The sequence below is a fragment of the Phyllobacterium sp. CCNWLW109 genome (assembly GCF_037203905.1).
Lineage (GTDB): Bacteria > Pseudomonadota > Alphaproteobacteria > Rhizobiales > Rhizobiaceae > Phyllobacterium > Phyllobacterium ifriqiyense.
This window is the reverse complement of the sequence record NZ_JBBCBK010000005.1, coordinates 288,358-336,841: the sequence shown is the minus strand read 5'-3', so window position 1 is coordinate 336,841 and position 48,484 is coordinate 288,358. Positions and strand designations below refer to the sequence as shown.

At 50.2% G+C, this 48,484-nt stretch carries 35 protein-coding genes and 3 pseudogenes (1 of these 38 cut by a window edge); 24 read left to right on the top strand and 14 right to left on the bottom strand.

All coding sequences use genetic code 11. From position 1 onward, the window contains the following. Positions 1–117: 117 nt before the first annotated feature. Positions 118–533: pseudogene (locus tag V9K92_RS21725) on the bottom strand (hypothetical protein); the annotation flags it as partial. A gap of 133 nt (positions 534–666) precedes the next feature. On the opposite strand from V9K92_RS21725, the gene wecB reads away from it, so the two are divergent. The 6 genes from wecB to V9K92_RS21695 all read left to right on the top strand — a co-directional run bounded on the left by wecB (position 667) and on the right by V9K92_RS21695 (position 6,860). Then, complete coding sequence (gene wecB / locus V9K92_RS21720; RefSeq protein WP_337354945.1) at positions 667–1,752, top strand: non-hydrolyzing UDP-N-acetylglucosamine 2-epimerase; 1,086 nt, start codon at positions 667–669, stop codon at positions 1,750–1,752. Positions 1,753–1,754: 2 nt separating this feature from the next. Further along, the gene (wecC, locus tag V9K92_RS21715) at positions 1,755–3,023 is read left to right on the top strand and encodes a UDP-N-acetyl-D-mannosamine dehydrogenase (protein WP_337354944.1); all 1,269 of its coding nucleotides are present in this window, start codon (positions 1,755–1,757) and stop codon (positions 3,021–3,023) included. 58 nt (positions 3,024–3,081) lie between these two features. Continuing rightward, positions 3,082–4,233 carry a glycosyltransferase family 4 protein gene (locus tag V9K92_RS21710; protein ID WP_337354943.1) on the top strand — a complete coding sequence of 384 codons (1,152 nt, stop codon included), beginning with the start codon at positions 3,082–3,084 and terminating at the stop codon, positions 4,231–4,233. Beyond that, on the top strand, positions 4,230–5,117 hold the full coding sequence (locus tag V9K92_RS21705) for a glycosyltransferase family 2 protein (RefSeq protein WP_337354942.1): 888 nt from the start codon (positions 4,230–4,232) through the stop codon (positions 5,115–5,117). Before V9K92_RS21710 ends, V9K92_RS21705 begins: the two co-directional genes overlap by 4 nt. Before the next feature lie 147 nt (positions 5,118–5,264). After that, positions 5,265–6,101 carry an ABC transporter permease gene (locus tag V9K92_RS21700; RefSeq protein WP_337354941.1) on the top strand — a complete coding sequence of 279 codons (837 nt, stop codon included), beginning with the start codon at positions 5,265–5,267 and terminating at the stop codon, positions 6,099–6,101. Positions 6,102–6,113: 12 nt separating this feature from the next. Beyond that, the gene (locus V9K92_RS21695; protein WP_337354940.1) at positions 6,114–6,860 is read left to right on the top strand and encodes an ABC transporter ATP-binding protein; all 747 of its coding nucleotides are present in this window, start codon (positions 6,114–6,116) and stop codon (positions 6,858–6,860) included. A gap of 50 nt (positions 6,861–6,910) precedes the next feature. Here the strand turns inward: V9K92_RS21695 and V9K92_RS21690 are convergent, their stop codons facing one another. Continuing rightward, on the bottom strand, positions 6,911–8,026 hold the full coding sequence (locus tag V9K92_RS21690) for a glycosyltransferase (protein ID WP_337354939.1): 1,116 nt from the start codon (positions 8,024–8,026) through the stop codon (positions 6,911–6,913). A gap of 242 nt (positions 8,027–8,268) precedes the next feature. On the opposite strand from V9K92_RS21690, the gene V9K92_RS21685 reads away from it, so the two are divergent. The 7 genes from V9K92_RS21685 to V9K92_RS21655 all read left to right on the top strand — a co-directional run bounded on the left by V9K92_RS21685 (position 8,269) and on the right by V9K92_RS21655 (position 20,676). Further along, positions 8,269–9,939 carry a CgeB family protein gene (locus V9K92_RS21685; protein ID WP_337354938.1) on the top strand — a complete coding sequence of 557 codons (1,671 nt, stop codon included), beginning with the start codon at positions 8,269–8,271 and terminating at the stop codon, positions 9,937–9,939. Positions 9,940–9,952: 13 nt separating this feature from the next. After that, positions 9,953–11,917 carry a glycosyltransferase gene (locus V9K92_RS21680; protein ID WP_337354937.1) on the top strand — a complete coding sequence of 655 codons (1,965 nt, stop codon included), beginning with the start codon at positions 9,953–9,955 and terminating at the stop codon, positions 11,915–11,917. A 129-nt stretch (positions 11,918–12,046) separates the two neighbouring features. Further along, the gene (locus V9K92_RS21675) at positions 12,047–12,640 is read left to right on the top strand and encodes a DUF1796 family putative cysteine peptidase (RefSeq protein ID WP_337354936.1); all 594 of its coding nucleotides are present in this window, start codon (positions 12,047–12,049) and stop codon (positions 12,638–12,640) included. A 103-nt stretch (positions 12,641–12,743) separates the two neighbouring features. After that, the gene (locus V9K92_RS21670; protein WP_337354935.1) at positions 12,744–15,668 is read left to right on the top strand and encodes a glycosyltransferase family protein; all 2,925 of its coding nucleotides are present in this window, start codon (positions 12,744–12,746) and stop codon (positions 15,666–15,668) included. A gap of 13 nt (positions 15,669–15,681) precedes the next feature. After that, the gene (locus tag V9K92_RS21665) at positions 15,682–17,925 is read left to right on the top strand and encodes a glycosyltransferase family 4 protein (protein ID WP_337354934.1); all 2,244 of its coding nucleotides are present in this window, start codon (positions 15,682–15,684) and stop codon (positions 17,923–17,925) included. A gap of 39 nt (positions 17,926–17,964) precedes the next feature. Then, entirely contained in the window at positions 17,965–18,666 is a 702-nt protein-coding gene (locus V9K92_RS21660) for a class I SAM-dependent methyltransferase (RefSeq protein WP_337354933.1), read from the top strand. A 63-nt stretch (positions 18,667–18,729) separates the two neighbouring features. After that, positions 18,730–20,676 carry an acyltransferase family protein gene (locus V9K92_RS21655; protein WP_337354932.1) on the top strand — a complete coding sequence of 649 codons (1,947 nt, stop codon included), beginning with the start codon at positions 18,730–18,732 and terminating at the stop codon, positions 20,674–20,676. A 227-nt stretch (positions 20,677–20,903) separates the two neighbouring features. Here the strand turns inward: V9K92_RS21655 and V9K92_RS21650 are convergent. The 3 genes and pseudogenes from V9K92_RS21650 to V9K92_RS21640 all read right to left on the bottom strand — a co-directional run. Next, positions 20,904–21,198, bottom strand: a pseudogene (locus V9K92_RS21650) (IS481 family transposase); the annotation flags it as partial. 57 nt (positions 21,199–21,255) lie between these two features. Continuing rightward, positions 21,256–22,572, bottom strand: coding sequence for an HlyD family type I secretion periplasmic adaptor subunit (locus V9K92_RS21645; protein ID WP_337354931.1), 1,317 nt, complete (start codon positions 22,570–22,572; stop codon positions 21,256–21,258). Next, positions 22,569–24,314: a type I secretion system permease/ATPase gene (locus V9K92_RS21640; RefSeq protein ID WP_337354930.1), complete on the bottom strand. Its 1,746-nt coding sequence runs from the start codon at positions 24,312–24,314 to the stop codon at positions 22,569–22,571. The genes V9K92_RS21645 and V9K92_RS21640 overlap by 4 nt, the downstream gene beginning before the upstream one ends. A gap of 519 nt (positions 24,315–24,833) precedes the next feature. Between V9K92_RS21640 and V9K92_RS21635 the strand changes: the two genes are divergently transcribed. Continuing rightward, positions 24,834–27,182 (top strand): calcium-binding protein, encoded by a 2,349-nt coding sequence (locus V9K92_RS21635; protein WP_337354929.1) that lies wholly within the window; start codon positions 24,834–24,836, stop codon positions 27,180–27,182. An 86-nt stretch (positions 27,183–27,268) separates the two neighbouring features. Here the strand turns inward: V9K92_RS21635 and V9K92_RS21630 are convergent. Continuing rightward, positions 27,269–27,842, bottom strand: a pseudogene (locus tag V9K92_RS21630) (IS3 family transposase); the annotation flags it as partial. 336 nt (positions 27,843–28,178) lie between these two features. On the opposite strand from V9K92_RS21630, the gene rfbA reads away from it, so the two are divergent. From rfbA to V9K92_RS21595, 7 genes are all read left to right on the top strand, one after another. Beyond that, a complete protein-coding gene (rfbA, locus tag V9K92_RS21625; protein WP_337354928.1) occupies positions 28,179–29,057 on the top strand; it encodes a glucose-1-phosphate thymidylyltransferase RfbA in 879 nt (292 codons plus the stop codon). Next, complete coding sequence (gene rfbC, locus V9K92_RS21620) at positions 29,057–29,611, top strand: dTDP-4-dehydrorhamnose 3,5-epimerase (protein ID WP_162802525.1); 555 nt, start codon at positions 29,057–29,059, stop codon at positions 29,609–29,611. The genes rfbA and rfbC overlap by 1 nt, the downstream gene beginning before the upstream one ends. A 15-nt stretch (positions 29,612–29,626) precedes the next feature. Next, positions 29,627–30,700 (top strand): dTDP-glucose 4,6-dehydratase, encoded by a 1,074-nt coding sequence (rfbB, locus tag V9K92_RS21615; RefSeq protein ID WP_115053426.1) that lies wholly within the window; start codon positions 29,627–29,629, stop codon positions 30,698–30,700. After that, entirely contained in the window at positions 30,697–31,593 is an 897-nt protein-coding gene (gene rfbD, locus V9K92_RS21610; RefSeq protein WP_337354927.1) for a dTDP-4-dehydrorhamnose reductase, read from the top strand. The genes rfbB and rfbD overlap by 4 nt, the downstream gene beginning before the upstream one ends. A 237-nt stretch (positions 31,594–31,830) precedes the next feature. Next, entirely contained in the window at positions 31,831–35,436 is a 3,606-nt protein-coding gene (locus V9K92_RS21605; RefSeq protein ID WP_337354926.1) for a hydantoinase B/oxoprolinase family protein, read from the top strand. A gap of 453 nt (positions 35,437–35,889) precedes the next feature. After that, positions 35,890–36,141 (top strand): DUF4167 domain-containing protein, encoded by a 252-nt coding sequence (locus V9K92_RS21600; RefSeq protein ID WP_337354955.1) that lies wholly within the window; start codon positions 35,890–35,892, stop codon positions 36,139–36,141. Between the two features lie 52 nt (positions 36,142–36,193). Continuing rightward, positions 36,194–36,523, top strand: coding sequence for a hypothetical protein (locus V9K92_RS21595; RefSeq protein ID WP_336442184.1), 330 nt, complete (start codon positions 36,194–36,196; stop codon positions 36,521–36,523). Between the two features lie 9 nt (positions 36,524–36,532). Here the strand turns inward: V9K92_RS21595 and V9K92_RS21590 are convergent, their stop codons facing one another. Further along, positions 36,533–37,198, bottom strand: a complete 666-nt coding sequence (locus tag V9K92_RS21590) for a GntR family transcriptional regulator (protein WP_307275430.1) — start codon at positions 37,196–37,198, stop codon at positions 36,533–36,535. A gap of 189 nt (positions 37,199–37,387) precedes the next feature. Here V9K92_RS21590 and V9K92_RS21585 point away from each other — a divergent pair, with 189 nt between their 5' ends. The 3 genes from V9K92_RS21585 to V9K92_RS21575 all read left to right on the top strand — a co-directional run bounded on the left by V9K92_RS21585 (position 37,388) and on the right by V9K92_RS21575 (position 41,823). Continuing rightward, positions 37,388–38,773, top strand: coding sequence for a malonyl-CoA decarboxylase domain-containing protein (locus tag V9K92_RS21585; RefSeq protein ID WP_115053420.1), 1,386 nt, complete (start codon positions 37,388–37,390; stop codon positions 38,771–38,773). A gap of 24 nt (positions 38,774–38,797) precedes the next feature. Then, positions 38,798–40,324 (top strand): malonate--CoA ligase, encoded by a 1,527-nt coding sequence (locus V9K92_RS21580; protein ID WP_337354925.1) that lies wholly within the window; start codon positions 38,798–38,800, stop codon positions 40,322–40,324. A 146-nt stretch (positions 40,325–40,470) separates the two neighbouring features. After that, positions 40,471–41,823 carry an SLC13 family permease gene (locus V9K92_RS21575; RefSeq protein WP_337354924.1) on the top strand — a complete coding sequence of 451 codons (1,353 nt, stop codon included), beginning with the start codon at positions 40,471–40,473 and terminating at the stop codon, positions 41,821–41,823. Positions 41,824–41,875: 52 nt separating this feature from the next. Here the strand turns inward: V9K92_RS21575 and V9K92_RS21570 are convergent, their stop codons facing one another. The 7 genes from V9K92_RS21570 to V9K92_RS21540 all read right to left on the bottom strand — a co-directional run. Beyond that, entirely contained in the window at positions 41,876–42,946 is a 1,071-nt protein-coding gene (locus tag V9K92_RS21570) for an ABC transporter ATP-binding protein (RefSeq protein WP_307275444.1), read from the bottom strand. 21 nt (positions 42,947–42,967) lie between these two features. Beyond that, positions 42,968–43,792, bottom strand: a complete 825-nt coding sequence (locus tag V9K92_RS21565; RefSeq protein WP_115053416.1) for a carbohydrate ABC transporter permease — start codon at positions 43,790–43,792, stop codon at positions 42,968–42,970. 9 nt (positions 43,793–43,801) lie between these two features. Further along, on the bottom strand, positions 43,802–44,716 hold the full coding sequence (locus V9K92_RS21560) for a carbohydrate ABC transporter permease (protein ID WP_307275449.1): 915 nt from the start codon (positions 44,714–44,716) through the stop codon (positions 43,802–43,804). Between the two features lie 5 nt (positions 44,717–44,721). After that, complete coding sequence (locus V9K92_RS21555; RefSeq protein WP_336442180.1) at positions 44,722–46,050, bottom strand: ABC transporter substrate-binding protein; 1,329 nt, start codon at positions 46,048–46,050, stop codon at positions 44,722–44,724. 54 nt (positions 46,051–46,104) lie between these two features. Beyond that, positions 46,105–46,764, bottom strand: a complete 660-nt coding sequence (locus V9K92_RS21550; protein ID WP_115053414.1) for a GntR family transcriptional regulator — start codon at positions 46,762–46,764, stop codon at positions 46,105–46,107. Between the two features lie 16 nt (positions 46,765–46,780). Then, positions 46,781–47,671, bottom strand: a complete 891-nt coding sequence (locus tag V9K92_RS21545) for a dihydrodipicolinate synthase family protein (RefSeq protein WP_337354923.1) — start codon at positions 47,669–47,671, stop codon at positions 46,781–46,783. Positions 47,672–47,767: 96 nt separating this feature from the next. Further along, a protein-coding gene (locus V9K92_RS21540) for a PfkB family carbohydrate kinase (RefSeq protein ID WP_337354922.1) crosses the window boundary here: on the bottom strand, positions 47,768–48,484 show its 3' portion. 198 nt of this gene lie beyond the right edge of the window; 717 of the gene's 915 nt are visible here — the last part of the coding sequence; the start codon falls outside the window, past its right edge; it ends in the stop codon at positions 47,768–47,770.

Sequence of the window (48,484 nt, the reverse complement as noted above, 5' to 3'; positions counted from 1 at the left end):
CCGATGATTCCTACAATTCCGCACATATAAAACTCCGATGCCTCAATTTACCATTTCTGCCTATGACGCGTCGCCATGGCACCGTAAAACAAGTGCGTGATGTCATGGTTCAGACTTTCAGATCATTTGGCAAAGCGTTATCATGCTGCAACATGGTACAATGCTGGTTGCAATTTGGTAACTTGCGCTTCTTTGGCCGAGGATGGGAAATGTTTCAAGCAGCCAGAATGAAAATGTCTGCAGCCCTCCGGTCAGGAAAAGTACACCTGCAATGACCAGCAGCCCTCCCGTGACTTTTCGACCTTGCCAAGATGCATGCGAAACCGGGAAAGAAACCGCATAAACACACCGGAAAACAAGGCTGCGATAATGAAGGGTATACCAAGCCCAAGAGAATAGATCGCAAGCAAAAGCGTCCCGTCAGCTACAGTATCGCGAGCACCTACCAGCGCCAGTATTGGACCAAGCACCGGTCCTGTGCATAGCGTCCAGCCAAACGCAAAGGCTAATCCCATAATACAAGCCGCCAAGGGATGATCCCGCTGTAAATTGTCCCAAATGCCTTCAACATCAGTAGGACTGCGCACTCCTCGTTACCATTGAGGGTTGTGTTTTTGCAGCAATTTCTGCCATAAGCCATCGCAAGCGAAGCAGAGTGATAAATAAATGAAGTTTGCGATTATTTGTGGAACACGACCAGAGGTTATTAAAATAGCGATGCTTCATCGTTATTTGCGTGCAATTTCCGGTGTCGAGGTCATTCTTATATCAACAGGACAACATCGCGAGATGATTGCCCCCCTTTTTGACTGGTTTGATATAACGCCATCATATGACCTTTCGCTAATGCAGCCTGGCCAAACACCACAGGGCTTATTAGCAAGAGCGCAATTGGCGCTTGATGAGGTACTAGAGTCCGAAAAACCTGACCTTGTCATTGTGCAGGGGGACACATCTACCGCCTTGGCAGGAGCCCTCGCCGCATATCATCGAAAGATTCCGGTCGCTCACATCGAGGCAGGCCTGCGGACCGGTGATATATATTCACCGTTCCCAGAAGAAGGTAACCGGTCTCTCATCGGTCGTCTTGCAACTTGGCATTTCGCGCCTACTCAACGAGCCGTCGACGTTCTTGAGAAAGAATGTGTTCCAGGCACCATTCATCTAGTAGGCAATACTGTTGTTGATGCCCTCCAGTGGACGGCCGAAAGGGTGAAAGCAAAAGGGACTTCTGATCAGAAAGTCGTTTTGATCACCGCACATCGCCGAGAAAACTTCGGCAATGCCATGAACGAAGCGCTGGATGCCATTGCTGATGTTGCCCGGCAATATCCCGATGTTAGGTTTGTTTATCCTGTGCATCGCAACCCCAATGTATTGGAACTGGCTCACGCAGTTTTTAAAGGTATCGCGAATGTTGAGCTAATTGAGCCTTTGCCATATCCAGAAATGGTTGATCTGCTCCGTAGTTCCTATCTCGTGCTAACGGACTCTGGCGGTATTCAGGAGGAGGCACCAACCTTTGGTATCCCACTGATCATCATGCGCGAATCCACAGAGCGTAGCGAAGTTATTGATGTCGGCATCGGACAGTTGGTGGGAACCAATGCAACGCGTATTCGTAAATTGGCAAAGCACTTTCTGGATAATCCGAGCGAGCGAGCGAAAATAGCGTCAATTCCCAATCCCTTCGGCGATGGTACGACATCAAAACAAATTGGCGACATTCTTGTCCAATCTCAATCGGAGTAAATATGAGCTCTAATATCCCTTTTAAAACAATCTCGATTATCGGTCTCGGCTATATCGGACTGCCCACAGCTGCAACTTTTGCCACGCGTGGTGTGAGCGTCATTGGCGTTGATGTGAACGAACATGTCGTTACCAAATTGAATGATGGGAAAGCACACTTCTCAGAGCCAGACCTCGACATCTTGCTTGAAGCAGCTGTGAGTACCGGAAAACTTCGAGCGGTCATGACGCCAGAACCGGCAGATGCTTTTATTCTTGCGGTCCCCACCCCCTTTCTCGAGGACAAATCTGCGGATTTGAGTTACATAGAAAGTGCGGCCAGATCGATTGCAAAAGTCCTGAAAGTTGGCGATTTGATTGTTCTCGAATCAACGAGCCCAATCGGCACAACCCAAAAAGTTTGCGAGTGGATAGCCGAAGAGAGGCCTGATTTAAATCTGCCAAATGAAAACAACAGCGGCGACATTAGTGTCGCCTATTGTCCGGAGCGCATACTTCCTGGCCGAATGGTTTTCGAACTGGTCGAGAACGATCGCATTATTGGAGGTGTGAGTGAGACTTGCGGCACCCGCGCAGTAGAGCTTTACAAACTTTTCGTTCGCGGAGCATTACTGAAAACAAGGGCACCCACCGCAGAGCTGGTTAAGCTGATGGAAAACGCGTATCGTGACGTTAACATCGCTTTTGCTAACGAACTATCGGTTCTTTGCGAACATATGCAAATGAATGTGTGGGAAGCGATTTCCTTGGCAAACAGACATCCGCGTGTAAATATACTATCACCTGGCCCCGGTGTAGGTGGACACTGCATTGCAGTCGACCCTTGGTTTTTGATTTCTGCGGCACCTGACAAAACCGCCCTGATGGCGGCTGCCCGACAAGTGAATGATAGCAAACCGGAGTCAGTGCTTGTACAAGTTAGAAGCCAGATGGAGCGTTTCAAGCGTCCGGTGGTCGCGTGTTTGGGGCTGGCCTATAAGCCGGACATTGATGATCTCCGTGAAAGTCCCGCAATCCACATCGTGAAGTCCTTGGCTAATGACGATGTTAAGCTTCTCGTGGTTGAACCGCACATAGACGCATTGCCGAAAAGTCTCGCTGGCAATAAAAAAATTGTCATGACATCGATCGACCAGGCACTGCTTGAAGCAGATATTATTGTCTTGCTGGTAGGACATAACGCTTTCAAGCAGATTCGCCGCGATACCTTACTTCGGCGTATTGTCATCGACACTGTCGGCATCTGGCAGCCAAAGTCCGACTTCGCTTGAGAAGCTGAAGGCCTACACTTCAGGCGGTAGCTTATTACTTGGGAATGGAGGCGGGTAATTGTCCGCGCGAAAGCTTGTTTTTGTTATTACGGAGGCTTGGTTTTTTTGCTCGCATTTTCTGGTGCGAGCAAAGGCTGCTCAAGCTGACGGGTTTGAGGTCGTCGTTATTACTCGCGAAGACAATGCTGCAGAAAAAATTCGGAAAGAGAACATGCGCGTGGTGCCCTTAAGTCTAGGGCGTTCAGCCATAAATCCAATTGCAATAGTGCTCGAAATTTTTAAACTTTCAGCAATCTATCGCCGTGAAAAACCCGATGTCGTTCATCACATTGCTATGAAGCCGATTATCGCCGGCAGTGCTGCGTCGTATCTGGCTGGCATTAAACGGATCGTTAATGCTCCAGTGGGAATGGGCTTTGTCTTTTCATCTAACAGCTGGAAGGCCCGGATGTTGCGGCCGGTCTTCAAAGCACTCCTCAAGCAGGTTTTTCATCTCAAGAACAGCGTCATTATTCTTGAGAACAACGATGATCGTCAAGAATTGGCTGCGCAGGGATTGGCTCCGAAAGAATCGATGGTTCTCATCGAGGGAGCAGGTGTCGACGCTCAAACATTCTCCGTTGGTGAGAAGAATAGCACCCAACCGCTGATCGTTCTTGCATCCCGTATGCTTTATGAAAAAGGAATCGAGCACTTCGTTAATGCTGCCCAACGCATAAAAGCAAAAGGTATAAACGCAAGATTTATCCTCGTAGGAGCTCCGGACGCAGGCAATCCGACTTCCATACCTGAAAGCCAGTTAACGGCTTGGCGGCAAACGGGATTCGTCGAGTGGTGGGGCCATTCGGACGAGATGGCAAGAATCCTAGCCGCCGCAGATATTTTCTGCTTGCCCTCCTATTATCGCGAGGGACTTCCCAAGGTCTTGCTCGAAGCTGCCGCGTGCGGTTGCGCTATCGTCACAACAGATGCGCCTGGTTGCCGTGAAATTGTCGTCGATGGAGAAACGGGGCTTCTTGTCCCGTTGCACGATCAAGACCGCCTAATAGAGGCTTTACAAAAACTAATTTTGGATCCGTCGTTGAGATTATCTCTCGGGACATCTGCCAGAAAGCGCGTGGAAGAGAAATTTACCGATCAAGTAGTTGTAGAAAAGACGCTTGATGTTTATCGGCGTCTCTACAGCCTGTCCGGGAGCGCATCCAATTGAACTCTCCGGAAAAGCGTAACGAAATCGAAAAAAGACAACCGGTCTCCGTCGTGATTCCCTATTTCAACCAACGAGCTGATTTGGTTCGATGCCTTAATTCACTCAAACGGGAATTGACTGCTGGGGATGAGATAATTGTGGTTGACGACGCCAGTACTGAGGCACCTGACCTCGCTGCATCCGCCAACTTGCCCGTTCGCCTTGTAAGACATCCGCATAACAAGGGGCCATCTAAGGCGCGTAATACTGGAGTGGAGCTAGCCAGAAACCCGCTGATCGCTTTCATGGATGCTGATGATATTTGTCTCCCGAATAGAATACCAGCACAGGTAGCATTTCTTTCGCTACATCCCAATTTTTTTGGATGCGTCGGAGATTATTATTTTGAACGGCATCAAAATTTCGGGCACGCAAAGGTTATGCATGATCGACTACCCGAAGAAGTGCGACGGCAACTTCTTTGCGGACGGATTTTTGCTGCGGGGAGCACTTTAATGGTCCACAAAAGCCAATTCCTCGCGATTGGCGGCTATGATTGCAATTTGCGAGTTTACGAGGATTGGGACCTGTTGCTGCGGGCTCTTCGCCAGTCAGAGATAGGCCATTGTGGTGAGTTGGTTGCTGATATTTTGTCCTCCACTCGAGCAGCCGACAGAGATCGTCGACTATCCGTATTATCAACGCTGAAGCAGCGACATATGGAATCCTATGAGGGGCACGAAAAACGCCTGTTCCAACAGGCCCTCGCATACGAAAAAGCCAGTGCCTACTTGCGAGCCCACAACGCATTTTATGGCATTGCGGCACTTTTGGAAGCATTTCGAATCGCCCCAAACGTATTCCTGACAAGATTCATGGGGCGTGTGTTGTTTGGAAGAACGTAAGCAAATGATCCCGTAAAGTTTGTCGCACCGGACCGTCATCGCGTTGACCGATAGTATGACAGCCGCTATATGCACCTCGGCATGGACGACTGGGATACTCAACCAGGTACAGCCTATTGATAGATGGATTGATTATTGGAACAGTCGTTGAATACCTCGACCTCTGATAAAGAGGTAATGCCCGGCAGTGGCCTTGCAGCGCTTGTCGGAATAGCTCTGCGGGACATTGTTGACGGAGCCCGATACTATCGGCTTTGGCTGGCTCTCGCAAAAGAAGATGTTCTTGATGCCTATCGCCACACCAGCATTGGTGTACTCTGGGCGGTGTTCTCCTTTTCATTCTACACTGTTTCCATAGTCTTGGTCTTTGGATTGGGCACAAGCTTTCCGAATAAACTATATATCGCCCATTTGGTTACAGGACTTCTTGCCTGGAATTTCATCTCCCCCATTGTTAATCAGGGAGTTACCGTTTTCACATCGCAGGTTTCCTACATTAAGGGCAGCAAACTCCCGCTTTCATTGTTCACATACCATATTATGGCGAGAAATTTGATCCTTGATGGTTTTGCTGCGCTGGGTGGCATCGGGTTTCTCATATGGAGTGGATATCCATCCAGTTGGGTCGCCTTGGCAGCTTTACCGGCAATCGGGTTTTTCATTGTCACAGCGATACCAGTACAATTATTGCTCGGGTCGCTTGGGGCCTATACGAGAGACGTAAAGCAAATCATCGAAAATGTTATGCGCTCGGTGTTCTTTCTTACGCCCGTGATCTGGACAGCGGCTCCTGGAACGCACCGCGAGGTTATTGCCAGATACAATCCGTTTACAAGCTATATCGAGATTTTTCGTATTCCCATCCTCGAAGGTCGGGTTCCTTGGGAAAATTGGCTGGAGTGCTTGGTCATGACGGGATCCATCTGGATTGCCGCTGTACTCGTGTTCGCTGCCACCCGGCGCCATATAGTTTTCTGGCTGTAGGATATCTGCAAAGTGAAATCATCCATAGTAGTCGAAAACCTTTCATTGGAATATCGCATGCACAAGAAGCGGCGGATTATCCCCGGCTTCAAGCGAAAAGGGCAAATTCCAATCCCACAGAGCACCGTTGGCGGAGATTTTGTTTTTAGCCGTAAACAACCCAAGCTGCGTGCGTTGAATGATCTTTCTTTCTCTTTGGGACCAGGCGACCGGTTGGGTCTTATCGGCGCGAACGGTGCAGGTAAATCTACCCTCCTGATGGTGTTGGCACAAATCTACCAGCCAACTGCTGGAAGATTAATCGTTGAGGGTCGTGTTGATGCCTTGTTCAACATTGGTCTGGGCTTCCGCCCGGAGGCGACCGGACGAAGAAACATCGTTTTGCGCGGTCTGATAAATGGTTGGAGCTCAAAACAAATCGCCGAAAGAATGGACGAGATCATTGAGTTCAGTGAACTAGGTGATTTCATTGACATGCCCTATAAAAGCTATTCGCAGGGTATGGCTGCTAGGCTTGCTTTTTCCATAGCGACAGCCGTTACACCTGAAATATTGCTTCTTGACGAATGGATCGGCGCCGGTGATACCGACTTTCAAAAGAAGGCCAAGGACCGGATGCTGAACTTGGTGGAGGATGCCGGTATTATGGTCATTGCCTCCCATAATCACAACCTTTTAAAGCAGACATGTAACAAGATACTGCACCTTGAACATGGTCGAATCCTTAAATTGGGTCCTGTTAGCGAGGTTATCGGGTAAAGGTGCTATGCACGCAAAACTCAATCGGAATGGAACTGCTGGTCGCTACTTCATAGGTTCAATGATTGAAGCATCCTGGCGACAATTGAAGTCCATTCGCATTCTTTCGGCGGCGCTATGTGATATCCGCTATGACGCAGTTCTATCGCCTCATCCAACTTCTCGGAAAACGTTGACGCAGAACTATAAACAATAACAGCAGCGTCTTCTACGTGCGGCACGGGGATCGATGTAACCACTGGCAAGCCTGCAGCCAGGTATTCATAGAGTTTAATCGGATTTATTGCGTTTACCGCGTCCATACTCTCAGATGAAGCGAACGGAATGATCCCTACTGTTGCAGCGCGCATATAGCCAGGCATAGTCGAATATGGTTTCTGTCCCAAGAGAAAAACATTCTTGGGAAGATCAACTTCCGGTTTGATTGCTACTTTTCCCACAATTACATATTGATATTGTGGTCTTGAAGACGCTGAATTTATGATGACGTTCCAATCAAACCACGTTTCGATTGCTCCCGCGTATAGGATGCGTGGGCCCTGCAGCGGCATGTCGGATGGGATCGCGGTTTTTGTCTGGAAATAATTAACATCCACACCATTTGAAACGAAGACTACTTTTCGTGCACCAGCATTGCGAGCTGTTACCTTTAGTTTGGGCGATGTAATGAGCACAGCGTCGAACTCGGACAAACAACTCTGTTCCTCCTTGCGTATGGCGGGAGTCAGGACATCGAAAAGCCTACTATCATCCGCAAGCCTGTATGCAGATGTCTTTGCTTGAACGTTGATTGCCGCCCTGATCATCGAAGGAGAGCCGCACAGAACAAGATCCGGACTTTGAAAGACTGTCTCCTTCAATGTCTTTGACAAGGCTGGCCACAACAGTTTGCTAAACTTCAAGGCCATACTTGAACGCAACAGTGGCATATTGGCATGAGGGACAAGCGAAAATGGGCTTATTAGCGAGATGCCGGGCTCTCCAGAGGAGCGAAGCCTTTTCGAAAAAGTGCGGCCACGACGACGTCCGGAAATAATGTGCAGTGGTGAAAAAGCGGGTTCCACATACACAACGTTCCAACCAAGTTTAACCAAAGCGCGTGCGATATGGTGTAGACCATAGGGTGTATCATTCCAAGGATGAGCACCGAAGATTACTGCTGTCAACAAATGCAAACTCTCTCTTCAATATCGTCTAAATCAATGACTGGCCAAGTTGATCAGCATGATCTTATGCCAACACATGCCCAACTAGAGTTGGCGAAAGTTGCCAGGCTATTGACAGGCAAAAGTCAATCGATACAGACACTTTAAGAATTCTCTATGTCTCAAGGGTTTGAAAAGCAATGCCAGTCGTTACACAACTATGGACAGCTTTACGCCGATACAGCAATGCGAAGAAAGCAGGCATGAAGTTTTCCGGCTACCGCCGATCCTTTCTGAGAGCAAACAGAGAATATGCAATCCGCATAATAAAGTTTTTTCCTTATGGGGAAAAATACGCCCGAAAGCTCTTGTCAATTTGGCGGAAGCTGAACCGGTGCGGCCCCGCGACCTATAAAGGCCGGGGCGGTCAGATCGTGTTGCCATTAGTTTTGCCTTCAGAATTTCGAGTTGCAACTATCCTAGATGAATTTTCGCACGGAAGCTTTGAAGGCGAGTTTCAATCCATACCTATCGAACCCGATAACTGGCGTGAATTGTTTGACAAACATAAACCTCAGGTATTTTTCTGTGAGTCAGCTTGGTCCGGTAAGGATTCAAAACGCCGTCCCTGGAAAGGGAAAATCTACTCCAGCGTTAACTTTAAGACTGAAAACCGCGGCGCTTTGCTCGAAGTACTCGCCTATTGTAGTGCCAACAAAATACCAACTGTATTTTGGAACAAAGAGGATCCGGCTCACTATGAAGACAAGATTCACAATTTTGTCGAAACGGCTAAATTATTCGATTTTGTCTTTACCACAGCTGAAGAATGTGTGGAGAGTTACCGCCAGGATCATGGTTGCAAGAACGTTTACGCCCTTCCGTTCGCTACTCAGCCTCGTCTATTCAACCCTATAGAGCCGACGAACCCACGATCATCTGAGGTAGTGTTTGCGGGGAGTTGGTATAACGTACACAGGGAACGAGCACAGTTAATGGAGCATGTTTTTGACCGTCTACTAGCCGATGGACAAACCTTGAAAATATACGATCGACATTTCGGAGGTACCGATCCTAACCACCATTTTCCGGAGAAATATCAGCAATATTTGAATCCACCAATTCCTCACGAAAATTTGGCGCAGGTATATAAATCTAGCCGGTATGGGCTCAATTTTAACACGGTGACCACTTCTGATTCGATGTTCGCACGGCGTGTTTTTGAATTAATGTCGAGCAACACCCTAGTGCTATCCAACTACTCAGTCGGCATGGAGAAGATGTTTGGCGATTGCGTCATATTTCTTGATCGTGAACCAGAGCGATTGAGTTCATTATCAAGCGCAGACATTGATAGACTCCGTGAGAAAGCGCTGACGCTGGTACTTGGCAAGCATACGTATAAACACCGTTGGGAATACATACTTTCGAAGGCCGGCATCCAGTACAAAGAAGAAGACAATACAACCACGATAATTTGCACTGTCGCCGATCGTGAAGAAGCACAAGCAGCGCTAGACTTTTTCTCGATGCAACAGGCGATAGTGCCGGAGACTCGTCTCCTCCTCTATCTTTCTGATGCAATTCCAGATGATGAAGTTGCCCTGTATTACCAGACCTTCAACCGCTTTGGCGTGACAGTAACAGCCCGCTCATTTATACAACGTTATCGCAGCGCTTCCTACCATCCAGTCGATACCCGTAATTTTCTCATAGTACAGCCGGGCAGTTTTCCGAAAAAAGAATGGCTCAAGCACGCGCTGTTGCATCTTGAATATGCCAACGATTATTTACTGTCGTGCGCCAGCGAGGCCAACAGATTCCGCTTTACAAGAGTTGAAACCGATCAACCATTATTGGGACGTACCCGCGCTTTCAAATCCTCCTTAAATTTTGGCAACGATCTGAATGCGAACTCCGTTTTAAATGTATAGGAAAGCACCCGCATTGAAGGTCTCGATCATCATCCCCTGCTTCAATGCGCGAGGCAAAATAGATATATGCTTGGATTCGCTGCGGCGCATTGAGTTTTCACAAGACGAGTATGAAGTGATCTTTATTGATGATTGCTCGACCGACGGAACTTTTGAATTGCTCGTTGAAGAGTGTCGAACAGAAAACAATTGGAGCGTTGAGAGGCTGACTACTAATAGTGGTTCTCCCTCCCGCCCGCGAAACATCGGAACAAAACGCGCTAATGGACAGTACATCGTCTACCTGGATTGCGATGATGAAATCCTGCCAGACACGTTGAGCGTTCATTTTGCACACGCCCAGGCGAGAAATGCTTGTTTGGCTCGTGGTTATTTAATTGCAGAAGATGGTCAGAACCGCCGCGAAATGAATAGAATATATTCCTGGAAGCCGAGCCTTTCTAAGAATGATCGTGTTCGCAAGATTCTGTCCGAACAGAGCACCACTACGCTCACCCTTGTAAAGAAAACTTTAATTGAGGAGCATTCAATCAAGTGGCATGAAGACATAAGAATGAGTGAAGACACTCTTTTTCTTATCGACTTGTTATGTGCAGCAAACATTATCGAATATGTTGATCACCCTACCTTCATATACCACAAAAAAGCAACAAATGTCCCATCCAGCACACAATACTATGGAGCCAGAGACCTGGGCGATCACTTGCTTGTCTGGCAGGAAGCCGAGCGAAAACTAGAAAAACTCTCGTTATCTTATTACAAGCTACGTCTACCCATCAGCTTGGAGGCTGTAATCAACGCTTTGATATTTCATAATCGAGGCGACATAGATGAAGACATCTTTCAACGCTTTAGCGACTTTATTAATGCTGTATGGGGCATAGTCAGATCATCTATTCATAGCGATCGCGTGCTCGAAATTTTGAAAGTGGCATTGAACCGCGATTTCGAAGCTTTCACCGCTCTTTGCCGGCCACGGATGATCATAGCTGGCCAGGACCTGAAATTTATAACGCCGGCTATTAGCAGTTTAAGCAAGTACTTTGATATCAGGCTCGATGAATGGGGAGGTCATGATCACCATAACCATCAGAAAAGTTGGGCACTGCTGGATTGGGCGGAATTCATTTGGTGTGAGTGGCTGCTCGGCAACGCCGTATGGTACTCTGAAAACAAGCGCCCAGACCAAAAACTTGTAATTCGAATGCATCGAATGGAATTGACCCGAGACTTCGGAACGATGTTGCAGATTGAGAACGTTAATGCGGTTATCAGCGTATCAGTCTTGTTCTTTGAACGGCTTCTCGAGCGATTTCCTTCCATCCCACGATCAAAAGCGCGGCTGATACCCAATTACTCAAAGTTGGGTCCAACGGATGAGGTCAGCACTGAAGATCGACTATTCAAGCTGGCCATGATTGGTATTGTTCCCGCGAAGAAGGGTTTCCAAAATGCCTTGGATATCCTGAAGCTACTTCGTCAAAAGGATTCACGATACGAGTTGGAGGTCTACGGGCATGGTCCGGAGACTTTCACATGGATAACCCGTGATCCATTAGAAATGACTTATTATGAGAAATGCCAATCGTTCATCGAGAAGGAAAGCTTGTCCAAAGCTGTGATCTTTCGCGGTAAATGTGACCTTCCAAAAGAGCTCAAAGAGAGCAAAATCGGATTTGTTCTTTCGGTCAGCGATTCCCACAACCTCTTTCCAGGCTTTGAAAGTTTTCACCTGGCCGTTTTGGACGGTTATGCAGGAGGCGGACAAAGTGTTGTTTTACGGTGGGATGGCTGCGAATATATTTATCCAAATGACATGATTTTCGAATCCAAAGAAGAAATCGCAGAGTACATTTCACAAATGACAATCGAGCGGTTTTACGCTGGATCAGATGCCGGTCGAAAGTTCATTGAAGACCGGTATACGGAAGCTCATTTTGTCAACTCGGTTAAAAAGCTGTTCTCGGAATGGACCTAAGAAGCCCGATTCCACGGGACTTTTGACACTGGGCCCTGGCTTTAGCCACATCAGTTAGCTTGCGAGCCGCCCGGTTGTGGGTTATCGATCCTCGTACAACTTATGCAACTTGGACTTGAGAAAACCGTGATGTTTGTGAGTATTGGTACTGCATGCGTCGTTTCGCATCAATTGAAGCGAATAAACCTGCAACAAGAAAGCCTATTCTATGATTGGGTCGTCAGCCCTCATGGCAAGCTGATTGAAACGCTTGGACTGCACGTCGAAGACAAGCTGTTTCGGAAGGGTGTCGCATTTCCGGAGACTGGCAAATACGTCACTGACTTGGGCACGGGACTAAACTTTTATCCCCATGACTTTAAGGGCATCATTGAACGCGACTTTAATCTCGTCAATGAACAGATCGAAGCAGTCCGAACGAAATATCTCCGTCGTGCCGAACGCATGCGGGCAATCTTCTCTTCTGGTGAGAGGATATTTGTAGTGCGCCATTTTTTCTCCGAGCCCTTGGAAAACTTGTCCCAGCAGCAGAAAGAGATTTGTGCAACGCTGGCGGCACATTACCCTCAAACAGAATTCAAGTATGTATGGGGCAGTGAGTTGCCAGCTAAAGGATTCCAGCCTCATATCGGTAAATTGTATCACTTTCCAGCACACACAGTTTGGACAGGCGATGATGCAGCCTGGGAAAGCGCTTTTCTCGATTCCCGTGCCGCCGCTTGACAACAACTGAAAAATTGCCGGGAACTACCATACTGCGATCAGCCACAGTCCAAGCATCTGTTGAATCCGATAGTCCCGTTTATCTTACGTGCGAGCCAAGTTCATGAATGAAAAATCCCCCGTTGGCCAGAATGTCACCAGCATGCCCGACACGAGCGATAGAATTACTGAAGCTTATAATGGCATATTAGGTGCCGACTTTATGCGTTCGACAAAAGAACGGGTTCATTGGCTAGCCTCCAATGCATCTGGTAGCCCCGTCCTTGATGTCGGATGCAGTCAAGGCATAGGTCCAATTCTGCTTGGACGTGAAAACAAATCCGTCATCGGCGTTGACGTCAGCCAGGCCTCAATCACGCAAGCCATTGGCTTCCTCAAGACGGAATCTGCCGCAGTTCAAAAGAACGTCAAATTTATTTGCGCAGACTTTCTCACACTGGAATTTGATAAGAAGTTCGAGACAGTCGTACTGGGAGAGGTTCTAGAGCATCTTATACACCCCGACCAGTTTATCGCTCGCGCGGCAGAGTTGCTTTCTAATGATGGGAGAATCGTTGTTTCAGTTCCCTTTGGGATCAATGATTTTCATGATCATAAGCAAACATTCTATTTGACTGGCCCCTTTGAACTAATTGTCAAACATTTTGATATTGTAGAGATAAAATTCTTTGGAAAATGGCTCGGCATAGTTGGGGTAAAACGGCACGGCGAGGCTGAGCCTCGTGGACTTACCATCGACACCAATCAAATCCGCGAAAGCGAAAAAGCATTTTTTTCGATCGAACGTAAACTGGTCGATCAGGTTAATGTACTTAACGGTAATGTGGCCAAGCTAAACCAGCAAATCCTTGATTTAAAGACACAGGCTACTGTCAATCTGCAAGAAGAGATCAAGAAAACTCGCGCTCAAATTGAACGGGAGCGTAATGTCATCATCGAAGATCTCAACGGCCTGTTGAAGCAAACGATTACAGAAAAGCAAAGTCTTGAACGGTCAAATTCAGCTGTTGAAAATACGTTGAAAAAAACCGTCGAAGCAAAGGACGAACTCGATAAGAGAGTTGGCGCGGTAAACAGTGCGCTCGAACATACTACTTCACAAAAAGACGCTTTAGAACAAACACTTGCAACGGAACGTGCTAAGATCAAGGCATTGGAACAAAACACTGCTGCTTTGGAGCGTCAGTTGCGCGATCTGAAACAGCACAACAATTCGATTGTTGAATCATTCTCCTTTTCGCTAGGCCAAGCAATTGTAAAAGCCCGTAGCCCGGTAGGACTGTTACGTCTTCCGAAAGAAATCGCTAAAGCTATTTCCAAGAGACGGAACCGCGATAAACCTCGTGCACTCACTGCACCCGAAAAGTCATCTGGCCCCGCGTCACCCGCCAGTCAAAAAGCCTCCACAACATCTCCAACCCCAGTAGTAAAGGATGCTGACGTAAATATTGGGGCTATTGGTTGGCCCTTGCCTCCAACCCATGCTCCAGTCACGGCAATGTCCGTTCTAGACAAGTTCAGCCGGAGTTGTTTTGCACCCTCATTCAATTTGGTCGAGCCAAGACCGGACAATTGGGAAGCTTTGCTCGATAGAGATAAACCTTCGTTCTTGCTGGCTGAATCGTCATGGCAAGGCAACGAAGGCAGTTGGCAATATCGTGTCGCTCATTATGCTAATCCTCCGGGCAATGAATTCTCTGAGATGGTCGCAGAGTTCAAGCGTCGAGGATTGCCAACTGTCTTCTGGAACAAGGAAGATCCTGTTCATTTCGAAAATTTCAAATCGGCAGCCAAACAGTTCGACGTGGTACTGACCACAGCGATTGAAGCCACCGAGAAATACAAAGAACTGGGCGTGAAATCCGTCTCAGTTCTTCCGTTCGCCTGCGAGCCAACTTTACATAATCCCAAAGGGTCTGCTCAGCGAAATGGGCGGGTGGCATTCGCAGGAAGCTACTACGCCAATCGTTTCGCGGATCGCAGGCGCGAACAAGAAGATTTGCTCGATGCTGCAAAAGAGTTTGAACTGGACATCTTTGACCGGACCGGGGCGACATCCGCCGATTTTGCTTTCCCGGAACGGTTCAGCGCCAATATACGTGGCTCGCTCCCTTATGATGAGATGTGCAAAGCCTATGGCAAATATAGCGTATTTTTGAATGTAAACTCGGTCATTGACTCGCGGACGATGTTCTCACGTCGCGTATTTGAGTTGCTTGCCGTCGGCACCCCAATCGTGAGTACGCCTTCTAAAGGCATCGCGGAAATGTTCGGTGACTTGGTATGGTTGGTGAAATCCAAGGAGGAAGCAGCGGAAGCGATAAATACTCTTCTGACTGACTCCAGCGAATGGAGACGCAGGAGCATTCAGGGCATTCGTGCCGCATTGTCCAAACATACTTCCGGACATCGAAGCCAATCGATCCTTGACGCTGTTGGAATCAACTCAAAAGTAATCGAACAGCCCGATGTTCTAGCCTTCGGTATAGCTGCAAGCCAAAATGAAGCAAATCAAATTCAGACAAACTTTGCGAAACAGCAATTTCCGTCAGGTCGGAAAAGATTGGCGATTTTTGGCCTCTCAAGTGACATTGCCGTGGAGAGCAATAACGACACGATCTTGATAACTGGCGAACCCAACATCTGGAAAAAACTGGGACAGCTGATCTCTGATCGTAACCACACCCATCTCGTATCGGTGCCTGCAGCCGGTGTTTGCGGTCAACATTATCTCGAGGACCTTTATCTTGCTACAAATTATGTCGAACCTTCCTTGATAGGAAAACCCCGAGCATCGGAAGATAGCTATAAATATAATGTTCTGCTAGAGCCCGACGCCTGGATGCTTCCGTCAGAGCTTCTTAGCACGCAGTTAGAGTTCGTTGAGTTTAATGCAGACGCAATGGCAGAGGTAATGTTGAAATCAGGACACCACAGCTTCGCTATTGATTCCGCAAACTTTATTCGCGATGGATGGTCAATCCATAAAGGCAGGCTTGAGAGCCTGATATCTCGCGAGTTTATTTGAGAGATCCAATAAAATGCAAAATGGTAGCAAAAAATGTCGCGTGCTGGTTGCCGGGCACGATCAGAAGTTTTGGCACCCGCTGGAGGCTTATCTTGAAAAAACGGGACGGTTCGAATTCCGCGAAGATTATTGGCCAGGTCATAATTCGCACGATGAAACCCAAACTCTGGAATCGATGAAATGGGCCGATATCATTCTTGCTGAGTGGTCGCTCGGAAATGCTGTATTTTGCGCCAAACATAAAAGACCGGATCAACGTCTTATAATCAGGTTTCATCTACAGGAACGCGACACAGAATATCCGGCCAAAATTGATTACAACAATGTAGACATGGTTGTCTTTGTCGGAGAACATATTCGTCAGGAATCTATCCGAAAATTCAATATCCCGCCTCTGAAAACGATGGTCATAGGCAATTTTGTCGATCAGAAAAAGTACGACAGAAACAAGCGCGGCGGCGCAGAATTCAATCTTGGGCTAATAGGCTCGGCACCTAGTCGAAAACGATTGGATTTGGCATTTGAGACGCTTGAGATCCTGTCAGAGATTGATGATCGATATTCACTGCACATTAAAGGCAAGCAGCCTCAGAAAATTGAGTGGTTGTGGGCTCGAACTAAAGAGCGGGAATTTTACAGCGAAGTTTATGAGAAGATAAATTCATCGCACCTACGACATCGCGTAATCTTTGACCCGCAAGGAAATGACGTTCAAAACTGGTTGGAGAAAATTGGTTTCATTCTATCTCCTTCTGACTTTGAAAGTTTTCATATGGCAGTGGCCGAGGGCATGGCTTCCGGCGCAGCACCCGTAATCTGGTCATGGGATGGAGCAAAGGAAATTTACCCCACGGTGCCTGTCCTTCAGAGCGCAAGCGAGGCTGCTGCATATATCGACAGGCTTCGGCGCTCGTCCATGCTCAAGCGCGTATCACAGCAGGGAAAATCCCTCATTCATAAGACATATGATGTCGATGTTATCGTAGCGAAGTGGGGGGAACTCTTTTTACCTAAACCCAAAGCGATTGCACGAAAGACAAACAGTGCACGAAACGTCGTCGTTTTCTGGTGTATTGACTCGTGGGACGCATTCCATCGCCGAGAAATGATCGAAGCGTTTGCCGATAATGCAAAAGAATTCTGCGATTTCTTGATAATTGAGCATGGCAACCACTACCGGACTCTACTTGAGCGTGAAATTTGTCCAGTAGAAGAACTAGAGCAGTTTGCAGCGCTATCGCCAATTCAGCTCACGGAAAATAGCTACAGAATGCGGCTTTTGACCGGCGGCTTTCCCAGCGGAGCGAAAGTAGCAAACATTCTCCGTATGGGCGGTTCAGTTTCCGAGATATCCGAAACGATCATCAAGGGAATTTTTGGTAGCAACTCGAATATTCTTCACTGGATATACAAACCCGACCAAGTGAAAAACCTCCCACCTTCTGCGGAGTATATTTACGAAGTCTATGACGAGTATACCCGCGATTTTTCCAGCGGCGCACTGATACCGGCGATGATTCAGCTGGAGCCTCAAACATTATCGAATGCCCGTCATGTATTTTTCACATCCGAGCCCCTTTTGACCAGAAAGGAAAGACATTGCCGGTCGTATAGCCTGGTCAGCAACGGCGTTAACTTTAATGCGTTCGATAAGTGGAAAGTTGACCAGGCCGTTGAAGACAATCTGAGAAAGTCGGTCGGATATCTGGGCAATCTTAGTGATTTTTTTGATTGGCAACTTATGGCTGAGATCTGTACCCAATTACCAGATCTAGATTTTTATTTTCACGGCCAAATTGAGCGCTTGCGTCTCAGTAAAGTCGAAGATGCTGTCTCCAGACTGGAAGACCTGCCCAATACTATCTTCACGGGGCGCGTAAACCGGGAGTTTGGAGCAGCTGCCGTCAATCGCTACGATGTGCTGGTCATTCCTTTTGTGGTGAATGATGCCATGCATGCCGTAAACCCGCTAAAGCTGTGGGAGTATTTCGCAACAGGCAAGCCGGTTATTTCCTCGCCAATGGATGCCGTTAGCATCCAGCCCCCATTGCTTTGGACTGCTAGAACAAGCGATGAGTGGATAGCCGCGATCAGGGCCTCAATCAACTCTTCGGATTCGCAATCAAGTGAGCGTCGCAGAGAACTCGCAGGAGAATTAGATTGGCTGACGCTAACCAAGAAACACTGCGCGGTATTACAGGAATGGTGCAATCAGGATGTTGTCACCAAATTCAAGAGAAAAATGTTGACCCACTGACCTCAGAGCTGTCGCTTTAATCAAAAACACGGGTCGTCAATGGTTTATAACTTTCTTAAAGACAGTATTCCCAACGATCATTGCCGTCAGACACGGGCCATACAGATTTTCGATACCTATAATCAAAAACGCGCCCATTGGCCGTTGACGATTTTAGATTTCGGGTGTGGTGCAGGGAATTCGATCGATGTTTTCTCAAGCAAGGGCCCATACGCCAGTTGGACGGGCGTAGATATCGAGATCAGTCCCGAGGTAGCGGCCCGCAACAGAAGCGGCCCACAGTTTGTTACCTATGATGGGATAACGCTGCCTTTCCCGGACAATCATTTCGATCTGGTTTTTAGCAATCAGGTTTTTGAACATGTCCGGCACCCCGAAAAGGTTCTCAACGAAATCCGTCGCGTGTTGACATCGGGGGGATTGTTTATCGCTCAGACCTCGCAGCTGGAGCCCTACCATAGCTACAGCGTTTGGAACTATACGGTGTATGGATTCAAAACGATCTGCAAAGATGCCGGGCTAAACATGATAGAGGTTCGCCCTGCGATTGATGGGATAACCTTGATTCAACGATCACTCAATAGAAATGCACCTGAATACAATAAGTGGTTTGCCGAAGAGTCGCCAATTAATACTGAAATTGAGGCCAAAGCGAGAGATGAAGGTCTTTCCGTTGAGCTGATAAACTATAGAAAGCTCATGTACTGTGGTCAGTTTTCCTTCGCTTGCGAAAAAATGTGACACCCTGCTTAGTTCTGGGGTGTTACTTTCAATGTTTTTGTGTTGGGGATAGAGTATTTTGAGATGAGTAGCGAGACCCCGACCTATTATCGGAAAGATATCGATGGGCTACGAGCACTCGCAGTATTGTTCGTAGTCATCTTTCACATCAATGAAACCATAATTCCTGGCGGATTTATTGGCGTCGATATATTCTTTGTTATATCTGGCTTCGTTATTACACAAAGACTAGTAAAGGACTATTCTAATGGAACATTCAGCTACATAGAATTCTACCGGCGTAGAATTAGGCGAATTCTTCCGGTGATGTTCTTTGTAACATTTATTACCCTGATTGCGGGGGCGCTAATTCTTCTCCCAGATGATTTGGTTTCTTTGTCATGGTCGGCTATATTTGCTGCGCTTTCATCAGCGAATATCTATTACACTTATTTTCTGGATACGAGTTATTTTGCCAGCGATAGCCGACTAACTCCACTCCTTCATTTGTGGTCACTTGGTGTGGAGGAGCAGTTTTATTTTATCTGGCCGACGTTACTACTGGCACTGATGAAATGGCCTCGCCTCGTTATCCCCGGCTTAATAGTTTTGATCCTTGCAAGTATTGCTGTCGGACAAGCTCTGTTGGCTTTCGGAGAATTTTCCTTTGCCTACTATATGCTTCCGTCCAGAATGTTTCAGCTGGCGACGGGCGGTCTTGCAGTTTTTATTCTGCACTCAAAATTGATTATCCGTGCGCCGCATCTTGTATTCACCATAATGAGCGTACTGGGTTTGGGTTTAATTATTAGCAGTGCATGGCTGCTTGATGGCAACACAGCCTTTCCCGGCCTTAATGCAATTCCTGTTTCATTTGGTGCATTACTGATCATTCTATCCGGACACAAACAAAACCTGTTGTCGGGTGGTTTCTCCATAAAGCCAATCAGGTGGATCGGCAATATTTCTTACTCTCTATACCTATGGCATTGGCCGGTTTTAGCGTTCATGCGCTATAGCTATATAGAGATCGATTTGTTGAATGGTACTCTGGCCTTTGCTGCAATGATTGCGTTATCAGCATTCTCGTATGTAGCAATCGAAAATCCGTTTCGACACTCCGGCCAGCCATTTCATAATATTCTCGGGAGTTATTTTGCCGTACCCGTCGCGATACTAATCGCGGGTTCCGTTGCGATAATTGGTTATAGAGGGATTATCCCGGGACTTGCGCCGACCAACTACGCAACAAATCTTGCTCTAGTTGCAGGCCAAAGCAAAGCGGCAAACGAGTATGATTATGTCTGCCAAAGGTCTCAGCTAAGGTCTCAGGATTTGACTGCTGCAAGATGTATAATCAATGGGCCAACCGCCCCCAGAATATTGCTGTGGGGCGACTCCAACGCAGCTCACTATGTGGGAGTTTTAGGCGTCCTCGCCAAAAGCGAAGGTGTCTCCTTCCGAAATATCGAGCACTCTGCATGCCCCCCAATACTGAATGACCCGTCAAGGTTTACGACAGACTTCTTCAAGCGAACCTGCAAAATATCGTCGGAGCTCATCAAACCGTTACTCGACCAGTACGATCATATCATTATTGCCTCGTCATGGGCGCAATACGATAACTTTTCACCGAATTTTCAATCGCAGATCAAAGAGACACTTGAGTCCCTTTCGTTACGGGGAAAGAAAATTACTGTGCTGGGTCAAGCAACAAGATTTCCCAAATATGATCGGGAATGCACTGAAAGGGCTTTGAAGCTTGGCACTGATTGTGTGGGAGCTTCTGTGATCAAAAACGCTGGGATCACAATTTATAACCAGCAGGTCAAAAAGATTGCGGAAAGCATTCCGAACGTTCGTTATGTCGACTTCAATGATTTGCTTTGCAATGGACGCAATTGTTCCCCGTACATTGGAACGACTCCCTTGTATTTCGATACCGGCCACTTGAGTATTTCTGGTTCCTGGCGCTTGGGAGAAGTGGCGCTCGCAACAGGCATGTATTCCAAGCTTCTGGATTTACGCTAATTTCACGAACGTCATTAAGGCTTGGCGTAATTTGCTCAGCATGGCCTGCTGCCGGATTTTCGGACACAAGGTTAAGCTAATCCACCTTGGTTTCAAAATCGTTCGGGCTGAGTCGTCCAGTGTCGTCCATGGTCAGATCGGAAAATGCCCGACGCAGACGAGCATTCTCGGTCTCTAGCTCTTTTAGGCGCTTCACCTGATCGTCCTTCAAGTAGCCGTATTCCGCCCGTCAGTGGCGGAATGGTTGGCTGCAAAGCATAGAGACAATCGGCAAGCGGCAGAAGCGTGTGTTTTGCGAAAAGCAACTACGACCGCCTCTTCTTCAATCGACAGAACCGTCGAACGCAGCTCCCTCGGTCCGGTAGGAAGATCCACAACGGAGGGGCGTTTACGCTACTTCGCAACTGTCTTCTGATTGATGCCGTAACGCTTCGAGAGCCCTCCCAGGCTCTCTTTACTATTTTGTATTGCTCGACGGATTGTCTCAGTCGTTGTGGCGCTGCCGTGTAGAACTTGTCCCATAGTGCATCCCTCCAAGTCTGAGAAAATATTGCACCATCAAACTCTGTGATCAAACAGCTAGTCGCCGCGGAAAGACCTATCGATCTGGTCGACGAGCGGCTTCACGAGATATGAAAGCATTGTACGCTCTCCAGTAATGAAGAATGCTTCGGCGGGCATGCCGGCTGTCAATGTGAGTCCTCGCAGCTTGGCAAGTTCTGATGGAGGAATAGTTACCCTGGCACTATAGTATCCAGCTCCGGACTGCCGATCGATCGTGAGATCTGCTGCAACCTGTTTCAATGTGCCGGTGAGTTCGGGAGTGGTCTGCTGGCTGAATGCGGAAAGTCTTATTCTGGCCGGTTGGCCGAGATGGAGCTGATCGATATCCTGCGGGAGTACCCGAACCTCCACGGTCAGTTCGTCGCTGCTGGGAACGATCATCATAAGTGGTTCCGCCGGACTGACGACACCGCCAATGGTGTGAACCGCAAGTTCATGTACCAAACCATCCTGCGGGCTGCGAATCTCGATACGATTCAGCTGATCCTCGGCTGCACTCTTGCGCTCCGATGCTTCGCTGATCTTGGCCTGAACTTGCCCGATTTCGGCCGCCACTTCGCTTCGCATATTCTGATCAATCTGAAGAATTTGAAGCTGCATCTCTATTGCGCGCCCCTTGGTCTGGGCAATCGTTGCAGTCCTGCCACCGTAATCGCCGTCCAATCGCGCGGCCTCGCGCTGAAGCGAAGTTAACCTTGCCAGTGATACCAGCTTTTGGTCCCAAAGACCGGCAACCGCACCAAGCTCCATCTTGATGAGCTCAATCTGGCGCTTCTGTCCGGACTGCTGTTGTTCTAATCCGGAAACCTCTTGCCCAAGCTGAGTGATGCGCTCGCGCAACTGCGATTTTTGCCCCTCTCTGGCCTTGGCACGCAACTCGAATTGCGATGTCTCTTCGGCCATAAGCCTTTTTACAGCGGGCTCATCTTCGCGACCGACGAAAGCTGCGGGCATGGTGATTTTGGGTTTGTCGTCAATCTCGGCCGTGAGCCTGGCGAGGCGGGCCTCACTTTCATTCAGAATATTGGTTTGAATAGCCAGATTAGCTTTGGTCAGCGTGGCGTCGAGGCGCACAAGCAACTGGCCAGCCTTCACTTTCGAACCGTTCTCTACAAGAATTTCCGCCACTACACCACCGGTTGGGTGCTGGATCTTCTTGACGTTGGAAGAAACGACGAGCAGCCCATTTGCAATCACTGCACCGGATATGTTGAGCGTCGCGGCAAGTGTTCCCATTACGCCAACGAGAAAGATACAGAGCGCCAGACCTACGAGCAGATAACGCTTAATACTATAGCTGAATGCTTTTACGTGATCGACAGGAGGTGTCATTTTTCTTCTCCCGAAGGCACAACCTTCAATGGGGGAGTATTAAGCGGAGGCCGCGTGACTTGCGTCAGGATTTGATTTTTGGGCCCGAAGGTCTGCGCCCGTCCATTCCCCATGATCAGCAACAGGTCAAGATTGGCCAAAGCGCTGGGTCGATGTGCAACAACGACAACTATTCCCCCGCGCTGACGTATCCGAAGAAGCGCATTGGCAAGGGATGCTTCCCCTTCCGTGTCGAGATTGGAGTTCGGCTCATCAAGCAACACAAGGAACGGATCTCGGTAGAGCGCCCGGGCCAGGGCTACTCGCTGACGTTGACCGGCAGATAATTCCGCGCCGCTTTCGCCTATACGCGTCTCGTAACCATCCTTCAAATGCACAATCAAATCATGCACTTCAGCATTGCGGGCAGCGGCAATGATGAGCTCGGATGTGGCGTCGGGATCGAAGCGGGATATGTTTTCCGCAATCGTACCAGCGAAGAGCTGCACGTCCTGCGGGAGATATCCGACATGCTGGCCAAGTTCATCGGGATCCCATTGGTCGAGAGCTGCGCCATCAAGCCTGACAGTGCCCCGTACGGGGTTCCAGATACCGGCTAAACCGCGCAGCATTGTCGACTTGCCGGAGGCGCTGGGTCCGATAACGCCAAGTCCGTCTCCTGCCTTGAGAGCGAAGGTGACATCCTGAACAATAAAGCTGTTTACACCCGGAGCGGCGAGCCCCATGTTTTCGACGGAAAGTGAGGTTCTTGGCGGTGGCAACGTTGTGCGGCCACCTTCATCAGGCAAAAGGACAAGCAATTGCTGTAGGCGGCGCCAACTTTGCCGTGCGCCTACGAAGCCTCGCCAATGACCGATCAATTGGTCAATAGGAGCCAGCGCCCTACCCATCAGGATGGAACTGGCGATCATCACACCGCCACTTGCCTCACCGCGGATTACAAGGAAGGCACCCAGACCAAGCATGCCGGATTGCAACATTGTCCGCAGAATGCGCGCAATGGAACCGAGAGTTCCTGCCACATCGCTAGCACGAGCAGTTGCCGCCAGATGCTCTGCATTGATCTCCGTCCAACGATCACGAATACGTCCGCCAAGCCCCATGGCCTGTACAGCTTCGGCATTGCGCCTTGTTGCCTCTGCCAACGCGCTGCGCCTTGCAGCAAGGCCATTAGCGATACGTATGGGCTTTTCAGTTTGTATTTCCGCCAGCACTATGAGGGTGAACAGAATGACAGCGCCAGCCAAGGCTGTAACACCAATCCAGAAATGGAACAGGAAGCAAATAAAGATGTAGATAGGCATCCACGGCACATCAAAAAGTGCCGATGGACCCGATCCCGCGAGAAAGCCCCGAACCTGATCAAGATCCCGGATTGGCTGATTTCCATCGCCCGGCAATTTAGTCCGTAGTGGCAGTCTCATCATCGCGAGATAAACAGGGCGGCTGCAGGAAAGATCCAGCGCTGATGCAATCCGGACGAGTAGCCGTGACCTGACCAACTCAAGCAGTCCCTGAAAAGTGTAGAGCGTTACTGCAAGAATGGAAAGGGCAACCAAGGTTGGTACGCTGCGACCCGGAACGACACGATCATAGACCTGCAACATATAAAAAGAGCCGGTCAGAGTTAGCAGATTAATAACGCCGCTTACGACGCCGATCCCGACAAATGCGCGATGAAACGATGCCAGCGTAGAAAAAAAGCCCTTCTTAGGGGCAAAACTCAATTGATTGGAACGCATATAGTTTCCTACTACGGCGATAACTTTGCAGCATCGCTAATCTGCTTTTATTGCGCGCATATTTAAAGGAAGCCGCTGAAAGCAGCAATGCCTATAGTACATTTGCACTATCGGCCTTCAGTTGCAGCCATTTTCGGCTTGTGGCATAAGTTTTTGGCTTGATTCAGAGTGGTTTACCTAGGATGCAGGGTGTTCATCGGATTGGGGCCGAGGAGTTATTGCGCTAAAAACATGTGACGGGGATGATAATCTTTTTGATTGAACAATAGGTGGTAATCGCATGGTGCTTATAAGTATTCATTTCGAATAACATCTCCAGATCATCCTTGTATTGAAAATCTTTTTTGCGTAATGGTCGTTTGCGATTGTCGGGTTATTGCACTTGAAGGCGCATCTGGCTGGTTTGATGCCATTAGTAAGTACAGGGATATGAACTTCAACCAAAACTCGAGTGGGCAACATAGCGGTCAAAAAATCGTCAAGTAATTGCCAGAGTCGAGAAACTAATAAGAGGAATTGATGGCTGTTTATAATGGAACAAGCGGGATCGACAATTTCGACGGTACGTCTGGAGCCGATGAGTTTATCGGAAAAGAAGGCAATGATGTTCTCAATGGCAATGGCGGAGATGATATTTTCTGGATAGGCGGAGCGAGCTTCGGTGTTGACAAAATCAACGGTGGCGATGGCCAGGACCAAATCCGTCTCGATAGCGATGTGAATGTAAACTACGTCGATTTCAGCGCAAACCAACTCACCAACGTTGAAAGCTTCAGCTTCTACGGCTACAATTTTAATGGAACTGCCACTGCCGATAATTTCAACTTTAGCGGTATCACCAGTTTTTCTTCGAACAGATATATGTTTCTCTACGACGGCAACGATAGTTTCCTGGGCCATGGTGGTGCAAATTGGGTGAACGGCGGATCAGGTGACGATTACATCAATGGCGCTAGCGGCAACGACGAATTGGTTGGTGCTGAAGGCAACGACACTTTGGTCGGCGGCAGTGGCGATGACATTTTCTGGATCGGCGGCGGTGGCTTTGGCATTGATAATTTTGATGGCGGCGATGGGTCCGACATAATCCGCCTTGATAGGGATACGGTTGTTTCGCAGGTTGATTTTAGTGCCAACAAGGTCAAGGGCGTCGAGTTCTTCAGCTTTTACGGCTATAATTTCAATGGAACCGCTAGCAACGATAAATTTGACTTCACCGGTATCGCAGAATTTTCGTCCAACCGGTATATTTACCTGTTTGATGGCTATGATTCCTTTAGTGGTCATGTTGGTGCGAACTGGGTCAATGGCGGTTCGGGAAATGATTACATCAATGGTGGCGCCGGAAATGACGAGTTGGTTGGTGCCGAAGGCAACGACACTCTTCTTGGTGGTAGTGGAGACGATATTTTCTGGATTGGTGGCAGCAACTTCGGGAATGATGCCATTGATGGCGGTTCGGGTTCAGATATCATTCGGCTTGACCGGGATACGACTGTCTCACAAGTCGACTTTAGTGCCAATAAAGTCAAAGGTGTCGAGTTTTTCAGCTTCTATGGGTATGATTTCAATGGAACTGTGAACGCCGATAGGTTTGACTTTAGTGGTATCGCAGACTTTTCGTCCAACCGCGTAATGTATATGAATGACGGTAATGATACGTTCATCGGGCATAATGGCGTGAACTGGGTAAATGGCGGCACGGGAAATGATTCGTTGAACGGCGGTGCTGGCAATGACGAACTCAACGGTGCCGAAGGTGATGACACGTTGATTGGCGGCACCGGCGCCGATGAGATGACCGGTGGTGCCGGCAGCGATAAATATTATGTCGACAATGCCAATGACGTTGTAATCGAAACCGATGGTCCGGGTGTCGATGTCGTGACAACCACAGTTTCTTTCTCGATCGGAACGCGGTCTATCGAGAACATCATTTTGGCCGGAACGGCGAGCATTAGTGCCAGCGGTAATTCTCTGGTGAATTACATCGTTGGTAATGCTGGCAACAATTATATCAATGCCGGATCCGGAGCAGATACGATGGCTGGTGGCTTGGGCAATGATACATACATTGTCGATAATGCCGGTGACAAAGTAATCGAAGGGAACGTAAAAGGCATTGATACCGTGCATAGCTCGGTGACATTTGCTGCTGGCGGACAGTTCATCGAAAACATTACGCTCACTGGGGCCAGTAACATCAATGCCTCTGGTAATGCGTTGGCCAACATTCTTACGGGCAACGGCGGTAACAATACCCTCAACGGTGGAACTGGTGCAGACACAATGTCCGGCGATGCTGGGAATGATAAGTATGTTGTCGATAATGTCGGTGATCGTGTAATCGAAGCCGGCAACGCCGGCACAGACATTGTTTCCAGCTCGATATCTTTTGTCACTGGTGGACAACACATCGAGAATGTTCTGCTGACTGGCACTGCCAGCATAAATGCAACAGGGAACTCACTTGCTAATTATCTTGTTGGCAATGCTGGTGCCAACATTCTCAGCGGTGGCGCTGGTAACGATCTCTTAACCGGTGGTGCAGGCAGCGATGCGTTCGTGTTCAACACCGTGGCAAATGGCAGTACGAACCGTGATACGATCACCGACTTCAGTGCCCCATCCGACACGATCTGGATGGATAATGCAGTGTTTGCCGCACTCGGTGGCAACGGTACGCTTGGCGCCGGTGCTTTCCACATCGGTGCAGGTGCTCACGATGCCGGCGACCGTGTTATCTATAACTCGTCCACAGGCGCCCTTTTCTATGACGCAGATGGTTCGGGTTCAGGAGCAGCAGTGCAATTTGCCATCTTGGGCAAGGGGCTTGCCCTAACCAATGCTGACTTCTTGGTGATCTGACGCACTTCCTAAACGCAAAAGCGCCGCTCCATCCCGAAGGACAAGAGCGGCGCTGATTTCATCTGAACGATATGATTATGTTCTATCGAGGTCAGTTCCTTGCCATTGTCCGAAACAACCATGCAGGGAATTTCACCGTGTTCGACGATCCTGTCGAGCTCCCGGCCGACGCGCGTTCCGGATATTGAATTGTCGACGGCGGGTTGCCAGACATTCACGGCTGTAGTCATAGATGACGCAGAGCACCCGTAAGTGGAGACCGTCGGGCAAAGAATCTGAGACAAAGTCGAGGGCTCCAGCGCTAGTTTGGTCCCTGGGGATCGCCATCGGCGCACATGTGCCAAGTGCTCGTTTGCGGCCCCCACGCCTGCGTACTGTCAGCCGTTCTTCTTTGTAGAGGCGATAAAGCTTCTTCCAATTGATCTCAACATCTTCTCGCTTCAGCAGAATATGAAGCCGGTGGTAGCCATAATGGCGACGTTCTTTGGCCAGCTTCCGCATGCGGGGGCGGAGATTTGCATCATCCGCCCGGCTTGACCGATAGGGATAAACCCGCGATCAATCTCCACCAGTCCACACGCGCGTCATTGCGAGCAGTTCTTTTTCGTTCATGGCCTAGTTCACGACATCTCTCCTCGAACCAGGCCTCAAAGGTTTTTCCAAGCAGCTCGCGAGCCTCTCGCCGACATCGGCGTCCTGGGTTCATCCTGGCCTGCAATCAATTGCGACGCGGTCCATTGATCAACAGCAGAGCTCGAAGCCAATATCGCAGCCTCCACCAAGGCGCGCAATGAAAACCCAAACCGTAGAACGCAGCCAACCTAGGGGCGGAATCCTCGAAACGCCGAACTTCGCATTCAGGATAACTAACATATAGTATCATTAAAGAGGAAAACGGAATACGCCTAAAGACTGGCATTTTTTTGCCGTCACACGTCTAGCTAAAACTTCAACTGAATATTGGTCGTCCTAATTACTTATACAAGGAAGCATTGAATGAAGGGCATTATTCTGGCCGGCGGGAGCGGTACACGCCTCTATCCGTTGACGATTGCCGTCTCCAAGCAAATGTTGCCAATCTATGACAAGCCTATGATTTATTACCCGCTAAGCGTGTTGATGCTTGCGGGTATACGGGAAATCCTCATCATCTCGACGCCGCATGATCTCCCGCTCTTTCAAAAATTATTGGGCGATGGGTCAGATTTTGGCGTCAGCTTCTCTTATGCGGAACAGCCGCAGCCAAACGGTTTGGCAGAAGCATTTATTATCGGACGTGAGTTTATCGGCAATGATAGCGTTGCCATGATTCTCGGCGATAATATTTATTTTGGTGATGGCCTCACGAAGCTTTGTCAGGAAGCCGCCAGCGGTGACAAGGGGGGCACTGTCTTTGCTTACCACGTTGAGGACCCTCAACGATATGGCGTGGTGCAGTTTGAAAAAGCCACAGGCAAAGCACTGTCCATTGAAGAAAAGCCGGTAAAGCCAAAATCGAACTGGGCTGTTACTGGACTCTACTTTTACGATAATGAAGTGGTCGACATTGCCAAATCTATCAAGCCATCCGAACGAGGCGAGCTTGAGATCACGAGTATCAACAATATCTATCTGGAACGTGGCGATTTGCGCGTACAGCAATTGGGCCGGGGATATGCCTGGCTCGATACCGGTACCCATGACAGCTTGCACGAGGCATCATCCTTTGTGAGAACGATTGAACATCGGCAGGGCATCAAGATTGCGTGCCCCGAGGAAATAGGGTTGGAATGGGGATGGGTCGACGCCGACCGAGTCCTCGAGAGAGCAGCAAAAATGGGCAAAACCGAATATGCAACCTATTTGCGCCGCAGAGCTGAAGAGGTCGGTAAATAATGATCGAAGTAAAGCCTCTCGCACTTGAAGGTGTTCTGGAAATTCTGCCCAAAAAATTCGGTGATGATCGCGGATTTTTTTCAGAAACGTATAATGCGCAAAGTTTTGCCGAAGCGGGCATTCCCTTGCAATTCGTCCAGGACAACCACTCCTTGTCTGCAGCTAAGGGCGTCTTGCGCGGATTGCATTATCAGCTACCGCCACGCGCTCAAGACAAGCTTGTGCGCGTCGTCAAAGGGTCCATTCTGGATGTGGTAGTAGATATCCGGAAAAGCTCGCCAACCTTCATGAAGTGGCTGTCCTTGGAAGTCTCTGCAAAGAAGTGGAACCAGATATTGGTGCCCAAGGGATTTGCACATGGCTTTGTGACACTCGAAGAAAATACCGAGGTGGTCTACAAGGTTACGGATTACTATTCTCCCGAACATGATAGGTCGCTACGATTTGACGATCCGTCAATTGGCGTGGCATGGCCTTTCGAAAAATCCGTCCTACAACTGTCCGATAAAGATCGAAACGCCCCTGTGCTCGATGGCGCTGATATTTTCCCTTAAGGAGCAATTTGGTTCATGAATATTCTAGTTACCGGCGGCGCCGGCTTTATTGGTTCTGCAGTTTGCAGACAACTGGCGGCCAACCCGCAAAACCGGGTCGTGAATGTTGACAAGCTAACCTATGCTGGAAATCTTGCATCGCTACGACAGATCGAGAATTACCCAAATTACAGCTTTATCCAGGCGGATATATGCGATGATGCAACAATTCTGGGTATTTTACGTGACGAGAAAATAGATGCGATCATGCATCTCGCCGCTGAAAGCCATGTCGATCGGTCCATTGACGGGCCAGCCGCCTTTATTGAGACAAATATTATCGGCACGTTCCGCATGCTCAATGCAGCGCTGACCTATTGGCGCGAATTGTCGGAGCCAGCCAAATCTGCGTTTCGGTTCCACCATATTTCCACCGATGAGGTCTTTGGCGACCTGCCTTTTGACAGCGGGATCTTTACGGAAGAAACGCCCTACGCACCGTCCTCGCCCTACTCGGCATCAAAGGCTGCATCAGACCATTTGGTCCGCGCTTGGCATGAGACCTATGGCCTGCCGGTCGTTCTATCCAATTGTTCAAACAATTACGGTCCGTTCCATTTTCCGGAAAAGCTGATCCCGCTGGTGATCCTCAACGCCTTGGACGGTAAGTCGCTTCCGATTTATGGCACAGGAGCAAATGTCCGCGATTGGCTTTATGTCGAGGACCATGCGCGCGCGCTGGAACTCGTCGTCACAAAGGGCAAACCGGGCGAGAGCTACAACATCGGAGGCCGAGCCGAACAAACGAATTTGAGCGTTGTTGAAACGATCTGCGATATACTCGACAAGAAGCGGCCGCGTGCCAATGGCGGGCGATACAGGGACCTGATCAGTTTTGTCAGCGACCGGCCGGGCCATGACCGTCGTTATGCCATCGATGCATCAAAGATCGAGCGGGAGCTCGGCTGGACCCCGTCAGAAACGTTCCAGTCAGGGTTGGAACGCACCATTCAATGGTATCTGGACAATGATTGGTGGTGGCAGCCTATTCGCGGCGAACGTTATGCGGGCGAGCGGCTCGGTTCTACAACAGCAAAGAGTGCAGTATGAAAATTGTCGTCACAGGGCATGGGGGACAAGTGGCTCTCAGCCTGATGGAGAGAGCAGCCTTGCATCCCTCCATTGAGCTTGTTGCTCTGGGACGGCCAAAACTCGATCTGGCGCAACCACAAACGATATTTCAGGCAATTGTGGACGCTGCGCCGGATCTCGTTGTTTCTGCCGCCGCTTACACGGCTGTCGATCAGGCGGAAGACGAAGCTGAACTCGCTTCAGTGATCAATACAGCCGGCGCTACCGCTGTTGCGGAGGCGGCAGCACATATCAACGCGCCGATTATTCACCTTTCTACAGATTATGTGTTTTCAGGCGAAGGCAGAGAACCTTACAAAGAAGAAGACCCAACTGGACCAAAAGGCGTTTACGGACAGACCAAACTCAATGGTGAGTTGGGTGTTATCCAAGCAAACAAACGCCATTTTATTTTACGGACCGCATGGGTCTATAGCCCCTTTGGCAAAAACTTCGTCAAGACGATGCTGCGCCTGGCTGAAACACGTGACCAGTTGTCGGTCGTTTCCGATCAATGGGGAAATCCAACCTCAGCGCTGGATATAGCCGATGCAATTTTACATATGGCAGAGCGGCTTCAAACCGACCCTTCATTTAACAGTTTTGGCGTCTATCATCTGGCTGGTACAGGAAGCATCAACTGGAGCGGTTTTGCTCAAAAAATCTTCGAGTATAGCCGGGCGCGTAACGGACCTTATGCGGATGTGGCCGGCATCGCGACTGCCGATTATCCGACAAAAGCAAAACGGCCTTTGAACTCGCAATTGTCGACTGATCGCTTCTTTGAAACTTTTGGCTGGCGGGCGCCGGAATGGCCGCAATCGCTGGAACATGTTGTCGATAGAATTCTGGCAGACAACAGCCAAGGCTGAATTCGCATTCTTCGCGCCAGCAAATATTGATCTTTAGAGCCGGTTCTGACTGCGCTGACGAGCCAGACCACCAATTCTGCAAGACATTCCCGTTTTTTGCACGCCCATGATTCAGGCCATGGGCCAGTGTCATTGTGCTTGCCTCCAACTTAACAATTTTATATCATCATTTTATCTATATATTATCAATATAGTTGTCCGTACTGGCAGCCATGCGTTCGAACAGAGGAAATACACATGAGTAGCTGGGATTTCTGGGTAGATCGTGGCGGCACCTTTACTGACGTGATCGGTCGTGACCCGGCAGGAACGCTGCATGCCAAAAAGGTTCTTTCCGAAAATCCGGCAGCTTATAGCGATGCAGCGGTGCATGGCATTCGGCAGCATCTGGGACTGGAACCAAATGACGCCATTCCGGCGGGGCTTATTGGCGAAGTTCGCATGGGCACCACCGTCGCAACGAATGCCCTGCTGGAGCGCAAAGGCGAGCGTCTGGCACTGGTAATGACCAAAGGTTTCAGAGATGCATTACGCATCGGCTATCAGGAACGCAAAAATATCTTTGCAACCGAAATCATCAAGGCCGAAGCGCTGTATGACCAGGTTTTGGAGATCGATGAGCGCGTGCTTGCCGATGGAACGATCGAAGTTCCACTCAATATGGATCAAGTCCATAAAGCTTTGAACTTATTGAAGGACGAGGGATATGACGCGCTCGCCATTGCCTTCATGCATGCCTACAAATTCCCAGAACATGAAGCAGCGGTTGCAGCAATTGCCCGGGATCTCGGCTTCTCGCAGGTTTCCGTCAGTCACGAAGTCTCGCCCTTGATCAAACTGGTTGGACGCGGCGATACAACGGTTATCGATGCCTATCTTTCCCCCGTTTTGCGGCGCTACGTGGAACAGGTTTCCAGAGAGCTTGATGTGGCCCGTACCGGTGCGCGTGTCATGTTTATGATGTCGTCCGGCGGATTGACTGCTGCCGATATGTTTCAGGGCAAGGATGCCATTCTATCTGGACCCGCAGGCGGCGTTGTGGGCCTTGCCAAAACTGGCATGGAGGCAGGCTTTGGCAATGTCATCGGCTTTGACATGGGCGGCACATCCACCGATGTGGCGCATTATGATGGCATATATGAAAGAGCCTTTGAAACGGAAGTCGCGGGCGTGAGAGTGCGCGCTCCGATGATGCTCATTCACACCGTGGCCGCAGGCGGTGGTTCCATTCTGCACTTCGATAATGGCCGCTTCAGCGTCGGGCCGGATTCGGCAGGTGCCAATCCCGGCCCCGCCTGCTATCGCAATGGCGGCCCGCTGGCAGTCACAGATGCAAATGTCATGGTCGGCAAACTCATCCCTGAATTTTTCCCGCCGATCTTTGGTCCGGGACAAAATGAATCTCTCGATATTGAAGTCGTACGCCGTGGCTTTGCGCAACTTGCTGAGAAGATTGGCGATGGGCGAAGCGTGGAAGACGTGGCAGACGGCTTCATACGGATTGCTGTCGCCAATATGGTAGAGGCGATCAAGAAGATTTCAGTACAGCGTGGATATGATGTGACACGCTATGCCTTGAGCTGTTTTGGCGGTGCAGGCGGCCAGCATGCCTGCCTTGTTGCCGATGCGCTCGGCATGAAGAGTATTCTCGTGCACCCCATGTCGGGCTTGCTCTCGGCTTATGGGATGGGCCTTGCCGATATAAGAGCGACGCGGCAAAAGGCGTTGGGCATATCATTGGATGAAAATGCCCCTGCCCAACTTGCGGAGATGGGCCGGGAATTGGAAAACGAATGCATTGCGGAGCTTCAGGCACAAGGGATTTCGCGTGATGCGATCACCAGTTTTGTTCGAGCCCATATTCGCTATGCCGGTACGGATACAGTGCTCAGTGTAGAGGCGACTTATCCCGCTTCTGACAACATAACACGGCTGCGCCGGGAATTCGAGATTCTGCACAAACGCCGCTTCGGTTTCGTTGCTGAAAACAAGGCCCTTTTTATTGAGGCTGTTGAGGTTGAAACTGTCGGCGGCGGTAGCGAACAAACTGAAAAGAGTGTCGAACTTCAAGCGACAGGCGAACCCCAAGCGATCAGACATAATCGCATATTCTCGCAAGGCAAAGCCTATGATGCGCCCGTGATCTTGCGTGATGCGATGAAGCCGGGCCAGCAGTTGACAGGCCCTGCGATCATCATCGAACCAAACCAGACGATCATCATCGAAGATGGCTGGCAGGCCCAACTGACAGCAAAGAACCATATTGTTCTTAATCGCATCAAAGCATTGCCCAGTCAGGTTGCTATCGGGACAAAGGCAGATCCGGTGATGCTGGAAATATTCAACAATCTGTTCATGTCGATTGCAGAACAGATGGGCGTGACGCTGCAAAACACCGCTTATTCGGTTAATATCAAAGAGCGGCTGGATTTCTCCTGCGCTGTTTTCGATGCGGAAGGCAATCTGGTTGCCAATGCCCCGCATATGCCCGTGCATCTGGGCTCAATGGATGCTTCTGTAGCAGCAGCAATCCGTGAAAATCCCGTAATCCGTCCAGGCGATGTTTTCCTTATTAACGCGCCCTATAATGGCGGCACGCATCTTCCCGATCTGACGGTGTGCACACCGGTTTTTGAAGATACAGGCAAGACGATCCGTTTCTGGGTAGCAAGCCGCGGACATCATGCCGACATTGGCGGTATCGCGCCGGGCTCCATGTCCCCCTTGGCGACGACGATCGAAGAGGAAGGCGTTTATATCGACAACTTCAAACTTCTGGATCAAGGACGATTCTGCGAAGATGAACTGGCGGAACTCTTGACGGGCGCCAAATATCCCGTGCGCACACTGCTGCAAAACGTCAATGACCTGAAGGCCCAGGTGGCAGCCAATGAAAAGGGCGTGGCCGAACTTCGCAAAATGATCGCCCATTTCGGCGAAGACGTCGTTGAGGCCTATATGGGCCATGTGCAAGACAATGCTGCGGAAAGTGTTCGCCGCGTCCTGGACCAACTTCAGGATGGCAAATTCACCTATGAGATGGATCAAGGATGCAGCATTGTCGTCAGCATCTCTGTCGACAAATCAGCGCGTGAAGTAACTGTCGATTTTACCGGCACCTCAAACCAGAGGGCTGACAATTTCAACGCCCCCCGCCCTGTTACACGCGCTGCTGTGCTTTATGTTTTCCGCACGCTTGTACAAAGCAACATTCCCATGAATGCCGGATGCCTGCGCCCGATCCGTATCATTGTTCCAGACGGCACAATGCTCTCGCCTGAATACCCTGCTGCGGTTGTTGCAGGCAATGTAGAGGTCAGCCAAGCCGTAACGAATTGCCTGTTTGGTGCTGTGGGCGCGCAAGCAGCAGCGCAAGGCACAATGAACAACCTTACTTTTGGCAATGACCAATACCAGTATTACGAAACCATATGTTCCGGCGCGCCGGCTGGCCCCGGTTACAATGGTGCGGATGCAATTCACACCCACATGACAAATTCGCGCCTGACAGATCCGGAAATTCTGGAAACGCGTTTTCCCGTTGTGCTTGAGGATTTTCACATTCGCCCGGATTCGGGTGGCAAAGGAAAATGGTCTGCGGGCAATGGTACAAAACGAACCATTCGAGCGCAAAGAAAACTGGATTTTGCGATACTTTCCGGGCATCGGCGTATTGCGCCCTTTGGCCTGAATGGCGGCGAACCCGGCCAGCTTGGTGCCAATGCCGTGCGCCGGAATAATGGGCAGATCGAAATGCTTGGCGGTTGCGCTCATACGGTTCTTGAGGCGGGAGAGGCTTTCATTGTAACGACGCCGACCGGCGGCGGGTTTGGAAAGAAGTAAGGCCGGACATGCCTGACCAATGCTCCAGCGGCGCGTCCGCTGGAGCGTGCTCTTGATAAATTTTCAGCAGCCCCCATATATGTTTCGTCGACCCGATTAACCGGGCAATACCGCAGCTCAACGGAGCGCGGGTAACTTCCAGGATCGCTGATGGCCATTGTCATCCTTAATGGCGACCCGGAATATTCACATCGGCATATTTCAACAAACAAAGCTGCGGAGTTTTTCTGCGTGGCCAATGGATTAAAATGCACATCATTATCGAAAAACATAACAAGTCATCCGTATATAAACGGCCGGACATTTATCGAGACTCTATAAAATCACAATCGCCGGACCATCAATACGAGCATCAATCATCGGGATTTACCCGGGAAGAGCTCCGCCGGATTGTCGCCGAGCAGATCGATTGATCGCTCGGTTGTCGAAAGAACCAGACAATACCAATCAGGAGTGGGCCGCAAACGGCTCAGCAATAAAATCGACAAGAACTCAACCAAATCACCGGGTAAGCGCCGTTCGCAGGTGCCTCTCCCCCGCAACCAAAGCTCCCATAATCGAAGCCCAAAGCTGAGTTATGAAAGCTATCTCAGCCAGGCTCAGGCCGCGGCGCGTTCGGGAAATCTCGTGGACGCAGAGAATTTTTATCAGCATGCGGAACATTATTTTCGGATTCTCAAAAATCACGCGCATCCGTCTCATTAAGGTCATGGCTTTATGCCATGGTAGCTAAAGAAAAGTTTTGAAGGAAAATCCAATGACTCACATTGAATACAGACTTCACGCTTTCGACCTCGCCAGCAGGCGGGGATTTGCCGATGGCAATATGTTCGGCCATCTCTTGCAGGAAAAGCTGGGCAAGTTCGCGCCAGACAAGCGCGCCGTACTGGTCGAATGCGTCAAGCGGTACTTGATTCCCGCAATCCCTCGCCGACTGATCACAACGCTGTCTCGAACGCATAACCCAATTCGGATCGCCGATACGGAGACTGTCGATGACGTTGAGGATATTACAGTTGCGATTCCTGAAGAACTGGTGCTGAAGGTTGCAGCTGAACTTTCGGCAAAATCGGGTTCTGAAGCTTAACGCCTCAAACTATTGCCGTTCCGCGCCACGTTGAGCAAGTGTTGCAACAAGATCGCTGAAACGATCGCCCTGCACGGCAATATGCTGACGTAGAAGGTTGCGCGCGACTTCCGGCTCGCCCGACAAGATCGCGTCCACGATAGCTGCGTGCTCACTAAAGGAAGTCTTCATGCGGTTACGGACCCGCAACTGCAGACGGCGATAAGGACGCAGACGGCGATGAAGCGCCGTGCATTGCTCAATCAGAAAACCGCTATGACTGGCCGCGTAAACGGCGTGATGAAAAAGCTCATTGTCGTAGTAATAGGTATCGCTGTCTTCTGCATTGGCTGATCGTTCGCATTTGGCATGAGCGGCCAGCAATTCCTCGCGATCCGCATCCGTGTGACGACGTGCGGCGAGAGACCCTGCCATACCTTCCAGTTCCGCCATAACCTCGAACATTTCGTAAATGCGGTGGGGAGCAGGATCAATGACAACAGCGCCGCGGCGTGCCCTGATCTCAATCAAACCAATGGCGCTCAATTGCATCAACGCCTCCCGCACGGGAGTTCTGGATACGCCAAAACGCTTGGCCAGTTGCATTTCATCCAGCCTCTCACCCGGCGAGTACTGGTTGGTTACAATTCCATTTTCGATCTCATCTCTTAGCCCCTGCACAATGTTTTCGGCCATGCCCGCCCCTTAAAATGCAACAATTGCTATCTTGTATACAAAAACATTGACATCTCATACAAGATCGATAGGTTTATATATAACACCGCGCCAATGAGATGAAAATAAACGATCTTCATCGCCAAGGATGGCAACGCAAATGCGATCATCTGAGTTGCAACAGGACAAATCCGATCAATGGAAATTCCAATGAGTGGCACATCCTTTTTTAGCGACATGCTGCAAACCATAACCGATCGGGGTCGCAAATTATTGTCCTTTGGACCCCGCACGCCATTAATTTCCGGATCGTCCAATATTGATCGTCTCTGCGAATTGCTTCTCACAAGCCGGGGTGAAGCCTCGGGCATGGCACTGGCCGCGCAAATTCTCCAACATTGGTCACGACTGGATGAAAAGGGGCAGCGCGATTTCATGCTGCTGCTTTTCGAAAAGTTCGGCCCGGATGAAACGAAGCTCGACGCGGCAATTCAAACCTACCAGACAGACCGCACGCCACGCGCTGTGCTGGAATTGCATCAGGCCGCCGAGCCTCGCAGACAAGAGCTGATACGCCGTCTCAATCTCGCGCCTAATGGTATTTCCACACTCGTCAACATGCGCGAATGCCTGCTGGCCCTCAAGGTCAAAACTCCCGAACTAGAGGCAGTCGACGCCGATTTTTCCCATCTATTCGCGTCATGGTTTAATCGTGGCTTCCTGATTTTGCGGCCCATTGATTGGTCAACGCCTGCCCACATCCTTGAGAAAATCATCCGTTATGAAGCGGTGCACGAGATCGGCGACTGGGATGAACTGCGTCGACGCCTGGCTCCTGCCGATCGCAGATGTTTTGCGTTCTTTCACCCGCAACTTTCCGATGATCCTTTGATCTTCGTCGAAGTAGCTCTGACAAAGACCATCCCTGAGGCGATATCTGACGTTCTTGATGAAACGCGCGCACCTATCCCGGCGCAGGATGCGAAAACCGCTGTTTTCTATTCCATATCCAATTGTCAGGTTGGATTGCGGGGAATTTCCTTCGGGAATTTCCTGATCAAGCAGGTGGTTGAAGATTTACGCCGCGACTTCCCGAACCTTGACACCTTTGTCACCCTCTCGCCAGTGCCGGGATTTGCAAACTGGCTGTCAAAGGAAAAACAATCCGAGCACTCCGAATTACTGACGACCGAAGATAAAAAAGCCCTTGAGATACTGGACGAGCCAGGCTGGGCGAATGACCCAGTGCTTGAAACAGCTGCCAAAGAGATTTTGCTGCCACTTGCGGCACGGTATTTCTTAAACGCCAAGACGCCAGATGGGCGGCCTCTCGACCCTGTGTCGCGTTTTCATCTTGGCAATGGCGCACGGCTGGAACGAATAAACTTCCTGGCTGACCGCTCTGATCGGGCAATGCGGCAAGCATACGGACTCATGGTCAATTATCTCTACAAGCTTGATGATATTGAAGCCAATCACGAGGCATTTGCCCAGCGCAATGAGATTGTATCAGCACCGCCCATACGCAAACTGCTGCGCCACGACAAACCGGCAAAGAACTCCGCTCCAGCCAAAAGTGGCACAAATCCAAAATGAACAAGCCAGCAAGGAACTGAGTGCATGAGCAATCATCTATTCGATGCCATACGCGGAACGATCACAAGCGAAGACGCTATTTTCATTGAAACGGAAAATGGCCGGTGCTGGACGTATGGCGATATGCTGTTGTGGTCTGGAAAGATTGCCGGGGCCATTGATACGCTTGGTGTGCGTCCCGGTGACCGGGTTGCTGTTCAGGTGGAGAAGAGCGCCGAAGCCTTGATGCTCTATCTGGCCTGCATTCGCTGCGGCGCGGTCTATTTGCCGCTCAACACCGCTTATACATTGGCGGAATTGGACTATTTCATCGGTGATGCGGAACCTCGCCTCGTCGTCGTTTCACCCAAAGCCGCCGACGGGATAGCCGCGATTACTTCAAAATATGATGCACTGGTCGAAACGCTTGATGAAAACGGCAAGGGCTCGCTGATTGAGCTTGCAAAAGATGAACCGGAAGACTTCATCGATGCAACAAGAGGCCCCGACGATCTCGCCGCTATTCTCTACACATCCGGCACCACAGGACGCTCCAAGGGTGCGATGCTGACCCATGATAATTTGCTGTCGAATGCTCTGGCCTTGCGCGCGTTCTGGCGCTTTACACCACAGGACCGGCTAATCCACGCATTGCCCATTTTTCACACACACGGGCTCTTTGTTGCCACCAACGTTACCCTCACTTCCGGCGCATCAATGTTCCTGCTGCCAAAATTCGACCCGGCGCAAGTCCTGTCCCTGATGCCTCGCGCCACAACCATGATGGGCGTTCCAACCTTTTATGTTCGGCTGCTGCAAAATGAAGGATTGACCCGCGACGCAGTAGCCGGCATGCGACTTTTCATTTCCGGTTCTGCCCCGCTTTTGGCTGACACGCATCGCGCCTTTCAGGAACGAACGGGTCAAGCCATCCTTGAGCGTTATGGAATGACGGAGACAAATATGAACACGTCAAATCCCTATGATGGGAAGAGGATAGCCGGAACCGTTGGCTTCCCGCTCCCGGGCGTGAGCATAAGGGTTACCGATCCGGAAACTGGAGTGCCGCTTGGCCAGGATGAGACGGGCATGATCGAAGTCAAAGGCCCCAATGTTTTTAAAGGCTATTGGCGCATGCCGGAAAAGACCAAGTCAGAATTCCGCGATGATGGTTTCTTCATCACGGGCGATTTGGGCAAGATCGATCCTGAGGGATATGTTCATATTGTTGGCCGCGGCAAAGATCTCGTGATTTCGGGCGGATATAATATCTATCCAAAGGAGGTCGAGAGCGAGATTGATATGCTTCCCGGCGTCATTGAAAGCGCGGTTATCGGCATAGCTCATCCAGACTTCGGCGAAGGTGTGACGGCCATTGTCGTCAAACGCGCGAACGCCATGATTGACGAGCAAACAATCTTTGATGCCCTGAAGGATCGCCTTGCCCGTTACAAGCAGCCAAAGCAGATCATCTTTGTCGAGGATCTACCGCGCAATACCATGGGCAAAGTGCAAAAGAATATTCTGCGCGAGCAATATAGCGATCTCTATGCAGCTCGGACCAATGCCTGATTGATCTAGTTATTTTATGCAATTCCGCCTGGAAAACCGCTGAAACTTTTCCGGGAATTGACTCAAAGGCGTCGGGGGGAGCTCACGCCAAAACAACGATGAAAATATGGCTCACCAGCGGTGCGTCATAGAGGGAGGATATTGCTGTGAACATTGAGATTCTATCTATTCTTGTCCTGATCGGGATGTTCGTTATTGCAACGATATTGCCGATCAATATGGGCGCGCTGGCCTTTGCCGCCGCATTTATCGTCGGCTCGCTGATCATGGGGATGACTCCCAATGACATCTTTGCCGGCTTTCCGAGCGATTTGTTTCTCACGCTTGTGGGCATCACCTATCTGTTTGCCATTGCCCAGAACAACGGAACCATAGATTGGCTGGTCGAGCAGGCCGTCCGCATGGTGCGTGGACATATGGCGCTGATACCGTGGGTGATGTTCCTGGTCGCTGCGATCATCACCGGGTTTGGAGCACTCGGACCGGCGGCGGTAGCCATTCTTGCGCCAGTCGCTTTGCGCTTTGCCACACAATACCGCATCAGTCCGGTCATGATGGGATTGATGGTCATTCATGGCGCGCAGGGTGGTGGGTTCTCCCCCATCAGCGTCTATGGCGGCATAACTAATCAGATCGTTGAAAAGGCTGGCTTGCCCTATGGTCCAACCTCGTTGTTCCTGTCCAGCCTGTTTTTCAACCTGGCGATTGCCGTTGTCGTCTTCTTTGTCTTTGGTGGTTGGAAAAGCATGCGTGAACATGCAACGGCTACAGGTCCAGATCCTGATACACATACAGCCGGCGTATCACGCGCCATTGTTGGCCATGGCGGCACGCCTGCTTCTCCTGCCTATCACCGCAGTGATGTTTCGCCTTCCGGTGCACATATTCCGTCAAGCGAAGGCCTCACAAGCGAGCGCCTTATGACACTGGTGGGTCTGACAGCTCTCGCCATCGGCGCTCTTGTCTTCAAATTCAATGTTGGACTGGTCGCAATGACTGTGGCGGTTGCCTTGGCTCTGTTATCACCGAAGACGCAAAAAGCTGCGATTGATAAAGTGAGCTGGTCAACGGTGCTGTTGATCGCAGGTATCATCACCTATGTCGGGGTGCTTCAAAAGGCGGGAACGGTGGATTACGTTGCGTCAGGCATTTCGAGCTTAGGCATGCCGCTTCTTGCAGCGCTATTATTGTGCTTTACGGGCGCAATCGTCTCCGCCTTTGCGTCCTCAACAGCCCTGCTTGGCGCCATCATTCCGCTGGCTGTGCCATTTTTGATGCAAGGTCACATCAGCGCCATTGGCGTGGTTGCGGCAATCGCGATCTCGACGACGATTGTGGATACGAGCCCATTTTCAACAAATGGCGCTCTGGTCGTAGCCAATGCTCCAGAGGCCGAGCGTGAAAATGTTCTGCGTAAACTTCTGATCTACAGCGCGCTCATTGCCATTATCGGCCCTGTCATCGCCTGGCTCGTTCTCGTCGTTCCTGGCGCTGTGTAACGCGTAATATAATGCTCTATCAGGCCGCAACGGCCTGATAGAGTAATGATGCTTAATTCTTCCGACTATTGTCCATTCTCTTGCCGTTCGCCGCGTCAAACAAATGGCTGGTTTTCGGATCAATTGCCACTTGAATAGTGTCGCCCGGCTTTATCGACAAACGATCCCGGAAGAGACAGGAAATTTCCTGATCGCCAAGTTTGCCAACGACCATAATCTCCGAACCCGTTGGCTCGACCACCTCGACGTCGATCTTTATGCCCTTCTCAGCAATCTTCATATGTTCTGGCCGGATACCATAGATTGCCGAATTTTCGGTGGTGGGTGAAATGCCGCCCGGCAAAGGCAATTCGATACCATCCGGAGTGACGAAAATACCGGCTTTCACGTTGCCCTTGATAAAGTTCATGGCAGGAGAACCTATGAAACCGGCAACGAACAGATTGGCCGGATAGTCGTAAAGATCCAGCGGTGTTCCTACCTGCTCGACCAGCCCATCCTTCATCACGACAATCTTGTCGGCCATTGTCATGGCTTCGATCTGATCATGTGTCACATAGACGATGGTCGTTCCCAGACGTTGATGCAGACCCTTGATTTCACTGCGCATCTGGACACGCAGCTTTGCATCGAGATTGGAAAGCGGCTCATCGAACAGGAAAACCTGCGGATCGCGTACGATGGCGCGGCCCATGGCAACACGCTGGCGCTGACCACCGGAAAGCTGGCGCGGAAAGCGGTCCAGCAGCTTTTCAAGACCCAGGATTTCGGCCGCACGACCAACGCGGCTGGCTTTCTCCTCTTTAGGTGCCTTTTTGAGCATCAGAGCGAAGCCCATATTATCGGCAACGGTCATATGCGGATAAAGCGCATAATTCTGAAAGACCATTGCAATATCACGCTCTTTTGCAGGCAGATCATTGACCACACGTGAACCTATGGAAATCTCACCGCTGGTTATTTCTTCCAGTCCTGCAATCATCCGCAGCAATGTCGATTTACCGCATCCTGACGGGCCGACCAGAATGACGAATTCGCCATCATCAATATCAACCGAAACGCCGTGCATAACGTCGACGCTGCCATAGGTTTTTTTAACGTCCCTGATCGAAACCGTGGCCATTTAATACTCCGTTCGCATGTGTTAGCCGCCCTTGACGGCACCGGCAGTCAAACCGGCAATAATTTGACGTTGCGCAAAAACTGTCAGCAACAAAACAGGCAGCGTCACAACAAAAGCAGCGGCCGCCAGCGGACCCCAACTGACCTGCTCGAAAGACAACATGTTATAGACCGCCACCGGCAAGGTTCTCGTTTCACGGCTCGCCAGCACAATGCCGAAGACGAAATTGTTCCATGAGAAGATGACTGCCAAAATCAATGCGACGACCACTCCGGGCTTGGCAATCGGCAAAGCGACCATGCGGAACACCTGCCATGAGGTTGCCCCATCAATCATGGCAGCCTCTTCAAGCTCCATCGGCGTTGTCTCGAAATAGCCAATCATAATCCAGATGACGATCGGAACCGTCACCACAAGATGGATGATGATCTGCGGCCATAAGGTGCCAAGCAGACCCAGTGTCTGGAACAGAAGAAACAGCGGAATGAGGTATGATAGCCCCGGCGTCATGCGTGCAATCATGATGACGATTGCCGATTTGTCGGCACGCAACCGTGCAATCCCATAGCCAGCAGGCACACCGACAAGCAGCGCAAGCAAGGTCGCTGTTCCCGTTACCAATAGGCTGTTCCAGAAGTAATGGAGGAAATCATTGGTGGCGAAAATATCGCTATAATTCGACCAGGCAAATTGCTCCGGAATGAAGATCGGCGGATAAGCTCCATTGTCGATTTCATATTTCAGCGACAAGGAGAGCATCCACAGGAAGAAGAAGATTGCCGGCGATACGATCACGAAGACGATAAAAGCCGTGCCAAGAATTTTCAAAGGATTGCGGCGCGCCATTTTCGTTCCTCAACTATTCCACTTTGTTCGCTGGCGCAGATAGAGCAGCGCGAGAGACATGGTGATGATTACAATGAAGAAAACGACGGCTATCGCAGAGCCATAGCCAATGTCGTAATAGGCAAAGGCAACATTATAGAGATAGATGTTGATGGTCTCCGAGGCTGTCCCCGGACCGCCCTGCGTCATGGCGAAAATGATGTCGAAGCTTTTCAAAGCATCAATGGAGCGGATGATCACGGCGACCATCATGAATGGAAGGATCATCGGCAATGTTATATAGCGAAACTTCTGCCAGCCATTTGCGCCATCAATCTCCGCACTCTCAAACGGATCGCGTGGCATCGCCGCAAGACCGCCCAGAACAATGAGCATAACCAGGGGCGTCCACTGCCAGGTTTCGACCAGCACGAGTGACGGTATCACCGTGTTCTGGTTGAAGATCCATTCCTGCGGGCCTATTCCGACAAGAGACAGGAGATAGTTCAAAACGCCAAGTTGCGGATGGTACATCATTGTCCAGACCAGAGCGACTGCCACTGGCGTCGCCATCATCGGCATGACGAAAATACCGCGCAGCAGGCCGCGCATGGGAAGCTTGCTATCGAAAACCAGGGCGGCAATCGTACCCAGGATGAGTGGCGCGACAACCGACAAAACCGTGTAGAGCACAGTGTTGCTCATGGATTGCCAGAATCTGGTATCACCGGCGAGACGGACAAAATTTGCCATGCCGACAAAGCTTTGCTCGCCGCCAAGATGCCATTCATTAACGCTCATCCACAATGTGAACGCCCAGGGGAATATGATGACCGCCCCAACAATGACCAATGCCGGAATGACGAATGGCCAATAACTGGGCGTGAGCCGGCTTTTGCCGGCCTTCGGCTTTGCTATGTCGGTTATCGGGACGGTCGCAGTCATAATACTCAGCCTTCGCTACGTGCGAGGATAGGCGCGAATTCTTCCGTCGCCCGCTTCATTTCGGTCGCCGGATCAGCGCCGCCAATAATATTGGTCAATCCGACCCCCATCACGTCACGGAACTCCGTCACGGGAACGATAACCGGAAGACATAATTGGCTGACTTTGGCCGACTCAGACAGGACTTTTGCCCATTCCTGAGGCATGGTAACGCCCTTTAGAACTTCAGGATCATTGACAATGGAATTACGGAAAGGAACGCCCGATCCGGACTGTAACAATCGAGCACCCATTTCTTTCGATATAGCCCACTGGCAATAAAGATAGGCGGCTTCCTTGTTCGCCGAACCCTCTGTTACGCCGATACCGTCACCAAAGGTTGGTGCAGCCTGGGCAGCTGGACCCTTCGGCATCAGGCCGTAACCGACTTTGCCAACAACGCGCGACTTTTTCGGATCTTCCAGTGGCGGAGCAAAACCAATACCGTCCAGCCACATGGCAACCTTGCCCTGAAGGAAGCTCGACTGGCACTCTGCCCAGTTAAACCCGGTGACACCGGGAGGTGCCGATTTGGTCATCAAGCGCTGATAAAGCGTTGCCGCATCGATTGATTCCTGCGTCGCTGTTTCCAGCTTACCGTCTTCAACGGTGCTTTTGCCATAGCCAAGCATGAGGCTGGCCCAGACAGGCGTATTGGCGTTTTTCATTCCGCGCGCGACAAAACCATATACGCCATTATCGCGGTCGGTGAGCTTTTCAGCTGCTGCAACCAACTCTTCGAATGTTGTTGGATATTCGACACCCTTGGCGGCGAAAAGCTCCTTGTTCCAGTAGATCATCCAGTAATCCACCGAGAATGGAAGTCCGCCAAAGCGGCCATTCTTGTCCTTGGCGAAGGCGAGGCCAGCTTCTGCAAAATCGCTTTCGGTAAGGGAAGGCTCGGTGAGGCTTGGATCTTTCAGGAATGGCGTAAGATCGGCAAGCCAGCCACCCTTTTCGAATTGTCGTTTTTGAACATGGTAGCTGATATGGATGACGTCAAAGCTTGGCTTGCCTGACGTCAGTTCGATAACGGCTTTCTGGCGCTGCTGCTGTTCTGGCGTCTGTTCCGAATTGACCTTGATGCCGGTCAATTCTTCAAATTCTTTCTGATATTTTTGCAGGATATCGCCACGTGGGCTCTTGATCAGGTTAACTTCAAGCGTCGTTCCAGCGAACTTTTTCCAGTCCACATTGGCAAAAGCGGGCTTGAGTCCGGCGAAACTCGCAGCGCCCAGCGCTGCTGTACCCGCCAGAAACTGCCGACGCGTCGGTTTGACAAAATTCATGCTCATGGTTTTCCTCCCTTTTGTGTTTCCGGCATTGCAACTCCCATTGCGAAGCCGGTTTTAGATTTTAAGAGCCAGATTTCTCGCATTATTGATATGAACCGCAATTGCATCCATTGCCGTTTGCGGATCGCGTGTCTCAATGGCTGCCAGAACTGCGAGGTGCTCCCGCATGACCGGTATGACGCGCCCTGTGATGCGGAAACGCTCCTGATTGATCAGCCGCATCTTGATAGCGTTTATCCGGTAGGCCCGCCCGATAATGCCATTGCCGAGCGAGTCGATTATCGTCTCATGCAAATTCCAGTCGATGGCTTGCGCACGCAATTCCAGCTCGGGTGTTTCCTGCCCTTGCAGCGCTTCCTCAAGCGTATCCTCGTGCTCTTTCCTCAGCCGCGCCAAAAGCTCATCCGATGCGGTGACCGCGAAAATGGCAACCGCTTCCTTTTCCATAAAAAGACGAAACTGGAATGCTTCCCGGATCAAATTAAGATCAATATGTGCGATCTGAATGCCGCGCTGCGGGATGGTCTTGACCAAGCCTTCCGCCTCAAGGCGAGGAACGAGTTCCCTGATAGCGCCCAAGGGCATGCCGGTCATTGCAACGAGCTGCCGTTGTGAAACGAATTGCCCCGGGCTGATGTCGCGCGCCAGCAGATGCTCCGTAAAGCTGACATAAGCTTTCTCCCGCAATCTGACCGGCTCGTCGCCATCATCCATCTGGACTACCCCTTTATTATGCTGCCGCAGATTTAAACAATCGATCCAAGGTTGAGATCAAACGTCCATAGTCTGAGTCGGACAAACTACGAAGCGGAGCCCGCGCCCTGCGCCAATTTTCATCGCCACTCTGGTGAGCAATAAGAGCCTTTACGGCCGGAATGACCGGAAATGCCACAATCTGGTTTACAGCCTCAACCACATCGGCATCATCCCGCCCCTCAAACACCATGGGCAAAAGCCGGTGGGCATAAATATTGGCAAGACCGGATATCGCCCCCTGCCCGCCCATCCGAACGCCCGCAGCCAATCCCCGCTCATCACCAATTAAGATGGCCAGATCATTGTGCTTTGCCAGCAGGGATTCGGTAAATGGCCAATTTCCCGACGAATCTTTGACGCCAGCAATCACGCCCGGGAAAGCCTCGCGCAAACGCGAAACCAGATCAACCGAGATCTCAACTGCCGTTACGGACGGAATATTGTAAAGGATGACGCCCCGTGCAGAACTGCCGATTTCGGCAAAAACTGCGGAGAACCAATTGAACAATCCATCATCGCTTATATTTTTGAAGTAAGACGGGGGCGCCAGCAAAACATTGCGGCAACCTGCGTCCAGCGCTTCAAGTGATTGCAACGCTGCGTCTATGTAGGAATTTGCCATAACGCCGACAACAATTTGTTCCGGCGCTATATCGGACTTGAGAAAAGCCCCGAGCATTGCCGATCTTTCTTCATTGCTGATCGACGATCCCTCGCCCGTCGTGCCGAATAATGTAACGCTGCTGCATCCATTTTCCAGGCAGTTCCTGGCATGGTTGATCGCCGCATCAATATCAATGCGCATGTCGGCATCAAAAGGCGTTGCCAATGCAGCTGAAAGTCCAAATCTATCGAGTTTAGCCAAGTACCTTCTCCCCAGAACAGGAGTAGACACATACTAACATGTTAGTTGATAGTCAACCAGTAATCACTATCAATATGAGAGGTCATGCAAGCTGTTTCATGTGGTCTGGGATAGAAAGGTCTGAACTTCCGCACGGGTTGGAGCACCTTGCCGCCCGCCGAATCGGGTGCATTTGATTGCGGCTGCGGCGCTTGCAAATTGCATGACCGCTTCGATTTGCCAGCCTTGCGCGAGCCCCCAAGCGAAAGCGCCATGGAAAACGTCGCCAGCGGCCAATGTATCAACAACCGGCACTTTGAACGCCTGCTGGCTACGAACGGTCCCGCTTGCACTATCAAACCAGAAAGAACCTTTGTTTCCGCCGGTAACTGCGATGAAAGCACCCGCTCGACCATAGCGCGCAGCCAGCGCTATGACTGCGCTTTCCAGATCGCTTTCACCCGTAACCAGCTCTGCTGCCGGTTCCGAAGCAACGATATGGGTGGCGAGCGGAAGGAGCATTTCCAGCGTTTCAAGGGGTGCAGTATCGGCATCCAGCACGGCGTGAACACCAGCAGATTGCGCAGTTTTTAACGCCAGTGCAGCACCCAAGGGCCAACGAACATCTGTCATGACGACATCGAAGGTCTCACGGGAAAGAGGCGGCAAAACATCTGGCGTTGCCAGCAAAGCCGGATCGTAAAACGGTACGATCATTCTCTCCCCATCCTGATCCACAAAAATTGATGAAAAGGCTGAGCGCGCGCCGGCAATCCGGCGCACGTGGGTGCAGTCCACCCCTTCTGATTCAAGCTCAGCGACAATACGATCACC

Coding starts and splice junctions, on each gene's coding strand:
- V9K92_RS21640 (WP_337354930.1), bottom strand. CDS start 24,314: ATGCGTTCCAATCAATTGAGTTTTGCCCCTAAGAAGGGCTTTTTTTCT.
- V9K92_RS21585 (WP_115053420.1), top strand. CDS start 37,388: ATGAGTGGCACATCCTTTTTTAGCGACATGCTGCAAACCATAACCGAT.
- rfbC (WP_162802525.1), top strand. CDS start 29,057: ATGATCGAAGTAAAGCCTCTCGCACTTGAAGGTGTTCTGGAAATTCTG.
- wecB (WP_337354945.1), top strand. CDS start 667: ATGAAGTTTGCGATTATTTGTGGAACACGACCAGAGGTTATTAAAATA.
- V9K92_RS21550 (WP_115053414.1), bottom strand. CDS start 46,764: ATGGATGATGGCGACGAGCCGGTCAGATTGCGGGAGAAAGCTTATGTC.
- V9K92_RS21670 (WP_337354935.1), top strand. CDS start 12,744: ATGAATGAAAAATCCCCCGTTGGCCAGAATGTCACCAGCATGCCCGAC.
- V9K92_RS21665 (WP_337354934.1), top strand. CDS start 15,682: ATGCAAAATGGTAGCAAAAAATGTCGCGTGCTGGTTGCCGGGCACGAT.
- rfbB (WP_115053426.1), top strand. CDS start 29,627: ATGAATATTCTAGTTACCGGCGGCGCCGGCTTTATTGGTTCTGCAGTT.
- V9K92_RS21685 (WP_337354938.1), top strand. CDS start 8,269: ATGAAGTTTTCCGGCTACCGCCGATCCTTTCTGAGAGCAAACAGAGAA.
- wecC (WP_337354944.1), top strand. CDS start 1,755: ATGAGCTCTAATATCCCTTTTAAAACAATCTCGATTATCGGTCTCGGC.
- V9K92_RS21555 (WP_336442180.1), bottom strand. CDS start 46,050: ATGAGCATGAATTTTGTCAAACCGACGCGTCGGCAGTTTCTGGCGGGT.
- rfbD (WP_337354927.1), top strand. CDS start 30,697: ATGAAAATTGTCGTCACAGGGCATGGGGGACAAGTGGCTCTCAGCCTG.
- V9K92_RS21580 (WP_337354925.1), top strand. CDS start 38,798: ATGAGCAATCATCTATTCGATGCCATACGCGGAACGATCACAAGCGAA.
- V9K92_RS21595 (WP_336442184.1), top strand. CDS start 36,194: ATGACTCACATTGAATACAGACTTCACGCTTTCGACCTCGCCAGCAGG.
- V9K92_RS21590 (WP_307275430.1), bottom strand. CDS start 37,198: ATGGCCGAAAACATTGTGCAGGGGCTAAGAGATGAGATCGAAAATGGA.
- rfbA (WP_337354928.1), top strand. CDS start 28,179: ATGAAGGGCATTATTCTGGCCGGCGGGAGCGGTACACGCCTCTATCCG.
- V9K92_RS21570 (WP_307275444.1), bottom strand. CDS start 42,946: ATGGCCACGGTTTCGATCAGGGACGTTAAAAAAACCTATGGCAGCGTC.
- V9K92_RS21660 (WP_337354933.1), top strand. CDS start 17,965: ATGGTTTATAACTTTCTTAAAGACAGTATTCCCAACGATCATTGCCGT.
- V9K92_RS21565 (WP_115053416.1), bottom strand. CDS start 43,792: ATGGCGCGCCGCAATCCTTTGAAAATTCTTGGCACGGCTTTTATCGTC.
- V9K92_RS21655 (WP_337354932.1), top strand. CDS start 18,730: ATGAGTAGCGAGACCCCGACCTATTATCGGAAAGATATCGATGGGCTA.
- V9K92_RS21635 (WP_337354929.1), top strand. CDS start 24,834: ATGGCTGTTTATAATGGAACAAGCGGGATCGACAATTTCGACGGTACG.
- V9K92_RS21605 (WP_337354926.1), top strand. CDS start 31,831: ATGAGTAGCTGGGATTTCTGGGTAGATCGTGGCGGCACCTTTACTGAC.
- V9K92_RS21675 (WP_337354936.1), top strand. CDS start 12,047: ATGTTTGTGAGTATTGGTACTGCATGCGTCGTTTCGCATCAATTGAAG.
- V9K92_RS21560 (WP_307275449.1), bottom strand. CDS start 44,716: ATGACTGCGACCGTCCCGATAACCGACATAGCAAAGCCGAAGGCCGGC.
- V9K92_RS21645 (WP_337354931.1), bottom strand. CDS start 22,572: ATGACACCTCCTGTCGATCACGTAAAAGCATTCAGCTATAGTATTAAG.